Annotated in this window: 55 protein-coding genes (1 of these 55 cut by a window edge); 17 read left to right on the top strand and 38 right to left on the bottom strand. The window is 70.2% G+C overall.

Annotated elements, in window-relative coordinates; all coding sequences use genetic code 11:
* Positions 1–3 precede the first annotated feature (3 nt).
* Genes sufU through E1161_RS11480 form a run of 6 tightly spaced genes read right to left on the bottom strand, consistent with a single transcriptional unit; the run spans position 4 to position 6065 of the window.
* A complete protein-coding gene (sufU, locus tag E1161_RS11455) occupies positions 4–444 on the bottom strand; it encodes a Fe-S cluster assembly sulfur transfer protein SufU (protein WP_132622459.1) in 441 nt (146 codons plus the stop codon).
* 21 nt (positions 445–465) lie between these two features.
* Complete coding sequence (locus E1161_RS11460) at positions 466–1782, bottom strand: cysteine desulfurase (RefSeq protein WP_132622461.1); 1317 nt, start codon at positions 1780–1782, stop codon at positions 466–468.
* Positions 1779–2552, bottom strand: coding sequence for a Fe-S cluster assembly ATPase SufC (gene sufC, locus E1161_RS11465; RefSeq protein WP_132622463.1), 774 nt, complete (start codon positions 2550–2552; stop codon positions 1779–1781). Before sufC ends, E1161_RS11460 begins: the two co-directional genes overlap by 4 nt.
* A 54-nt stretch (positions 2553–2606) precedes the next feature.
* The gene (gene sufD, locus E1161_RS11470; RefSeq protein WP_132622465.1) at positions 2607–3791 is read right to left on the bottom strand and encodes a Fe-S cluster assembly protein SufD; all 1185 of its coding nucleotides are present in this window, start codon (positions 3789–3791) and stop codon (positions 2607–2609) included.
* 1 nt (position 3792) lies between these two features.
* The gene (gene sufB, locus E1161_RS11475) at positions 3793–5250 is read right to left on the bottom strand and encodes a Fe-S cluster assembly protein SufB (protein WP_132622467.1); all 1458 of its coding nucleotides are present in this window, start codon (positions 5248–5250) and stop codon (positions 3793–3795) included.
* Complete coding sequence (locus E1161_RS11480; RefSeq protein ID WP_132622469.1) at positions 5247–6065, bottom strand: helix-turn-helix transcriptional regulator; 819 nt, start codon at positions 6063–6065, stop codon at positions 5247–5249. Before E1161_RS11480 ends, sufB begins: the two co-directional genes overlap by 4 nt.
* A gap of 85 nt (positions 6066–6150) precedes the next feature.
* Between E1161_RS11480 and mptB the strand changes: the two genes are divergently transcribed.
* From mptB to E1161_RS11505, 5 genes are all read left to right on the top strand, one after another.
* Positions 6151–7728: a polyprenol phosphomannose-dependent alpha 1,6 mannosyltransferase MptB gene (gene mptB / locus E1161_RS11485; RefSeq protein ID WP_235874948.1), complete on the top strand. Its 1578-nt coding sequence runs from the start codon at positions 6151–6153 to the stop codon at positions 7726–7728.
* Positions 7729–7739: 11 nt separating this feature from the next.
* On the top strand, positions 7740–8672 hold the full coding sequence (locus E1161_RS11490; protein ID WP_132622470.1) for an ABC transporter ATP-binding protein: 933 nt from the start codon (positions 7740–7742) through the stop codon (positions 8670–8672).
* A gap of 74 nt (positions 8673–8746) precedes the next feature.
* Positions 8747–9463, top strand: coding sequence for an ABC transporter permease (locus E1161_RS11495; protein ID WP_132622559.1), 717 nt, complete (start codon positions 8747–8749; stop codon positions 9461–9463).
* A gap of 150 nt (positions 9464–9613) precedes the next feature.
* Positions 9614–10459 (top strand): SCO6745 family protein, encoded by an 846-nt coding sequence (locus E1161_RS11500; RefSeq protein WP_132622471.1) that lies wholly within the window; start codon positions 9614–9616, stop codon positions 10457–10459.
* Positions 10460–10521: 62 nt separating this feature from the next.
* Entirely contained in the window at positions 10522–11472 is a 951-nt protein-coding gene (locus E1161_RS11505; protein WP_207920187.1) for a COX15/CtaA family protein, read from the top strand.
* 205 nt (positions 11473–11677) lie between these two features.
* Here E1161_RS11505 and E1161_RS11510 read toward each other — a convergent pair whose 3' ends face one another.
* Both E1161_RS11510 and E1161_RS11515 read right to left on the bottom strand, forming a co-directional pair.
* Positions 11678–12181, bottom strand: coding sequence for a GbsR/MarR family transcriptional regulator (locus E1161_RS11510; RefSeq protein ID WP_235874949.1), 504 nt, complete (start codon positions 12179–12181; stop codon positions 11678–11680).
* Between the two features lie 98 nt (positions 12182–12279).
* Complete coding sequence (locus E1161_RS11515; protein ID WP_132622472.1) at positions 12280–12597, bottom strand: hypothetical protein; 318 nt, start codon at positions 12595–12597, stop codon at positions 12280–12282.
* Between the two features lie 183 nt (positions 12598–12780).
* On the opposite strand from E1161_RS11515, the gene E1161_RS11520 reads away from it, so the two are divergent.
* Complete coding sequence (locus tag E1161_RS11520) at positions 12781–13749, top strand: quinone oxidoreductase family protein (protein ID WP_132622473.1); 969 nt, start codon at positions 12781–12783, stop codon at positions 13747–13749.
* Between the two features lie 80 nt (positions 13750–13829).
* Here E1161_RS11520 and E1161_RS11525 read toward each other — a convergent pair whose 3' ends face one another.
* The gene (locus E1161_RS11525; protein WP_235874950.1) at positions 13830–14762 is read right to left on the bottom strand and encodes a heme o synthase; all 933 of its coding nucleotides are present in this window, start codon (positions 14760–14762) and stop codon (positions 13830–13832) included.
* 453 nt (positions 14763–15215) lie between these two features.
* On the opposite strand from E1161_RS11525, the gene tkt reads away from it, so the two are divergent.
* The 7 genes from tkt to E1161_RS11560 all read left to right on the top strand — a co-directional run bounded on the left by tkt (position 15216) and on the right by E1161_RS11560 (position 24740).
* A complete protein-coding gene (gene tkt / locus E1161_RS11530; protein ID WP_207920188.1) occupies positions 15216–17312 on the top strand; it encodes a transketolase in 2097 nt (698 codons plus the stop codon).
* 14 nt (positions 17313–17326) lie between these two features.
* Complete coding sequence (gene tal / locus E1161_RS11535) at positions 17327–18433, top strand: transaldolase (protein ID WP_132622476.1); 1107 nt, start codon at positions 17327–17329, stop codon at positions 18431–18433.
* A 114-nt stretch (positions 18434–18547) separates the two neighbouring features.
* Entirely contained in the window at positions 18548–20179 is a 1632-nt protein-coding gene (locus tag E1161_RS11540; RefSeq protein ID WP_132622477.1) for a glucose-6-phosphate isomerase, read from the top strand.
* Entirely contained in the window at positions 20176–21708 is a 1533-nt protein-coding gene (gene zwf, locus E1161_RS11545) for a glucose-6-phosphate dehydrogenase (protein ID WP_132622478.1), read from the top strand. The genes E1161_RS11540 and zwf overlap by 4 nt, the downstream gene beginning before the upstream one ends.
* The gene (gene opcA / locus E1161_RS11550; RefSeq protein WP_132622479.1) at positions 21705–22667 is read left to right on the top strand and encodes a glucose-6-phosphate dehydrogenase assembly protein OpcA; all 963 of its coding nucleotides are present in this window, start codon (positions 21705–21707) and stop codon (positions 22665–22667) included. The genes zwf and opcA overlap by 4 nt, the downstream gene beginning before the upstream one ends.
* Complete coding sequence (pgl, locus tag E1161_RS11555; RefSeq protein ID WP_132622481.1) at positions 22664–23413, top strand: 6-phosphogluconolactonase; 750 nt, start codon at positions 22664–22666, stop codon at positions 23411–23413. Before opcA ends, pgl begins: the two co-directional genes overlap by 4 nt.
* 142 nt (positions 23414–23555) lie before the next feature.
* Positions 23556–24740 carry a glycoside hydrolase family 10 protein gene (locus E1161_RS11560; protein ID WP_132622483.1) on the top strand — a complete coding sequence of 395 codons (1185 nt, stop codon included), beginning with the start codon at positions 23556–23558 and terminating at the stop codon, positions 24738–24740.
* A 121-nt stretch (positions 24741–24861) separates the two neighbouring features.
* Here E1161_RS11560 and E1161_RS11565 read toward each other — a convergent pair whose 3' ends face one another.
* The 14 genes from E1161_RS11565 to uvrC all read right to left on the bottom strand — a co-directional run bounded on the left by E1161_RS11565 (position 24862) and on the right by uvrC (position 39142).
* Complete coding sequence (locus E1161_RS11565) at positions 24862–25488, bottom strand: GntR family transcriptional regulator (protein WP_132622565.1); 627 nt, start codon at positions 25486–25488, stop codon at positions 24862–24864.
* A 41-nt stretch (positions 25489–25529) separates the two neighbouring features.
* Complete coding sequence (gene tcuA / locus E1161_RS11570) at positions 25530–26981, bottom strand: FAD-dependent tricarballylate dehydrogenase TcuA (RefSeq protein WP_235874951.1); 1452 nt, start codon at positions 26979–26981, stop codon at positions 25530–25532.
* An 82-nt stretch (positions 26982–27063) separates the two neighbouring features.
* Entirely contained in the window at positions 27064–27729 is a 666-nt protein-coding gene (locus E1161_RS11575) for a potassium channel family protein (RefSeq protein ID WP_235874952.1), read from the bottom strand.
* Entirely contained in the window at positions 27722–29074 is a 1353-nt protein-coding gene (locus tag E1161_RS11580; RefSeq protein WP_268951383.1) for a TrkH family potassium uptake protein, read from the bottom strand. Before E1161_RS11580 ends, E1161_RS11575 begins: the two co-directional genes overlap by 8 nt.
* 35 nt (positions 29075–29109) lie before the next feature.
* Positions 29110–29583 carry a ribonuclease E activity regulator RraA gene (gene rraA, locus E1161_RS11585; protein ID WP_132622487.1) on the bottom strand — a complete coding sequence of 158 codons (474 nt, stop codon included), beginning with the start codon at positions 29581–29583 and terminating at the stop codon, positions 29110–29112.
* 344 nt (positions 29584–29927) lie between these two features.
* A complete protein-coding gene (locus E1161_RS11590; protein WP_132622489.1) occupies positions 29928–30272 on the bottom strand; it encodes an RNA polymerase-binding protein RbpA in 345 nt (114 codons plus the stop codon).
* A gap of 55 nt (positions 30273–30327) precedes the next feature.
* Positions 30328–30561, bottom strand: coding sequence for a preprotein translocase subunit SecG (secG, locus tag E1161_RS11595; RefSeq protein ID WP_132622491.1), 234 nt, complete (start codon positions 30559–30561; stop codon positions 30328–30330).
* Positions 30562–30772: 211 nt separating this feature from the next.
* Positions 30773–31558, bottom strand: a complete 786-nt coding sequence (gene tpiA, locus E1161_RS11600) for a triose-phosphate isomerase (protein WP_132622493.1) — start codon at positions 31556–31558, stop codon at positions 30773–30775.
* Positions 31558–32760 (bottom strand): phosphoglycerate kinase, encoded by a 1203-nt coding sequence (locus E1161_RS11605; protein ID WP_132622495.1) that lies wholly within the window; start codon positions 32758–32760, stop codon positions 31558–31560. The genes tpiA and E1161_RS11605 overlap by 1 nt, the downstream gene beginning before the upstream one ends.
* 85 nt (positions 32761–32845) lie before the next feature.
* Positions 32846–33856, bottom strand: coding sequence for a type I glyceraldehyde-3-phosphate dehydrogenase (gap, locus tag E1161_RS11610; RefSeq protein WP_132622497.1), 1011 nt, complete (start codon positions 33854–33856; stop codon positions 32846–32848).
* Between the two features lie 493 nt (positions 33857–34349).
* Positions 34350–35336 (bottom strand): DNA-binding protein WhiA, encoded by a 987-nt coding sequence (whiA, locus tag E1161_RS11615; RefSeq protein ID WP_132622499.1) that lies wholly within the window; start codon positions 35334–35336, stop codon positions 34350–34352.
* Positions 35327–36304: a gluconeogenesis factor YvcK family protein gene (locus E1161_RS11620; RefSeq protein WP_132622501.1), complete on the bottom strand. Its 978-nt coding sequence runs from the start codon at positions 36302–36304 to the stop codon at positions 35327–35329. The genes whiA and E1161_RS11620 overlap by 10 nt, the downstream gene beginning before the upstream one ends.
* The gene (rapZ, locus tag E1161_RS11625; protein ID WP_132622503.1) at positions 36301–37179 is read right to left on the bottom strand and encodes an RNase adapter RapZ; all 879 of its coding nucleotides are present in this window, start codon (positions 37177–37179) and stop codon (positions 36301–36303) included. Before rapZ ends, E1161_RS11620 begins: the two co-directional genes overlap by 4 nt.
* Positions 37172–39142 (bottom strand): excinuclease ABC subunit UvrC, encoded by a 1971-nt coding sequence (uvrC, locus tag E1161_RS11630; RefSeq protein ID WP_132622505.1) that lies wholly within the window; start codon positions 39140–39142, stop codon positions 37172–37174. Before uvrC ends, rapZ begins: the two co-directional genes overlap by 8 nt.
* A gap of 118 nt (positions 39143–39260) precedes the next feature.
* Here uvrC and E1161_RS11635 point away from each other — a divergent pair, with 118 nt between their 5' ends.
* Positions 39261–40226, top strand: a complete 966-nt coding sequence (locus E1161_RS11635; protein WP_132622507.1) for an MBL fold metallo-hydrolase — start codon at positions 39261–39263, stop codon at positions 40224–40226.
* 176 nt (positions 40227–40402) lie between these two features.
* Here E1161_RS11635 and E1161_RS11640 read toward each other — a convergent pair whose 3' ends face one another.
* Positions 40403–41482, bottom strand: coding sequence for a glycoside hydrolase family 172 protein (locus E1161_RS11640; RefSeq protein ID WP_132622509.1), 1080 nt, complete (start codon positions 41480–41482; stop codon positions 40403–40405).
* A gap of 75 nt (positions 41483–41557) precedes the next feature.
* Entirely contained in the window at positions 41558–42580 is a 1023-nt protein-coding gene (locus tag E1161_RS11645; RefSeq protein ID WP_235874954.1) for a beta/alpha barrel domain-containing protein, read from the bottom strand.
* A 177-nt stretch (positions 42581–42757) separates the two neighbouring features.
* Between E1161_RS11645 and E1161_RS11650 the strand changes: the two genes are divergently transcribed.
* From E1161_RS11650 to E1161_RS11660, 3 genes are all read left to right on the top strand, one after another.
* Complete coding sequence (locus E1161_RS11650; RefSeq protein ID WP_132622511.1) at positions 42758–43513, top strand: DeoR/GlpR family DNA-binding transcription regulator; 756 nt, start codon at positions 42758–42760, stop codon at positions 43511–43513.
* Positions 43506–44675, top strand: a complete 1170-nt coding sequence (locus E1161_RS11655; protein WP_132622513.1) for an MFS transporter — start codon at positions 43506–43508, stop codon at positions 44673–44675. The genes E1161_RS11650 and E1161_RS11655 overlap by 8 nt, the downstream gene beginning before the upstream one ends.
* A 160-nt stretch (positions 44676–44835) precedes the next feature.
* Complete coding sequence (locus tag E1161_RS11660; RefSeq protein ID WP_132622515.1) at positions 44836–45210, top strand: FKBP-type peptidyl-prolyl cis-trans isomerase; 375 nt, start codon at positions 44836–44838, stop codon at positions 45208–45210.
* Between the two features lie 261 nt (positions 45211–45471).
* Here the strand turns inward: E1161_RS11660 and E1161_RS11665 are convergent, their stop codons facing one another.
* The 13 genes from E1161_RS11665 to ggt all read right to left on the bottom strand — a co-directional run.
* On the bottom strand, positions 45472–45909 hold the full coding sequence (locus E1161_RS11665) for a PH domain-containing protein (RefSeq protein ID WP_132622517.1): 438 nt from the start codon (positions 45907–45909) through the stop codon (positions 45472–45474).
* Positions 45906–46406, bottom strand: coding sequence for a 6,7-dimethyl-8-ribityllumazine synthase (gene ribH / locus E1161_RS11670; RefSeq protein ID WP_132622519.1), 501 nt, complete (start codon positions 46404–46406; stop codon positions 45906–45908). Before ribH ends, E1161_RS11665 begins: the two co-directional genes overlap by 4 nt.
* A gap of 106 nt (positions 46407–46512) precedes the next feature.
* Positions 46513–47811, bottom strand: a complete 1299-nt coding sequence (locus E1161_RS11675) for a bifunctional 3,4-dihydroxy-2-butanone-4-phosphate synthase/GTP cyclohydrolase II (protein WP_132622521.1) — start codon at positions 47809–47811, stop codon at positions 46513–46515.
* Entirely contained in the window at positions 47808–48467 is a 660-nt protein-coding gene (locus E1161_RS11680; protein ID WP_132622523.1) for a riboflavin synthase, read from the bottom strand. Before E1161_RS11680 ends, E1161_RS11675 begins: the two co-directional genes overlap by 4 nt.
* A gap of 39 nt (positions 48468–48506) precedes the next feature.
* The gene (gene ribD, locus E1161_RS11685) at positions 48507–49526 is read right to left on the bottom strand and encodes a bifunctional diaminohydroxyphosphoribosylaminopyrimidine deaminase/5-amino-6-(5-phosphoribosylamino)uracil reductase RibD (RefSeq protein ID WP_132622525.1); all 1020 of its coding nucleotides are present in this window, start codon (positions 49524–49526) and stop codon (positions 48507–48509) included.
* A 34-nt stretch (positions 49527–49560) separates the two neighbouring features.
* Entirely contained in the window at positions 49561–50241 is a 681-nt protein-coding gene (gene rpe / locus E1161_RS11690; RefSeq protein WP_132622573.1) for a ribulose-phosphate 3-epimerase, read from the bottom strand.
* A gap of 113 nt (positions 50242–50354) precedes the next feature.
* A complete protein-coding gene (locus E1161_RS11695) occupies positions 50355–51740 on the bottom strand; it encodes an amino acid permease (RefSeq protein WP_132622527.1) in 1386 nt (461 codons plus the stop codon).
* A gap of 224 nt (positions 51741–51964) precedes the next feature.
* Complete coding sequence (locus E1161_RS11700) at positions 51965–52372, bottom strand: OsmC family protein (RefSeq protein WP_132622529.1); 408 nt, start codon at positions 52370–52372, stop codon at positions 51965–51967.
* 105 nt (positions 52373–52477) lie between these two features.
* Positions 52478–52921, bottom strand: a complete 444-nt coding sequence (locus E1161_RS11705; protein ID WP_235874955.1) for a nucleoside deaminase — start codon at positions 52919–52921, stop codon at positions 52478–52480.
* A gap of 13 nt (positions 52922–52934) precedes the next feature.
* The gene (locus tag E1161_RS11710; RefSeq protein ID WP_132622533.1) at positions 52935–54344 is read right to left on the bottom strand and encodes an RsmB/NOP family class I SAM-dependent RNA methyltransferase; all 1410 of its coding nucleotides are present in this window, start codon (positions 54342–54344) and stop codon (positions 52935–52937) included.
* Positions 54341–55264, bottom strand: a complete 924-nt coding sequence (fmt, locus tag E1161_RS11715) for a methionyl-tRNA formyltransferase (protein WP_132622535.1) — start codon at positions 55262–55264, stop codon at positions 54341–54343. The genes E1161_RS11710 and fmt overlap by 4 nt, the downstream gene beginning before the upstream one ends.
* A gap of 2 nt (positions 55265–55266) precedes the next feature.
* On the bottom strand, positions 55267–55812 hold the full coding sequence (def, locus tag E1161_RS11720; protein WP_132622537.1) for a peptide deformylase: 546 nt from the start codon (positions 55810–55812) through the stop codon (positions 55267–55269).
* A gap of 138 nt (positions 55813–55950) precedes the next feature.
* Positions 55951–57671, bottom strand: the 3' portion of a protein-coding gene (gene ggt / locus E1161_RS11725) for a gamma-glutamyltransferase (protein ID WP_132622539.1). 55 nt of this gene lie beyond the right edge of the window; the window shows 1721 of its 1776 coding nt (coding positions 56–1776); its start codon lies off the right edge, out of view; the stop codon is at positions 55951–55953.

Below are 57671 nucleotides of genomic sequence, written 5' to 3' on the forward strand. Positions count from 1 at the left end.
AACTCACGCTCGGGAGACCGCGTCCTTGAAGGCCATCCAGCCGAGCAAGGCGCACTTCACGCGCATCGGGTACTTGGCCACACCGGCGAAGGCGATGCCGTCTTCCAGCACGTCCTCGTCCGGTTCGATCTTGCCTCGGCCGTGCATCAGCTCGTTGAACGCGGCCTCGGTCTCCAGGGCTTCCTTCAACGGCCTGCCGACGACCAGGTCGGTCAGCACCGACACCGCCGCCTGGCTGATCGAGCAGCCCTGTCCCGCGTAGGAGACGTCCTCGACGATGGCGGTCTCTTCCTCACCGGTCAACCGCACCCGCAGCGTCACCTCGTCCCCGCAGGTCGGGTTGACCTGGAAGGACTCGGCGTCGAACGGCTCCCGCAGCCCGTGCCGGTGCGGGTTGCGGTAGTGGTCCAGGATGATCTCCTGGTACATCTGCTCAAGCTGCATGTCGCGATCCTCGGTCGAGGGTCAGGCAACCCCGAAGAAGCGCTGCGACTCGCGCACCGCATCCACCAACGCCTTGACCTCATCCAGTTCGTTGTACAGGTAGAACGACGCCCGGACGGTCGCGGGAATTCCCATCCGGCGGTGCAGCGGCCACGCGCAGTGGTGGCCCACCCGGACTTCCACGCCTTGGTCGTCGAGCACTTGGCCGGCGTCGTGCGGGTGCACGCCGTCGATCACGAAGGACACGGCGCCACCGCGGTTCTCGGTGCTGGTGGGCCCGATGATCCGAACGCCCTCGATCGCGCTGAGCTCGCGCAGCGCGGTCTCGGTGAGCGCGTGCTCGTGCGCGGCCACCCGGTCCATGCCCACCGCGTTGAGGTAGTCCACGGCCGCACCGAGCCCGACGACCTGCGAGGTCATCGGCACGCCCGCCTCGAACCGCTGGGGCGGCGGGGCGAACGTGGAGCGCTCCATGTGCACCAGCTCGATCATCGAGCCGCCGCTGATGAACGGCGGCATCGCGTCGAGCAGCTCGCGCCGCCCGTAGAGCACGCCGACCCCGGAGGGGCCGAGCATCTTGTGCCCGGAGAACACCGCGAAGTCCACGCCCATGGCCTTGAAGTCCACGGGTGCGTGCGGCACCGACTGGCACGCGTCGAGCACGACCAGCGCGCCGACCTCGTGGGCGCGGCGGACGATGTCCTCGCCGGTGTTGACGGTGCCCAGGACGTTGGACTGGTGGGTGAAGGCCACGACCTTGGCCCGCTCGGAGATCACCGAGGCGGCGTCGGAGGTGTCGAGCCGGCCTTCGTCGGTGACCCCGAACCAGCGCAGCGTGGCGCCGGTGCGCTCGCACAGCTGCTGCCACGGCACCAGGTTGGCGTGGTGCTCCATCTCGGTCACCACGACCTCGTCGCCGGGGCCGAGGCGGAAGCGCTCGGCTTCCGCCCCGGCCGTCGCGGCGTTGCTCATGGCGTAGGCGACGAGGTTCACGCCCTCGGTGGCGTTCTTGGTGAACACCACCTCGTCATCCCCGACACCGACGAAGTTCGCGATGCGTTCTCGCGCGCCTTCATAGGCGTCCGTGGCCTCCTCGGCCAGCTGGTGCGCGCCGCGGTGCACGGCGGCGTTGGAGGTCTCCAGGAAGGAGCGCTCCGCGTCGAGCACCTGGCGCGGCCGCTGCGAGGTCGCCCCGGAATCCAGGTAGACCATGCGTTTGCCGTCGCGAATCGTGCGCCCGAGGATCGGGAAGTCCGCGCGGATCTCCCGGACGTCCAGGGGCACAGCCACGTCCGCTGCGGTACTCCCACCAGTGGTGCGAAGAGGCTGTTGGGTCATGACTGGGCGGCCGCCTCCTTCTTGCCGATGAACCGCACGTAACCGTTGGTCTCGAGCTCGTCGGCGAGCTCGGCGCCACCGGACTCGACGACCTTGCCGTCGGAGAACACGTGCACGCGGTCCGGGGTGATGTGCTTGAGGATCCGGGTGTAGTGGGTGATCAGCAGAACGCCCTTGTCACCCTCCTCCTTGAAGCGGTTGACGCCGTCGGAGACGACGCGCAGGGCGTCGACGTCCAGACCGGAGTCGGTCTCGTCGAGCACCGCGAACTTCGGCTTGAGCAGGTCCAGCTGCAGGATCTCGTGCCGCTTCTTCTCACCGCCGGAGAAGCCCTCGTTGACGCTGCGCTCGGAGAAGGACGGGTCGATGTCCAGGTCGGACATCGCCTTCTTGACCTCCTTGACCCAGTGCCGGATCTGCGGGGCCTCACCGCGGACGGCGGTGGCGGCAGTGCGCAGGAAGTTCGACATCGACACGCCCGGGACCTCGACCGGGTACTGCATCGCGAGGAACAGGCCCGCGCGGGCGCGCTCGTCGACGGACATCTCCAGGACGTCCTCGCCGTCGAGCAGCACCGTGCCCGAGTCGATCTGGTACTTGGGGTGACCGGCCAGCGCGTAGGCCAGGGTCGACTTGCCGGAGCCGTTGGGCCCCATGATGGCGTGGATCTGACCGGAGTCGATGGTCAGGTTGACGCCCTTGAGGATCGGCTTCGGACCGTCCTCGGTGAGGACCGAACCGTGCAGGTCCTTGATCTCCAGGGTGGCCATTTCTTCTCGTTCTCCTGGTGTGTGGTGCCGAAAGTCTGGAATCGATCGTGGCGCTCAGGCGCCGACGACTGCGAGCTCTTCCTCGATCTCGGCCTCGAGGCGCTCGCGCACCTCGGGCACGTTGATCTTCTGCAGCAGCTCACCGAAGAAGCCGCGCACGACCAGGCGGCGGGCCTGGTCCTGCGGGATGCCCCGGGCCTGCAGGTAGAACAGCTGCTCGTCGTCGAACCGGCCGGTGGCGCTGGCGTGGCCGGCTCCCTCGATCTCGCCGGTCTCGATCTCCAGGTTCGGGACCGAGTCGGCCCGCGCACCTTCGGTCAGCACCAGGTTGCGGTTGAGCTCGTAGGTGTCGGTGCCCTCGGCGGCGGCCTGGATGAGCACGTCGCCGATCCACACCGAGTGCGCCGAATCGCCCTGCAGCGCGCCCTTGTAGAGCACGTTGCTGCGGCAGTTGGCCACGCTGTGGTCGACCAGCATGCGGTGTTCCAGGTGCTGACCCGCGTCGGCGAAGTAGATGCCCAGCAGCTCGGCGTCGCCGCCCTTGTCGGCGTAGTTGACGGTGGTGTTCACGCGCACCAGGTCACCGCCGAGGGTGACGGCGAAGTGGCGGAACACCGAGTCGCGGCCGAGGGTGGCGTGCTCGGAGCTGACCTGCGTGGCGTCGTCGGCGAAGTCGTGGATGGACACGACCCGCAGCTGCGCGCCGTCGGCGACGACGAACTCGACGTTGTCGCCGATGGTGCCCGAGCCCCGGTAGTCGATGACGACCACGGCTTCTGCGAACTGCTCGGCGTGGATCTGCAGGTGGCCGAAGGCGACCTGGTCCGCGCCGGGGCCGTCGATCGTGACGGTGATCGGCCCGGCGGGCTTGGTCTCCTTGGGCACGGTCACAACGGTGGCCTCGGTGAAGGCGCTCCAGGCCTGGGCGGCGACGCGGTCGGCGGGCACGCCGCCCTTGCCGATGCGCGCGTCGTCGCGACCCACGGTCTCCACCGTCGCCTCACCGGTGACCTCGATCTTGAGGTTGCCGGTGGCGGTGGCGGAGCCGTCGTGCAGGCCCTTGAGCCGCTTCATCGGGGTGAACCGCCAGTTCTCCTCGCGGCCGCCCGGGACCTCGAAGGCCTCGACGTCGTAGGAGCAGAAGCGCTCGCCGCGGGAGGCCTGCGGAACGACAGGCCCCCCGTGGGAGTGCTCGGCGAGGCCGTGCTGAGCGGCGTCGTCGGTCTTGGTGGTGCTCATCTCAGCCGACGGCCCCTTCCATCTGCAGCTCGATCAGTCGGTTCAGTTCCAGTGCGTACTCCATCGGCAGCTCGCGCGCGATGGGCTCGACGAAGCCGCGGACGATCATCGCCATGGCCTCGTCCTCGGTCAGACCGCGCTGCATCAGGTAGAACAGCTGGTCATCGCTGACCTTGGACACCGTCGCCTCGTGACCCATGGTCACGTCGTCCACGCGGACGTCGACGTACGGGTAGGTGTCGGAGCGGCTGATGGTGTCGACCAGCAGCGCGTCGCACTTGACGTTCGACGAGGAGTGGTGGGCGCGCTTGGCGACCTTGACCAGACCCCGGTAGGACGTGCGGCCACCACCGCGGGCGATCGACTTGGAGACGATCGTCGAGGAGGTGTGCGGCGCCAGGTGCTCCATCTTCGCGCCGGCGTCCTGGTGCTGGCCCTCGCCCGCGAAGGCGACGGACAGGACCTCGCCCTTGGCGTGCTCGCCCATCAGGAACACCGAGGGGTACTTCATGGTGACCTTGGAGCCGAGGTTGCCGTCGACCCACTCCATGGTCGCGCCCTCTTCGGCCTTGGCGCGCTTGGTCACCAGGTTGTAGACGTTGTTCGACCAGTTCTGGATCGTCGTGTAGCGGCAGCGGCCGCCCTTCTTGACGACGATCTCCACGACGGCCGAGTGCAGCGAGTCGCTGGAGTAGATCGGAGCGGTGCAGCCCTCGACGTAGTGCACGTAGGCACCCTCGTCGACGATGATCAGCGTCCGCTCGAACTGGCCCATGTTCTCGGTGTTGATCCGGAAGTAGGCCTGCAGCGGGATGTCGACGTGCACGCCCGGCGGCACGTAGATGAAGGAGCCACCCGACCACACGGCGGTGTTCAGCGCGGAGAACTTGTTGTCACCGGCCGGGATGACCGAGCCGAAGTACTCCTTGAAGATCTCCGGGTGCTCGCGCAGGGCCGTGTCGGTGTCCAGGAACAGAACGCCCTGGGCCTCCAGGTCCTCGCGGATCTGGTGGTAGACGACCTCGGACTCGTACTGCGCGGCGACACCCGCGACCAGCCGCTGCTTCTCCGCTTCCGGGATGCCCAGCTTGTCGTAGGTGTTCTTGATGTCCTCGGGCAGGTCGTCCCAGGTCTGGGCCTGCTGCTCGGTGGACCGCACGAAGTACTTGATGTTGTCGAAGTCGATGCCCGACAGGTCCGCGCCCCAGTTCGGCATGGGCTTGCGGTCGAACAGCTTCAGGGCCTTCATGCGCGTCTCGAGCATCCACTCGGGCTCGCTCTTCTTGTCCGAGATGTCGCGGACGACGTCCTCAGACAGACCTCGCTTGGCGGTTGCGCCCGCGACGTCGTTGTCGGCCCAGCCGTATTCGTAGCTGCCCAGCGTCGCCAGGGTTTCTTCCTGGGTGAGCTGACCAGAACCGTCGGTGGTGGGATTGCGCTGCTCCGCAGCGGCAGTCATACGGACTCCCCTCCAGCAGGAATCGGGGCGGTGTTCTGCCGGTCCTTCGGGACCGAACCGGCAGAGGTCTGTTCGGCGTCCGGGCTCTGACCCGGAGCCGTCAACCGCGCGGTTGGTACGTGCGTGGTGCAGGCCGCATCACCGTTCGCGATCGTGGCCAGCCGCTGCACGTGGGTGCCGAGGACTTCGGCGAACGCCGCCGTCTCGGCTTCGCACAGCTGCGGGAAGTCCGCAGCCACGTGCGCCACCGGGCAGTGGTGTTGGCAGAGCTGCTCGCCGCTTCCGACGCTGCGCGCCGAGGCAGCGTAGCCCTCCCTGGTGAGCGCGTCGGCCAGTACCTCCGCGCGCTCGGCCGGGTTCCGAGCGGCCACGAGAGCGTCGCGGTGATGGGCCACGAGGGCTGCCATCCTCCGCTCTGCGAACTCGCGCACCGCTTGTTCCCCTTCGTGTTCGGCGATGAACCGCAGTGCCGCCACCGCCAGGTCGTCGTAGGCGTGCCCGAACCTCGCTCGGCCCGACTCGGTGAGCAGGTAGAGCTTGGCAGGTCGGCCACGACCCCGACGGCCTCGCGGAGAGGACTCCCGGGTGTAGGCCTCACCTTCGGCGACCAGCACGTCCAAGTGCCGGCGCACCGCAGTGGGACTGACCCCGAGCTCTTCGGCCACCGCAGCAGCGGTGATCGGCCCCCGTTCCAGCAGCAACCGCGCAACCGTGTGACGGGTCCGGCCGTCGCCTTGCGCAGCCGTGCCGAGCTGGCCCGCAGGCCCCGTCTCGGTGGCGGCTGCGGTCGGCTTCGACGTCCCGACCTTTTTCACAACACGAATGTTACCTATTTCGATCGCAGGCACCAGAGCGCGGGGCGGGTACGTGACCTGACTCACGCGATTAGGCTTCGTCCTCGTGGCTGCAGGCGAAACGACGAACCAGGCGGCGTTGCTCACCGGATCGGACTCCTCCGAACGGACCAGCACGTTGCCGATCGACCATGCCGAACGGAGGCAGCTCGACCACATCCGCCGCTTCGGCACCACCGGATCTCTGATCCTCGCCGCCGGAGCGTTCGGCGCAGGCGCCAACCCGGTGATCAACCCGCTCTACGGCGCCCGCCTGCTCGGCCTGCTCACCCGGATGCCCACGGTGGCGATGGCCATCTGCTGGCTCGGGATGCTGATGATCGTCGCCGCCTGGCTGTGGCTGGGGCGGCTGTGCCTGCCCGGACGCGAACGCATCCTCACCGTCGGCCAGCTGGCGCGCACCGCCGCGATGTGGGCCTTGCCGCTGGCGCTGTGCCCACCGCTGTTCAGCACCGACATGTACAGCTACCTCGCGCAGAGCGAGGTGGCCGCGCGCGGGCTGAACCCGTACCTGGTGAGCCCGGTCATCGGGCTGGGCGTGGATCACCCGTTCACCAGCAACGTGCCCAACATATGGCGCGACACCCCGTCGCCCTACGGGCCGCTGTTCCTGATGTTCGGGCAGCTCGTCTCGCGGATCATCGGCGACAACGTGATCTTCGGGGTACTGCTCTGGCGCGTGGTGATGCTGTGCGGCCTGGCGCTGGCGATCTGGGCGATCCCCCGGCTCGCCCGCCGCTGCGGCGTGCACCCGACGGCCGCGCTGTGGCTCAGCGTGGCCAACCCGATCGTGCTGTTCCACGTGATCAGCGGCATGCACAACGAGGCGCTGATGGTCGGCATCATGCTGACCGCCATCGAGCTGGGCCTGCGGTTCCAGACGATTCCGGGGACCGTCGCCGCCGGCGTGCTGCTGACCATCGCAGGTGCGATCAAACCACCGGGCTGGATCGCGCTCGGCTTCTTCGGCATCTGCCTGGTGCTGCTGCGGGGCGGCCGATGGCGCGACCTGCTCCGCATCGGCGGCCTGCTCGGCGCGGTGTTCCTCACGACCATGACCGTGATCACCGTGGGCAGCGGCTGGGGCCTGGGCTGGATCGACACGTTCGACGTGCCCAACCGGGTCAAGACCTTCATGGCCCCGCTGACCGCGTTCGGCATGACCGGCGGCGGGGTGTCCACGCTGCTCGGACTGGGCAACCAGACCGACGCGATGCTGGCCATCACCAAGATCATCGGCTATCTGGTGGTGGCCACCGCGTGCCTGTGGATGCTGTGGCTGTCCTTCCGCGGCCGCATCCAGCCGCTGGTGGCCATGGGCGCGACGTTCCTCACGCTGGCGCTGGCGGTGCCGGTGCTGTGGCCCTGGTACCTGCTGTGGTCGGTGGTGCCGCTGGCGCTGTCGACCAACAGCTCCCGGTTCCGGGTCACCGCGACGGTGATCTGCGCGGCCGTGTCCCTGGTGGTCCCGCCGACCGGGGCCGGATTCCTGCTGCGCGCCTACCAGGTTCCGCTCGCCGTGAGCGCCGCGCTCATCGCCTTCACGATCATCCTGCTGCTGGTGAGGAAGCGCATGCCCGCCCTCTGGCCCACCCTCGGCCGTGTTCGGCCCGTCACGCAATAGGCTGTGAATCCGTGAGCAACGAGAGTCCGGCCGTCCTGCTGCGCGGGCTGGAGAAGCGCTTCGGGGACACCACCGCGGTCGCCGGGCTCGACCTGTGCCTGCCGCGCGGCAGCGTGCTCGCGCTGCTGGGCCCCAACGGCGCGGGCAAGACCACCACGGTGGAGATCTGCGAGGGCTTCCAACGTCCCGATCGCGGCGAGGTCCGCGTGCTGGGCCTCGACCCGCGCACCCAGGGCGAGCAGCTGCGACCCCGCATCGGCGTGATGCCGCAGGGCGGCGGCGCCTACCCGGGCGTGCGCACCGAGGAGATGCTGCACCTCGTCGCCGCGTGCACCGCGAATCCGCTCGACCCGGCCTGGCTGCTGGAGGTGCTCGGGCTGGAATCGGTGCGCCGGACCTCCTACAAGCGGCTCTCCGGTGGCCAGCAGCAGCGCCTGTCGCTGGGCTGCGCGCTCATCGGCAGGCCGGAGCTGGTGTTCCTCGACGAGCCGACCGCCGGGCTGGACCCGCAGGCGCGCCGCATGGTGTGGGACCTGGTCGCTGCGCTGCGCCGGGACGGCGTGAGCGTGCTGCTGACCACGCACCTGATGGACGAGGCCGAGGCGCTGGCCGACCGGGTGGTGATCGTCGATCACGGCCGCGCGGTCGCCGACGGCACGGCCGAAGAGCTCACCGCCCCCGCCGACGGCAAGCAGGAGCTGCGCTTCCGCTCGCAGACCGCGCTGGATCTGGACCTGCTCCTGGCCGCGCTGCCCGAGGGCTACAACGCCGAGGAGCTGCGGCCCGGCGACTACGTGGTGCGCGGGGAGATCAACCCGCAGGTGGTCTCCACGGTGACCGCCTGGTGCGCCCAGCACAGCGTGCTGGCGCAGGAGCTGCGGGTCACCCGCCGCAGCCTGGAGGACGTCTTCCTGGACCTGACCGGACGGGAGCTTCGATCGTGACCGCCGCCGAGCTCGGTGACCGGTTCCCCGCCGGAACCTTCGCCCCCTCCCCCGGCCGCGGCAGGCCGCTGCGGATGCTGGCCGCCCAGACCCGCATCGAGACGCTGTTGATCGTCCGGCACGGCGAGCAGGCCCTGCTGACGCTGCTCATCCCGATCGCCCTGCTTATCGGCATGAGCACGATCCACATCGGCGACCTGCCCGAACCCCGGGTCAACTCGGTGATGCCGAGGATCCTGGCGCTGGCGGTGATGTCCACGGCGTTCACCGGCCAGGCCATCGCGCTGGGCTTCGACCGCCGCTACGGCGTGCTCAAGCGGCTCTCGGCGACGGCGTTGCCGCGCTGGACCCTCATCTCCGGCCGGGTGCTGGCCACCCTGCTGGTCGTGGCGCTGCAGGCCGTGGTGCTGAGCGCGACCGCGCTGTTCCTGGGCTGGTCACCGGCACTGACCGGGTTGCTGCCCGGCATCGGGCTGCTGGTGCTGGGCACGCTCGCGTTCGGCGCGGCTGGTGTGCTGGTCGGCGGCGCGCTGCGCCCGGAGATCGTGCTCGCGCTGGCCAACGCGATCTGGTTCGTGCTGCTGCTGGCAGGGGGCCTGGCACTGCCCGCCGACGACCTGCCCGGTCCGCTCGCCGTCATCGCCGGGCTCCTGCCCTCGGGCGCGCTCGCCGAGGCGCTCGACGCCGTCCTGGTCGACAGCGCCCTGCCGGGCGCGCAGCCGATCCTGGTCCTGCTCGCCTGGGGCCTCGCCTGCGGAGCGACGGCGCTCCGCACGACCCGGCTGACCTGAGGAATTCCGGGCGAGCACCGGTGGCTGGTCCTCCGCTGGCGAGTAGCGCCGCAGCGCCGCGCATCCGACGCTCCCAGAGCCAGCAGGTGTGAAGTAGCGCTCTGGCATCGATGAGCAGAAAACCCCGCTGTTCCTTCTAGAGTGGCGGGCATGACGAAGATCGCTCGGCATGCCAAGGCATCCCTCGAACTGATCCACGCGATGATCTACTTCGCCCCGGAGGCCGAAGACCGCTTCACCAAGCTCGGTCTCAAGCCCGGCCGGATGAGCTACTACGCGGGACGTTCCGCCGCGATGGGTCCGGTCAGCGCCGGTGTGGTGGCCGCGACCTTCTACAACTTCAACCCGGTCTCGGTCGCCAAGTCGATCCCGGCCGCCTGGGACATCGTCCCTCCCGCCGAGGTCCTCGACGCCCGCCTGGACGCCGTGGACGCGGCGTACCACCGGCTGCTCGGTGACGAGGTGCTGGCGTCCGAGGACGTCGTGGAGTGCGCGGAACTGGCGCGGATCGCCTCCGATGGGTGCCTCCCGGACGGCAAACCGCTCTACGCCGCGCACGCCGACCTGGACTGGCCGGAGACCCCGCACCTGAAGCTGTGGCACGCGATCACGCTGCTGCGCGAGTTCCGCGGCGACGGCCACATCGCCGCCCTGCAGCAAGCAGGCATCTCCGGCGTCCAGTCGCTGGTGCTGCACAGCACCATGCGCGGCGGGTTCACCCCGGAAGCCGCACGCACGCTGCGCGAGTGGTCGGAGCAGGAGTGGGCCGAGGCGTGCGAGCAGCTGCGGGAGCGCGGCCTGATCGACGCCGACGGCGAGCTCACCGAGGAGGGCAAGCAGTTCCGCGAGTCCATCGAGCTCCGCACCGACGAGATGGCCCTGGCCCCGTGGCAGCACCTCGGCGAGGAGCGCACCGCGACCCTGGTCGAGAAGGGCGGCAAGCTCAGCAAGGCACTCGCCGAAGCAGGAGCCCTGCCTGCCGGGCTGTTCAAGTGATCGAGCTTTCACAGGCGTGACCTGCGGGCGGGTTGGTCCTAGGCGCGGAATACCATTCGGTCGTGGCGCTACCTACTTGGATCTCCCGCCCGTCACCGCGCACCGTGCGGATCCTCGCGATCGCCGTGCTGGTGACGCAGGCCTTGATCTCGGTGACGGGTGCGACCGTCCGCGTGACGGGCTCCGGACTGGGATGTCCGACCTGGCCGCAGTGCTTCCCGGGCAGCATGGTCCCGATGCCGCACGCGGAGGTCGCCGTCCTGCACCAGGTGATCGAGTTCGGCAACCGGCTGCTCACCGGTGTCGTCGGCTTCATCGCACTGGCCTGCCTGGTGGCCGCCTGGCGCTGCCGCCCCCACCGCAAGCGCCTGGTGCTGCTGGCGCTGATCATGCCGCTGGGCGTGGTCGCGCAGGCGATCATCGGCGGTCTGACGGTGCTGGTGGACCTGGCCTGGTGGAGCGTCTCGGTGCACTTCATGGCCTCGGCGGTCCTGATCTGGCTGGCCGCGATGCTGGTCAAGGCGACCACCGAGGGCGACCGCGCCCCGCTGGCCGTGGTCACCAGGCCGATGCGCCGGCTGCTGGCGGCGCTGGTCGTGGTCACCGCCGCGGTGCTGGTGGCGGGAACGCTGGTGACCGCCGCCGGACCGCACGCGGGTGACCCGGGCACGCCTCGCCTGGGCTTCGCCGTCGCCACCCTGGTCCAGCTGCACGGCCTGCTGGTGATGGCCTACGTGCTGATGCTGGCGGTCTTCGGCGTGTGGCTGCGCTCGGCGCGCCCCACCAAGGCGCTGATCAAGGCCTACGTCGCGGCGTGCGCGATGGTCCTCGTCCAGGGCGCGATCGGCTCGGTCCAGTACTTCCTGGGCGTCCCGGAGGTCCTGGTGGTGCTGCACGTCGCCGCCGCCACCTGCGTGATCATCACGACGGCGATCCTGTGGACCGAGTCCCGCCACCGCGGCCCGCTCCCGCACCCCGAGGTCACCGAACCCCAGCAGTCCGTGGCGGTGTGACCGCGAGGAACCGTCTTTCGACCTGCCGCAAGCGGCGTAGCCGCGAGAGTGCGAGACCACCCTCGCAACTCGCACCGCGGCGGGTTCTCAGCGGTTCTCCGGGGAGGACAGCCGTTGGCATGCACAAGTCTCGGATCCCGGAGCCAGAGGGCCGCTGAGGTTCCGCCACCCGCACCGCCAGGCAAAACAATTGCGGTACAACGGTTCAGAACTTCAGCTTGGGCTTGCCCTCTCTTTCCCAGCGCCGCCAGAGCTCGGGCATCTCCCCGGACAGCCACTTGTAGAACTCGTTGACGGTGCGCAGGCGGCGGGCTCGTTCGCCCTGGCCGCTGAACATGCGCAGGCCGGTGGCGGTGAGCTCTTCGAGGTCGGTGACCCGTTCCATGCGCTGGCGCACCAGCGCCGGCCATCGGTCCTCCTCCACCTGGTAGAGGGCGGCTTCCCGGCCCTGGCGGGTGGTCTTGGAGATCACGCCGAGGCGCATCAGCAGGCGGACGTTGGTGCTGATCGATCCGGTGCTGGCGGCCAGGGCGTGGGAGAGCTCGTTGGCAGTGCGCTCCGGCGGGTCGCAGATCAGCAGGAACGCCAGGATGCGGCCAGCGATGAGCGGCATGCCCTCGGTCGCTTCGAAGTGAGCCGCCATCTGCTCGATCCACTCCGACATGGCGGGCCGGTCGGTCCGCTGCAGGTATTCCTCGGCCTCGGGCACGCCGCCTCCCTCTAGATCGAGTTCAGTATCCGCTGAAAACATAAACCACAGCGAACGACTCGACCAGCCGGTGGCGGCGGCGTGTCCGGGATGCCAGGTCAGTTGGCGCGCGGACCGGCCATCTTGCGGCGGTGGGCGGCACCGATCTTCAGGGCCGCGGTGGTCTCGGCGTCCCACTCGTTCAGGGTCAGGCCGTCGACGGCCTCCACCAGGGCTTCGCCGACGGCGGGGCTGGTGACCATGACGTCGCCGAGGCGGCCGTCCTCGCCGATCAGCACCACCCGGGCGCCGGCACGGCCGATGTTCTCCACCACCGCGCGGGCCGACCCACCGTGGTCGGCGACGAACGCCTTGGCCACGGACAGGGCCTTCGGAGTCGGCGCGGTGCTCTGCTCGGTGTCCTTCTCGGCTGTCATGCCGGGATCCTAAACAGGTCCCGCCCCGGGGCAGAACCCGTCGTTGCGCACGACACTCGATCTCGGGCGCTTCAGCGGCTCGCACCCGAAGATGGGAGGCGGTGGTCGTGGGCGGGATGATCGACGGCGGCCGTCGCGTTGCTCCTGACGGCCATGAAGCTAGCCCTGCGAAGGAGAGAACAGATGCGCGCGATTCGGGTGGCGACCAACGGCGGTCCGGAGGTCCTCGAACTCGGCGAGGTCGAGGTGCCCGAGCCCGGCCCCGGTCAGCTGCTGGTCGACGTCGCCGCCGCCGGGGTGAACTTCATCGACACCTACCAGCGCAGCGGCCTGTACTCGATGCAGCTGCCGTTCACCCCTGGTTCGGAAGGCGCGGGCGAGATCGTCGCCGTGGGTCCGGACGTCGACGGGTTCGCGGTCGGCGAGCGGGTCGCGTGGGCGACGGCACCCGGCAGCTACGCCGAGAAGGCGCTGGTCCCGGCGAGCTCGGCGGTCAAGGTCCCCGAAGGTGTGGCCGACGACGTCGCCGCGGCGGCGATGCTGCAGGGCATGACCGCGCACTACCTGATCACCTCGACGCACGAGGTCAAGACCGGGGAGACGGTGCTGGTCCACGCGGCGGCCGGCGGCATGGGGCTGCTGCTGACCCAGCTGATCAAGTTCAAGGGCGCGAACGTCATCGGCACCGTCTCCACCGACGAGAAGGAACGGCTCGCCCGCGAGGCCGGCGCGGACGAGATCATCCGCTACACCGAAGCCGACGTGGCCGCCGAGATCAACGACCTCACCGACGGACGCGGCGTGGACGTGGTCTACGACGGAGTCGGCAAGTCCACGTTCGAGGCGAGCCTGGCGAGCCTGCGCCCGCGCGGGACGCTGGTGCTCTTCGGCGCCTCCAGCGGCCCGGTCCCGCCGGTCGACCCGCAGCGCCTGAACTCCAGCGGTTCGCTGTTCCTGACCCGGCCGTCGCTGGGTCACCACCTCCTCAGCCGCGAGGAGCTCGACTGGCGCGCGGGCGACGTCTTCAACTGGATCGTCAGCGGCACGATCAACATCCGCATCGACGGCACCTACCCGCTGGCCGATGCCCGCAAGGCCCACGAGGACCTCGGAGGCCGTCGGACCACCGGCAAGCTCCTGATCCTCCCCTGACCAGCAGACCTCGCGCGGGGTTCGGCGCCGGAGCTCCGGTGTCGAACCCCGCGCGAAGCGGTGTGCGGTCGGTCAGCGGGTCACCATGGCCAGCCGAGGACCGGGAGGCTGAGCGCCGAGTCCACCGCGAGGGCCACGAACACGATCATCAAGTAGGTGTTGGACATGTGGAACAACCGCATGGGCTTGGTGGGCACGCCGCGCTTGGTGGCACCGTGCAGGCGGTGGGCCAGCACGATGAACCACGCACCGGAGACCACCGCGAAAGCGGCGTAGAGCCAGCCGGTCGCCGGGACCAGCAACAGCGTCCACACCACCATGAGCCAGGTGAACAGCACGATCTGCCGGGACACCGCGGTCGGACGCGCCACCACCGGCAGCATCGGCACACCGGCGCGCTCGTAGTCGTCCTTGTACTTCATCGCCAGCGACCACGTGTGCGGCGGCGTCCAGAAGAACACGACCCCGAACATCACCAGCGCGGGCCAGTCGATGCGGCCGGTCACCCCGGCCCAACCGATCACCACCGGCATGCAGCCGGCAGCACCGCCCCACACGATGTTCTGCGCGGTCCGCCGCTTGAGGACCATCGTGTAGATGAAGACGTAGAACAGGATCGTGGCCACGGCGAGCGCGCCTGCGAGCAAGTTCGTGGCCGCCCACAGCACCAGGAACGAGCCCGCGCCCAAGCCGACGCCGAAGATCAGCGCGTGCCGGTTGGACACCGTGTGCCGCACCAGCGGCCGGGCCCGCGTGCGTTTCATCACCTGGTCGATGTCGGCGTCGACCACGCAGTTGAGCGCGTTGGCGCTGCCCGCGGCCATGGTTCCGCCGACGAGCGTGGCCAGCACCAGGAAAGGCGATGGGATGCCGCGCACGGCCAGCAGCATGGCGGGGATGGTGGTGACCAGCAGCAGCTCGATGACCCTGGGCTTGGTCAGCCCCAGATAGGCTTTGATCAGGTCAGCGACCTTGCGGGCGGGCTGACTGGCAAGTTGCGCGGCGGTGGTCACGACGCTGCGCTCACCGACGACATGACACTCCCCGCACTTGCCGAGCACGCTCTCACCGGTTCCCGAAGAACGGAACCGAACCGTTAAGCAATAGTAGTCGCGCTACTGAAGCCCGTCCCGCGCGGGTGCGAGTGCGCCTGTTCACAGGGGTCACGGGCTAAACTGGGGCCGTTCGGCGATCAGCCGCGTTCCGGCGGTTCATCAGCGCGGAGACCGGGTCTCGTGCACGCTGGTCGACGAATCGCCGGCGCCCCCTTCGCCTGAGGAACGGTCCTCGCAGGTCGAGGCTGGTCAGCAGGGGGTCTGCACCGTTTCTCAACGGGCCGCCGGGCGCCTGATGCGGAGAGGCTAGGCTGCCCGACGGACGAGGGATAACTGCGGTTTCGAATCGGTCCAGCGGACCGTTCGCCGCGTTGAGGGAAATACCGCCGAAGGAAAACTGGAGCTGCGTCCGTGTCCGTCACCGACGACCTTGCCCGCTTGACGACCAAGCGACTGCCCAACGACTGGACCGAGCTGGATCAGCGCGCCGTCGACACCGCGCGCGTGCTCGCCGCCGACGCGGTGGAGAACTGCGGAAGTGGCCACCCGGGCACGGCGATGAGCCTCGCGCCCGCCGCCTACGCCCTGTTCCAGCGCGTCATGCGGCACGACCCCACCGACCCGGAGTGGATCGGCCGCGACCGCTTCGTGCTCTCGGCCGGGCACTCGAGCCTGACGCTGTACGTGCAGCTGTTCCTCTCCGGCTACGGCCTGGAGCTCGAGGACCTCAAGCAGCTGCGCAAGTGGGGTTCGCTGACCCCGGGCCACCCCGAGTACGGGCACACCAGGGGTGTGGAGACCACCACCGGCCCGCTGGGCCAGGGCCTGTCGACCGCGGTCGGCATGGCGATGGCCGCGCGCCGCGAGCGCGGTCTGTTCGACCCGGAGGCCGACGCGGGCGAGAGCCCGTTCGACCACCACATCTACGTGATCGCCTCCGACGGCGACATCGAGGAGGGCGTGACCTCCGAGGCGTCCTCGCTGGCCGGCGTCCAGCAGCTGGGCAACCTCACGGTGATCTACGACGCGAACGAGATCTCCATCGAGGACAACACCGGCATCGCGCTGACCGAGGACACCGCCAAGCGCTACGAGTCCTACGGCTGGCAGGTGCTCACGGTCCACGGCGGTGAGGACGTGCAGGGTCTGCTGGAGGCCATCGAGTCCGCCAAGGCCGAGACCGCGCGCCCGACCCTGATCGTGCTGCGCACGGTCATCGGCTACCCGGCTCCGACCAAGATGAACACCGGCAAGGCCCACGGTGCCGCGCTGGGCGGCGACGAGGTCGCCGAGATCAAGAAGGCGCTGAACTTCGACCCGGAGCAGTCCTTCGAGGTCACCGACGAGGTCCTCTCCCACGCCCGCGAGGTCGTCGAGCGCGGCAAGCAGGCGCACGCCGAGTGGCAGGTCGCCTTCGACAAGTGGGCCTCGGCCAACCCGGAGCGCAAAGCGCTGCTGGACCGGCTGGCCACCCGCGAGCTGCCGGTCGGCTGGCAGGAGAAGCTGCCGAGCTGGGAGGCCGACGGCAAGGGCGTCGCCACCCGCAAGGCCTCCGGTGAGGTCCTCAACGCGCTGGCCGACGTGCTGCCCGAGCTGTGGGGCGGTTCGGCGGACCTCGCCGAGAGCAACAACACCAGCATGAAGGGCCAGCCCTCGTTCGGTCCGGAGTCGATCTCCACCGACGCGTGGTCGGCCAACCCCTACGGCCGGACGCTGCACTTCGGCATCCGCGAGCACGCCATGGGCGCGATCCTCAACGGCATCGCGCTGCACGGCGGCACCCGCCCGTACGGCGGCACCTTCCTGGTGTTCAGCGACTACATGCGTCCGGCGGTGCGCCTGGCAGCGCTGATGGAGGTCCCGTCGATCTTCGTCTGGACGCACGACTCCATCGGCCTGGGCGAGGACGGCCCGACGCACCAGCCGATCGAGCACGTCGCCTCGCTGCGCGCGATCCCGGGCTTCTCGCTGGTCCGCCCGGCGGACGCCAACGAGACCGCCGCCGCGTGGAAGACGATCCTGGAGAACCCCACCGGCCCGGCAGGCCTGGCGCTGACCCGCCAGGGCGTTCCGACGCTGGAGGGCGTGACCGCCGACGGTGTCGCCAAGGGCGGTTACGTCCTGGCCGACGCCGCCAACGGCGACCCGGAGCTGATCCTGATGGCCACCGGTTCCGAGGTCCAGCTGGCCGTCGAGGCCCGCCAGGCCCTGGAAGCCGAGGGCGTGGCCACCCGCGTCGTGTCGTTCCCGTGCATCGAGTGGTTCGACGCCCAGGACGAGGCGTACCGCGAGTCGGTGCTGCCGAGCTCGGTGAAGGCCCGCGTCTCGGTCGAGGCCGGCATCGCCATGCCGTGGTACCGGTTCGTCAAGGACGCCGGTGAGTCCGTTTCGCTGGAGCACTTCGGCGCTTCGGCCGACTACAAGACCCTTTACGAGCAGTTCGGCATCACCACCGAAGCCGTTGTCGCAGCTGCTCGACGCAGCCTGAGCAACGCCAAGCAGGCGTGAGCGGAGGAATTCCTGTGACGACCAACGCGAACCTCAAGGCCCTGACCGAGGCCGGAGTTTCGATCTGGCTGGACGACCTGTCCCGCCAGCGCATCAGCTCGGGCAACCTGGCCGAGCTGATCACCGATCAGGCGGTCGTCGGGGTCACGAGCAACCCGACGATCTTCGCCAACGCGCTGTCCAACGCCGCCGACTACGCGGACAAGGTCAAGGACCTGGCCGCGCGCGGTGCCAGCGTCGACGACACCATCCGCGAGCTGACCACCGCGGACGTGCGGGATGCTGCGGACATCTTCCGCGAGGTCTACGAGTCCACCGGTGGTGTGGACGGGCGGGTGTCGCTGGAGGTCGATCCGCGGCTGGCGCACGACACCGACAAGACGGTCGCCGAGGCGATCGACCTGTGGAAGGCCGTGGACCGGCCGAACCTGATGGTCAAGATCCCGGCCACGGTGGCGGGACTGCCTGCGATCACGCGCGTGATCGCCGAGGGCATCAGCGTCAACGTGACCCTGATCTTCTCCGTCGAGCGCTACGAGGCCGTCATGGACGCCTACCTCGCCGGTCTGGAGCAGGCCAAGGCCAACGGCCACGACCTGGCGAGCATCGAGTCGGTGGCGTCGTTCTTCGTCTCCCGCGTGGACACCGAGATCGACAAGCGGCTGGACGCGATGCAGGAGGGCCACCCGCTGCGCGGGCAGGCCGCGATCGCCAACGCCCGGCTGGCCTACGCCGCCTACCAGGAGGTCTTCTCCTCCGAGCGGTGGAAGGCACTGCAGGCCGAGGGTGCTCGGGCGCAGCGTCCGCTGTGGGCCTCGACCGGGGTGAAGGACAAGTCCTACTCCGACACCCGCTACGTCGACGAGCTCGCCGCGCCGAACACGGTCAACACCATGCCGGAGTCGACGCTGCAGGCCACCGCCGACCACGCCGACGTGCGCGGTGACCTGGTCAGCGGTACCGCCGAGGCCTCGAAGGAGGTCTTCGACGACCTCGCCGCCGCGGGCATCGACCTCGACGACGTCTTCATCGCCCTGGAGACCGAAGGCGTCGACAAGTTCGAGAAGTCCTGGACGGAGCTGCTCGACACCGTCGCCGCGCAGCTCGAGCAGGCCAAGTAAGTAACGCCACGTGCGTTGAGTCGGTCCGGGCCGGTGCGGCGCCATGTCGCACCGGCCCGGATCGGCGAGAATCAGCTACGAACTGAAAACTCTTTCGAGCCCTGAAGGATCTTCATGGCAACCGATGTTTCTGTCGAAATTGCCGACACGGCGCTGGCGGCCGAGGCTCGCCCACTGGTCGAGCGGCTGACCGCCGACGCGGTTGCCGGCAAGCTCGCCGCCCAGGACGCCACGCTGTGGGGCACCGATGCCGAGCCCGAGGCGTCCATCCGCCTCTCCTGGACAACCCTCGCCGAGAGCTCCCGTCCGCTGCTCGCCGAGATCGACGCGCTGCGCGCCGAGCTGCACGCCGAAGGGCTGGACCGAGTCGTGCTGGCCGGCATGGGCGGCTCCTCGCTGGCACCCGAGGTGATCACCGGCACCGCAGGTGTTCCGCTGACGGTGCTCGACACCACCGACCCCAGCCAGGTCGCCGACGCGCTGGCGGGGGACCTGGACCGGACCGTGCTGGTCGTCTCGTCCAAGTCGGGCACCACCGTCGAGACCGACTCGCACCGCCGGATCTTCGAGAAGGCTTTCTCGCAAAACGGAATCGATCCTGTGACCCGCATCATCGTGGTCACCGACCCCGGTTCCCCGATGGAGACCGCGGCCCGCGAGGCCGGCTACCGCAAGGTCTTCACCGCCGACCCGAACGTGGGCGGCCGCTACTCGGCGCTGACCGCGTTCGGCCTCGTCCCGGCCGGTCTGGCGGGCGCCGACATCGCCGCGCTGCTCGACGACGCGGCGAGCGCGTTCAAGGCGGTGAGCCTGGACTCGTCCGAGAACCCGGCCGTCGTCCTCGCCGCCGCCATCGGTGCTGCCCACGACGAGGGCGCCGAGAAGCTCGTCTTCGCCGACACCGGTTCCGGCATCGCCGGTTTCGGTGACTGGGTGGAGCAGCTGATCGCCGAGTCCACCGGCAAGAACGGCACCGGCGTGCTGCCGGTCGTGGTGGAGAGCCCCGACGCTCCCGGCTTCGTCGACGCCGGTCCCGACGCCACCACGGTGGCCGTGGGACCGGGCGTCGACAACGCCCGGATCAGCACCGGCGGTCCGCTGGGCGGGCAGCTGCTGCTGTGGGAGTTCGCCACCGCGATCGCGGGTCGGCTGCTGGGCATCAACCCGTTCGACCAGCCCGACGTGGAGGCCGCGAAGAAGGCCGCACGCGCGCTGCTGGACGGCCCGGCGGGCGGACCCGCGGTGACCCCGGCGGTCGTCGACGGCTCCATCGAGGTGCACCCCTCCGGCGAGTGGGCCTCGGCGGGCGTCGGCACCGTGACCGAGGCGCTGCGCGCGTTCCTGGCCACCGCCCCGACCGGCGGCTACCTGGCGATCCAGGCCTACCTGGACCGCCTCGACGACGCCTCCGCCGCGGTGCTGCGCACCGAGCTGGCGCGGCGGACCGGGCTGCAGACCACCTTCGGCTGGGGTCCGCGGTTCCTGCACTCCACCGGCCAGTACCACAAGGGCGGCCACCAGAACGGCCTGTTCCTGCAGATCACCGGCGACTCCGAAGGTGACCTGGAGGTGCCGGATCGGCCGTACACGCTGGCCGGTCTGCAGCGCGCCCAGGCGCTGGGCGACGGGCAGGTGCTGACCGACCACGGCCGTCCGGTGCTGCGCCTGCACCTCACCGACCGCGCGGCCGGGCTCGTCGAGCTCGTCAAGGCCGTGCAGAACCTCCACCAGGGAGGAAGAGCGTGAACAGCAGCGAATGGACGAACCCGCTGCGGGATCCCCGGGACAAGAGGCTTCCGCGGATCGCCGGGCCCTGCGGCCTGACGATCTTCGGCGTCACCGGTGACCTCTCCCGCAAGAAGCTGATGCCGGCGATCTACGACCTGGCCAACCGGGGCCTGCTGCCGCCGGGCTTCGCGCTGACCGGCTTCGCCCGCCGCGACTGGGCCGACCAGGACTTCATGCAGGTCGTTTACGAGGCGGTCAAGGAGAACGCCCGGACCCCGTTCCACCAGACGGTCTGGGACCGGCTGGCGGAGGGCATCCGGTTCGTGCCGGGTTCCTTCGACGACGACGCGGCGTTCAACAACCTCGCCGACACCGTCAAGGAGCTCGACGCCGACCGGGGCACCGGGGGCAACCACGCCTTCTACCTGTCGGTGCCGCCGTCGGCGTTCCCGACGGTGCTCAAGCAGCTGTCCCGGTCCGGTCTGACCGACCCGACCGACGAGAGCTGGCGCCGGGTGGTCATCGAGAAGCCGTTCGGGCACGACGCCGACAGCGCCAAGGAGCTCAACCGGATCGTCAACGACGTCTTCCCCGAGGAGTCGGTGTTCCGCATCGACCACTACCTCGGCAAGGAGACGGTGCAGAACATCCTGGCGCTGCGCTTCGCGAACCAGTTGTTCGAGCCGATCTGGAACGCGCACTACGTCGACCACGTGCAGATCACCATGGCCGAGGACATCGGTCTGGGCGGTCGCGCGGGCTACTACGACGGCATCGGCGCGGCCCGGGACGTCATCCAGAACCACCTGCTGCAGCTGATGGCGCTCACGGCGATGGAGGAGCCGGTCTCCTTCTCGCCGGACGACCTGCGCGCGGAGAAGATCAAGGTGCTCTCGGCGACCAAGCCGGTGGGCCCCTTCGACCACACCACCGCGCGCGGTCAGTACACCGGTGGCTGGCAGGGCGGTTCGCTGGTGCCCGGTCTGCACGAGGAGGGCGGTTTCGCGTCCGACTCGATCACCGAGACCTACGCGGCGATCACGCTGGAGGTGGAGAGCCGCCGGTGGGCGGGCGTGCCCTTCTACCTGCGCTCGGGCAAGCGGCTGGGCCGGCGGGTCACCGAGATCGCCGTGGTGTTCAAGCGCGCACCGCACCTGCCGTTCGACTCCACGATGACCGAGGAGCTGGGGCAGAACGCCCTGGTGATCCGGGTGCAGCCGGACGAGGGCGTGACGATGCGCTTCGGCGCGAAGGTTCCGGGCACCTCCATGGAGGTCCGGGACGTCACGATGGACTTCGGTTACGGCCACGCCTTCACCGAGTCCTCCCCGGAGGCCTACGAGCGGCTGATCCTGGACGTGCTGCTGGGTGAGCCCTCGCTGTTCCCGGTGAACGAAGAAGTCGAAATGTCCTGGAACATCCTGGACCCGGTGCTCCAGCACTGGGAATCGCGCGGCAAGCCCGAGCCGTACAAGGCCGGGACCTGGGGTCCGTCCTCCGCGGACGAGATGCTGGCCCGCACCGGACGCATCTGGAGGCGACCGTGATCATCGACCTGCCGTCGACAACCACCTCGCAGGTCAACAAGAAGCTGGTGGAGCTGCGCGAGTCCGGTGGCGCGGTCGCGCTCGGCCGGGTGCTGACGCTGGTGATCGCCACCGGCGACGGCACCGAGGTGGAGAAGGCGATCCAGGCCGCCAACGACGCGAGCCGGGAGCACCCGTGCCGCGTGATCGTGGTCGCCAGCGGTGCCCGCCAGGCGGCTCCGCGGCTGGACGCGCAGATCCGCGTGGGCGGCGACGCCGGTGCCTCCGAGGTCCTCGTGCTCCGGCTGTACGGCCCGCTGGCCGACGAGGGCGCGGGTTCGGTCGTGCCGCTGCTGCTGCCGGACGCTCCGGTGGTGACCTGGTGGCCGACCGACGCGCCCGAGGCTCCGGCGAAGGATCCGCTGGGTGCGCTGTCGCACCGCCGCATCACCGACGCGGCGGCCGAGGGCGACCCGATCGAGGCCCTGCAGAAGCGGATCAACTCCTACGTGGACGGTGACACCGACCTGGCCTGGACGCGCCTGACGTCCTGGCGGGCGATGCTGTCGGCGGCGATGGACCTGCCGCCGCACGAGCGGGTCACCTCCGCCACCGTCACCGGCGCCCATGACTCGCCCTCGACGGATCTGCTGGCGGGCTGGCTGTCGACCTACTTGGAGATCCCGGTGCGCCGGCTGGAGAGCGCGCGGGCCGGTTCGGGCATCTACTCGGCCCTGCTGGAGCGTCCCTCCGGCAACGTCGAGATCGTCCGGCCGGACGGCAAGGTCGGCACGCTGACCCAGCCGGGGCAGCCGGAACGGCGGATCTCGTTGCAGCGCCGCGAGGTCCAGGACTGCCTGAGCGAGGAGCTGCGCCGCCTCGACCCGGACGAGATCTACGAGGCCACCCTGGGTGGGCTCAAGGGGATCGTGCGCGGTGAGGACACCGAGGCATCCGACGAGGAAGGGGACGAGCAGTGAGCCGTCCCGAGGCACTGGTCCACTCCGGCGGCGACGTGCTCGCCGCCGCGGTGGCGGCCCGGCTGATCACCGCGATCACCGACGCGCAGGCCGCTCGCGGCTCGGCATCGGTGGTGCTCACGGGTGGCCGCACCGGCATCGGCGTGCTGGAGCAGGCCCGCCTCTCGCCCGCGCTGGGCGCCGTGGACTGGTCCGCGGTGGACGTCTTCTGGGGCGACGAGCGGTTCCTGCCCGACGGCGACGGCGAGCGCAACGAGACGCAGGCCCGGCAGGCGTTGTTGGACCACGTCGACCTCGACCCGGCGCGGGTGCACCCGATGGCGCCCTCGGACGGCGAGTTCGGTCCCGACGCGGACGCCGCCGCGGCGCACTACGCGGAGCTGCTCGCCCGGCTGGCACCCGAGGGGGCGGCCGTGCCGCGCTTCGACGTGCTGATGCTGGGCGTCGGCGAGGAGGGACACACCGCCTCGCTGTTCCCGGACACGCCGTACGTGCGGGAGGAGTCCCGGACGGTGGTGGGCGTGCACGACTGCCCGAAGCCGCCGCCCACCCGGATCTCGCTGACGCTGCCCGCGATCGGCGCGGCTTCCGAGGTCTGGTTGATGACCACCGGCAAGGCCAAGGCCGAACCGGTGGCGTCCGCTCTGGGCGGCGCGAAGCCGGTCGACATCCCCGCCGCGGGAGCCGTCGGCCGCGACCGCACGCTCTGGTTGCTCGACACCGACGCGGCAGCCCTGCTGGGCTGAAGCTCCGGCCAAGAACGTGAACGCGCCTCCTTCTCGCTGAAGGGGGCGCGTTTTCGCTAGCCCGATCGGTGATGACCTCTGCGACGGGCCCTGTTGGGCAATACGCTGTGGCGCGGTCGATGATCGCGGCGAAGGGAATCCGATGCGCAAGCTCGGTTCGCTCAGCACGGCAATGGGTTTGGCAGCGGCCCTGGTGGGATTGCTGGGCACGGCCGGGGTCGCCGCGCCGTCGAGCACCGAGATGCGCGGCGTGTGGATCGCCAGCGTCGCCAACACCGACTGGCCGAGCCGACGGGGGTTGTCAGCCGAACAGCAGGAGTCCGAGTACCGGGCCATGCTCGACCAAGCCGTGGCGAACCGGATGAACGCGGTGTTCGTGCAGGTCCGGCCGACGGCGGACGCGTTCTGGCCCTCGCCCTGGGAGCCGTGGTCGCACTGGCTGACCGGGCAGCAGGGCCGCGATCCCGGCTACGACCCGATGCGGTTCCTCGTCGACGAGGCGCACCAGCGCGGCTTGGAGTTCCACGCCTGGTTCAACCCGTACCGGGTCAGCATGACCGACGACCCGAACTCGTTGGTCCCCACGCACCCGGCCCGGGTCCATCCGGAGTGGACGTTCTCCTACGGCGGCAAGCTGTACTACGACCCGGGCGTGCCGCAGGTCCGGCAGTTCGTCACTGAGGCGATCACGGACGCGGTGTCGCGCTACGAGGTCGACGGCGTGCACCTCGACGACTACTTCTACCCCTACCCCGCCGACGGTCGGCGAATCCCGGACGAGCGGACCTTCGCCGCGCACGGCAAGGGCTTCGACAACATCGACGACTGGCGCCGCGACAACGTCAACGACCTGATCTCAGGACTGGACGAGCGGGTGCACGCGGTCCGGCCGCGCGCCGAGTTCGGCGTCAGCCCTTCCGGCATCTGGCGCAACGCCCGCAGCGATCCCGCGGGTTCCGACACCAACGGCATGGAGTCCTACTCGTCGATCTTCGCCGACACCCGCCGCTGGGTCCGCGAAGGCTGGGTGGACTACATCGCTCCACAGGTCTACTGGCAGTTCGGCCACCCGGCGGCCGACTACGCCAAGGTGGTCCCCTGGTGGTCGCGGACCGTCGAGGGCACCGACGTGAAGCTCTACATCGGCCAAGCCGCCTACGAGGTCGGTCAACCGAACTGGACCGACCCTGCCGAACTCACCAACCACCTGACCTTCAACGCCAGCCAACCGAACGTCGAAGGCGACATCTACTTCAGCGCCAATTCCCTCAACACGGTCGCCGAAGAAGCCATCACCCGAGTGGTCCGAGACCACTACACCTCCTGAGCCCGGACAACCACCACCAGCCACCGGGACCCGCCGCAGCCCGAAACCGGGGGTACCGCCGCGATCGCGTACCGGATTCCGTCGCGGGATCACTGGGGTGCTCGTCAACCCTGGGGACCGGTCAGGCTTCGCGGTAGAGCTGGAGGCGGAGGTCTCGGGCTTTGGTCATGTGGGTTCTGGCGAGGGCGCCGGCGCGGTCCGCATCTCGGGCTTCGATGGCCTGGACCAGCTCGTGGTGTTCTGCCAGGGCTTCGGCCCAGCGGCCCGGGATCTCCAGGGTGGTGGCCGGGTAGCGGGTGAGGTGGTTGTTGAGCCTGGTCAGCAGGTCCACGACCGTTCCGTTGTGGCTCGCGGTCCAGATCGCCTCGTGGACCGCGCGGTTGGCGGCCGCCATCGCCGACGGATCCTGGGAGACGGCGTCCATGGCGGACTGGGCCTTGTGGATGCGGATGAGGTCGAAGTCGCTGTGCCGGGTCGCGGCGGCCGAAGCCGCGGTGGCTTCCAGGGCGATGCGGACCTCGTAGATCTCCAGGATCTCCTCCGGACTGCGGGAGCGGACGCGCATGCCGCGGTCACCGCGTTCGACGAGACCGTCCTGCTGGAGCCTGCGGAGGGCTTCGCGGATCGGCGTGCGGCTGGTGCCGTACCGCTCGGCGAGCGCGAGCTCCACCAGGTTGGCACCGGCGTCGAAGGTGCCGTCCACGATCTCGCCGCGCAGCCGCTCGTACACCTCGGACAGAGCCGCCATCTCCTTCGTCGCTGGGTCCACCTGGCAGGAGGCCAGGATACTCAGACCGTGGCGGCCCCCGCCCCGGCGAGCCTGCCGAACACCGCGCCAGAGGTCAGCCCGCTGCCTCCCGGGTAGTTCCCGGAGAACAGTCCACCGACCATCTCGCCGCAGGCGAACAGTCCTGCGATCGGCGAACCGGACACGTCGAGCACACGGGCGTCGGCGTCGACGTGCAAGCCGCCGAAGGTGAAGGTGATGCCGCACCCGACCGCGAAACCGTAGTAGGGCGGGGTGTCGAGGGCGAGCGCCCAGTTGGACTTGGGCGGTTCGACGTGCGCGGCCCGGCCGTCCTTGACCGCGGGATCGAACTCGGCGTCCACGATGGACTCGTTGAACTCCCGCGCGGTCCGGGACAGGCGTTCGGCGTCGATGCCCAGCGCCTCGGCGAGTTCCGGCAGCGCGTCGGCCTGCGCGGCGGCGATCGGGTGCGAGTCGTACTCCTCCGCGCGCAGCAGCGGGCGGGTTTTCGCGTCGAAGAGCTGGAAGGCCCGGCCGCCGGGCTGGCGCAGCACTTCCCGGCCGTACTTGGCGTAGGTGTAGTTGCGGAAGTCGGCTCCCTCGTCGACGAAGCGCTCCCCCGCCCGGTTGACCACCATCCCGAGCGGATAGCTCTGCCGGGTCAGCTGGTTGGTCAGCTCGCGGTTCCCGCCGTCGGGGTCGGCATCGGCGTCCCACGCGGTGCTGTGGCAGGTGGTCCAGTCGCCGTGCGGCGCGGCGCCGGCGGCCAGCGCGAGGTCGAGGACGTCGCCGGTGTTGGTCGGCGTGCCGCGCACGTAGGCGCCGGCCCATTCCGAGCCGAGGTTGCGGGACCTGCGTTCGGCGGAGGCCTCGAACCCACCGGCCGCCAGCACGATCGCCCCGGCCGGCACCCGGTGCTCGGCTCCCCCGGCCCGGTAGGTGACGCCGCGGTCGTCGAGGTGCAGCGCGGTGACCTCGGCGCCGTAGCGGATCTCGACGCCCGCCTGCCGCGCGGCTGCGGTGTGCTGGGCGATCAGGCCCTTGCCGCCGTCGACGGTGCCCACGGAGAGCCCGCCGGAGAACACCCACTTGCCGCCGGAGAGGTACGCCTGCCGCTCGTACATCAGCCGCCAGGCCAGGCCCTTGCCCGCCAGCCACCGCACGGTGTCGGTTGACCGCGAGATCAGGACCTCGGTGAGCACCGGATCGCAGCGCCCGCCGGTCACCCGGTCCATGTCGGCGTGGAAGGCGCTCGCGGGGTAGGCGGGCACCACCGAGTCCGCGTGCCGCTCATCGGGTTCGAGCAGGTCGGCGACGTCGTCGATGTCGTCGAAGGTAAACCGGAACGCCCCGGCCGTGTAATAGGAGTTGCCGCCTGCCTCGGCCTCCGCGGCCTTCTCCAGCAGCAACACCCGGGCACCCCGCTCGGCGGCTGAGTGCGCCGCCGAGAACCCTGCGTTGCCGCCACCGACCACCACGACGTCGAAATCCACCACGCACCTCCTGCACACGACTGTATACAGAAGAATACCGACCCGGGGGACGTTTGGGAACGACGCTGCGAGCGCTCGAAGCTCAGGTGCGCTCGGCGAAGGCTTCGACCTGGGGGGTCGTTCCCGCGACGATCAACGTGTCCTGCTGGCCGACGGTGGTCTCGGCCGTGGCGTAGGTGAATTCCTCCCCCGGCCGCTTGATGCCCACGACCGTCACGCCGTACTTGGAGCGCAGCTTCAGCTCACCCAGGGTGTTGCCGACGGCCTCGGCGGGCGCGTGGGTCTTGATCAGCGCGTAGTGCTCGGCGAGCTCGATGTAGTCGAGCATCCGGCCGTTGACCAGGTGCGCGACCCGCTCCCCCATCTCGTGCTCGGGCAGCACCACGTGGTGCGCGCCGACGCGCTCGAGGATGCGTCCGTGCTGACGGCTGGTGGCCTTGGCCCAGATGTGCGGGATGCCGAAGTCCGCCAGCAGCGAGGTGGTGAGGATGCTCGCTTCCAGCTCGGTGCCGATGGCGACCACGGCCCGCTTGAACTGGTGCACGCCGAGCTGGAGCAGGCTCTCGGGATCGGTGCTGTCGGCGACGGCGGTGTGGGTGAGCTCGTCGGCGTAGCGCTGCACCACGTTCGGCCGCGAGTCCAGCGCCAGCACCTCCGAACCGCGCCGCACGAGTTCGGCGGCCAGCGAGCTGCCGAAGCGGCCGAGCCCGATGACCACGATCTGGTTGGTGTCGTCGTCCCTAGCCAACGATGGGTCGCTCCTCTGGTAGTTCGTAGCGGCGTCCGCGTTCGCGGAGCGCGAGCGCGGACGCCAGGGTGATCGGACCTAGCCTGCCGATGAACATCAGCAGCACCAGCAGCACCTGCCCGAAGGGCGGCAGCTGTGCGGTGATCCCGGTCGACAGCCCGACCGTGGCGAACGCCGACACCGCTTCGAACAAGACCTGATCAAGCCCGAACGGAGTGATCACCAGCAGGATCAGCACGGTCAGCATCACGCACGCGACCCCCAGCAGCACGATCGTCAGCGCCTGGCGCTGCACCGCTCCCGGCAGCTGCCTACCCATCACGTGCACGGTGGGCTCGCCGCGGATTTCGGCGAGGATCACGTACGCCAGCAGCGCGAACGTGGTGACCTTGATGCCACCGGCCGTGCCCGCGCTGCCGCCGCCGATGAACATCAGGATGTCCTGCAGCAGCAACGTCCCGGGGTGGAAGGCGGCGACGTCGAGGATGTTGAACCCGGCGGTGCGCGGCATGACCCCGCTGGAGAACCCGGCCACCAGCTTGCCCGGCCAGGGCATGGGCCCGAGGGTACCGGGGTTGGTCCACTCGGCGGCGGTGATCCCGACCGCGCCCACGCCCAGCAGCAACGCGGTCGCCAGCAGTGTGACCTTGGCGTGCATCGTCCAGCGGCGGGAAACCCGCAGGTGGCGGAAGATCTCCACCCACACCGGGAAGCCGAGGCCGCCGGCGATCACCGCGAGGCAGATCGGCAGGAGGAAGAACGGGTCGGTGGCGAAGGACATCATGTTGTCGCTGCGCAGCGCGAAACCGGCGTTGTTGAAGGCCGAGACCGCGTGGAAGACGCCTTCGTAGATCGCCCGCCCCAGGCCCAACTCGTAGCCGGCGATCAGCCGCGCGGTCAGCAGCGCCGCCACGACCAGCTCGAACAGCAGGCTGAGGCCGATCACCCGGAAGACCGTGCGTCGCACCTCGCCCAGACCGAGGGCCTTGGTCTCGGCCTGCGCGGTCAGCCGCATCCGGAGTCCGAACCGGCGGAACATCACCAGGCTGAGCAGCGAGGCAACGGTCATGATGCCCAGGCCGCCGAGCTGGATCAGCACAAGGATGATCACTTCGCCGGCGGCGGAGAAGTGGACCGGGGTGTCCAGCACGATCAACCCCGTCACGCAGACCGCCGAGGTGGCGGTGAACAGCGCGGGGAGCAGATCGGTGGGCTTACCGCTCTCGGTCGAGAAGGGCATCATCAACGCGATGGTGCCGACCGCGATCAGGGCTGCGAAGCCCAGCACGATCGGCACCGATGGACGCCGCACGACGGCGGCGAACCCGCGCTCGAAAGCAGGGATGACGCTCACGCGAGCACCCTACTTCGAGCCGTTGATCAGGGTTCGCTGACCACGACGACGCCGTCGCTGTCGGCGTAGACGTACTCGCCGGGCACGAACTCCACACCGCCGAGCTCGACGACCTCGTCGAGGACGCCTTCACCGGTCTTGGTGGACTTGCGCGGGTTGGTGCCCAGCGCCTTGACCCCGAACTCCATGCCGCCGATGACCGCGGAATCCCGGATCGCGCCGTTGACGATGACGCCGTTCCAGCCGTTGGACCGGCCGAGCTCGGCGATGAGGTCGCCGACCAGGGCGGTGTGGACCGAGCCGGCGCCGTCGATGACCAGCACGGCTCCGTCGCCGGGCTCGGAGAGCGTCTTCTTCAGCAGCGCATTGTCCTGGAAGCAGGTGACCGTGCGAACGCGACCCTCGAAGGCCACCACGCCACCGTAGTTGCGGAACTGCACGTCGCAGCTGCGCACCTCCGGCCCCTCCCGATCCGCCAGATCAGCCGTCGCCAATGCCATGAACCCTCCCGAGAAAAGCCGTGGAACCACAAAGACCCTACCCGCCAGTAGCAAGACGGGCCAAGCCCGACCACCGCCAGGCAGCACCGGAGGTGCTTGCTCACTACCCCGAGCAAGCAACCGGCACCGCCGCGGGTTCTCAGACGTCGTTCCGGGAGGACAGCCGAAGCGCCGTGTACGGGGCCTTGTGCACGGGTCTCCGATCCCGGAGCCAGACGGCGTCTGAGGTGGTTCTCGCTACCCGCACCGAGATGCAGAGCGGTTGATCCCCGCGAAGCGCCCGCAGACCAGATGAGGGCCGGGCTCGGGATCTTGTTCCCGAGCCCGGCCCTCATCTGGACGTCCTACCGCCCCTTGCGCTCCCGGAGCCTCGCCAGCGCTTCGTCGAGGATCTTCATCCCGTCCTCATCGCTGCGACGCTCCTTCACGTACGCGAGGTGGCTCTTGTAGGGCTCGTTGCGCTTCGCCGCCGGAGGGTTCTGCTCGTCCCGACCTGCGGGCAGTCCGCAGCGCGGGCAGTCCCACTCCTGCGGCACTTCGGCGTCGAGCGCGAACGACGGCTTGCTGTGGTGCGCGTTGGCGCACCAGTAGTCGATCCGCTTCCGCGGAGCGGCTTCCCCCCGCTCAGACTCGCCTACCGTGGGGCCCGAGCCCACACGAGTGCCGCGAATGGCATTACCGCCAGTCATCCATCCTCACCCACCAAGCGGCCCGGGGTTGATCGACCGTCAACAGACCGGTCGATCAACCGATCTTGATCAACAGGCCGACGCCGATGATGGAGATGACCCACAGCGCCATGACGAACAGCGTCATCCGGTCGAGGTTCTTCTCCGCCACGCTGGAGCCGGCCAGGTTTGACTGCATACCGCCGCCGAACAGCGAGGAGAGTCCGCCCCCCTTGGCCCGGTGCAGCAGGACAAGCAGCACCAGCAGGACACTCGTCACGATCAACATGATCTGCAGGAAAAGATTCATATCGTCCTCGTTCGCACAGCGGTTCGCAACCTAGAGTACCGGCCCGCCAACCCCCAGTTGACCAGTCCACCCATTAACGCACCGAGGGTCCCACACGCCGACCTCCGATTCTTCGGCGGGCGACGACCGGACGCCGGGAATCTTGAAGTGGAATTCACCCGAAACGACGAGAGGGCGCCCCGGCGCGGACCGGGGCGCCCTCTCGTGCAGGTCACGGCAGCGGACCACCCGCGGCCATCGCGGAGAGCTTGGCGAACTCGTCGGCGTTGAGGCTCGCACCACCGACCAGCGCGCCGTCGACGTCGCTCTGACCGACCAGCTCACCGATGTTGCTGGACTTCACCGAGCCGCCGTAGAGCACGCGGACCTCATCGGAGATCTCCTTGCCGTACTTGTCGCTGAGCGCCTGCCGCAGCGCGCCGCAGACCTCCTGGGCGTCGGCGGCGGTGGCCACCTTGCCGGTGCCGATGGCCCAGACGGGTTCGTAGGCGACGACGACCTGGCGGACCTGCTCGGCCTTGAGGCCCTTGAGCCCGTTGATCAGCTGCGTGGTGCAGTGCTCCACGTGGTCACCGGCCTCGCGCACGTCGAGGGCCTCGCCGACGCAGAGGATCGGCGACATCTCGTTCTTGAGGACCTGGCGGACCTTCTTGTTGACCAGCTCGTCGGTCTCGCCGTGGTACTCGCGACGCTCGGAGTGGCCGACCACCACGTAGCTGCACCCGAGCTTGGCCAGCATCGGTCCCGAGACCTCACCGGTGTAGGCACCGGACTCGTGCTCGGAGACGTCCTGCGCACCGTGCTTGATGAGCAGCTTGTCGCCGTCGATGAGCGTCTGGACGCTGCGGATGTCGGTGAACGGCGGGATGACCGCCACCTCGACCTTGGCGAAGTACTTCTCCGGCAGCGCGAAGGCGAGCTTCTGCACCAGGGCGATGGCCTCGAGGTGGTTGAGGTTCATCTTCCAGTTGCCGGCGATGAGGGGCTGACGAGCCATCAGGCTTCACCTTCCAGGACCTGAACACCCGGGAGCGCCTTGCCCTCCAGGTACTCCAGCGACGCGCCACCGCCGGTGGAGATGTGCGAGAAGCCGCCCTCGGGCAGGCCGAGGGTGCGCACGGCGGCGGCCGAGTCGCCGCCGCCGACGACGCTGAAGGAGTCGGAGTCGACGATGGCCTGCGCGATTCCCCGGGTGCCTTCGGCGAAGGCGGGGAACTCGAACACGCCCGCCGGGCCGTTCCAGAACACGGTGCCCGCACCGCGCAAGACCTCGGCGAACAGCTCGACGCTGCGGGGGCCGATGTCCAGGCCCATCCAGCCGTCCGGGATGGCGTCGGCGCCGACGGTCTCCTTCTCGGCGTCGGCGGCGAAGCGGTCTCCCGCCACGATGTCCACCGGCAGCACGATCTTGTCGGCGGCGTCGGCGAGCAGCTTCTTGGTGTTGTCGATCTGGTCTTCCTGCAGCAGCGAGGAGCCCACGCCGCGGCCCTGGGCGGCCAGGAAGGTGTAGGCCATGCCGCCGCCGATGAGCAGCTTGTCGACCTTGGGCAGCAGCGCCTTGATCACGCCGAGCTTGTCGGAGACCTTGGAGCCGCCGAGCACCACCGCGTAGGGGCGCTTGGCGTCCCCGGTGAGGGTGCGCAGCACTTCCACCTCGGCGAGCACGAGGCCGCCGGCGTAGGCGGGCAGCTCCTTGGCGACGTCGAAGACCGATGCCTGCTTGCGGTGCACGACGCCGAAGCCGTCGGAGACGAAGGCGGCGCCCTCGCCGACCAGGGCGGCGAGGTCTGCGGCCAGCGATTCGCGCTCGGCGTCGTCCTTGCTGGTCTCGCGCGCGTCGAAGCGCACGTTCTCCAGCAGCGCGACGCCGCCGTCGGCCAGTCCCGCGACGGTGGACTTGGCGGACTCGCCGACCAGGTCACCCGCCAGCGCGACGTCGGAGCCCAGCAGCTCGCCGAGGCGGCGGGCGACCGGTGCCAGCGAGAACTGCGGGTCGGGCTCGCCCTTCGGGCGGCCGAGGTGCGCGGTGAGCACGACCTGCGCACCGGCTTCGGTGAGCTTGGTGACGGTAGGCAGCGAGGCGCGCACCCGGCCGTCGTCGGTGATCTTGTCGCCGTCCAGCGGCACGTTGAGGTCGGCGCGCACCAGGACGCGACGACCCCGCACGCCCTCGGACAGCAGATCGTCGAGGTTCTTCACGCTCTAACTCCTACGTGAGACGGGAAGACCCGCATGAGCCGGGCGGAAACGCAGCGGCTCATGCGGGTCTCATCTAAGTGCTTGCTCAGGCCAGCTTCGAGGCGACCAGGGCGGTGAGGTCCGCGAGGCGGTTGGAGTAGCCCCACTCGTTGTCGTACCAGCCGACGATCTTGACCTGGTTGCCGATGACCTTGGTCAGCGGCGCGTCGAAGACCGTCGAGTGCGGGTCGGTGACGATGTCGGAGGAGACGATCGGGTCCTCGTTGTACTTGAGGATGCCCTTGAAGCGGCCCTCGGCAGCGGCGGCCTTGAACGCCTCGTTGACCGACTCGGTGGTGGCGTCCTTCTGCACGGTGGCGGTCAGGTCGGTGACCGAACCGGTCGGCACCGGCACGCGCATCGCGTAGCCGTCGAGCTTGCCGTTGAGCTCCGGGATGACCAGGCCGATCGCCTTGGCCGCACCGGTGCTGGTCGGCACCACGTTGACCGCGGCGCCACGGGCGCGGCGCAGGTCCTTGTGCGGGCCGTCCTGCAGGTTCTGGTCCGCGGTGTAGGCGTGCACCGTGGTCATCAGGCCCTGCTCGATGCCGAAGGTGTCGTTGAGGACCTTCACCATCGGCGCGAGGCAGTTGGTGGTGCAGGAGGCGTTGGAGATGATGGTCTGCGTGCCGTCGTACTTCTCGTCGTTGGCACCCAGCACCACGGTCAGGTCCTCGCCCTTGGCCGGGGCGGAGATGATGACCTTCTTCGCGCCGCCCTCGTCGACGTGCTTGCGGGCGTCGGCCGCGTTGGTGAAGAAGCCGGTGGACTCGACGACGACGTCCACACCCAGGTCGCCCCACGGCAGCTTGCCCGGGTCACGCTCGGCGAGGATCTTGATGAGCTTGCCGCCCACCTCGATGCCCTCACCGGTGACCTTCACCTCCTGGTCGAGACGACCAAGGATGCTGTCGTACTTGAGCAGGTGCGCCATGGTCGCGACGTCGCCCAGGTCGTTGGCGGCCACGATCTCGATGTCGTGATCGCTGGCGGTCGCCGCACGCCAGAAGTTCCGCCCGATCCGACCGAAGCCGTTGATACCTACGCGAACGGTCACGCCGATCTCTCCTCGTGACTGACCCGGCCGAATGACTCGGCGGGTGAGTTGATGGTCTCGGGTTCACCCTATCTGCCTCGACAGCCCCCGCACGTGGGCGGTCGCGGGCCATCACCGCGAGTTCGGGTGAGCGCCGCCGAGCATACCCGTCGAACCCCGGGTGAGCGTCATCTTCGCAGTTCAGATGCCCATCCCGGGCGGTGACGAAAATGCGCCACCGGTGATCGGAGTCTCTGCACCGGTTCGGCGAGAGCGGCGTTGACGCTTCCGCAGCACTCACCGCCCAAAACCCAGACCGTCAGGCAAGCGGCGAAGCCGCTTCCTCTTCACCCCACCCGAGCAACCGGCACCGCCGCGGGTTCTGAGCGGCTCTCCGGCGAGGACGGCCACTCCGCCGTGCATTGGACATGCATCAGGAGTGGCACCCGCAGTCCGCAGAGCCGCTCAGGTTCCGCTACCCGCACCGCCGCGCAGAACGAGTGCGAACAAGAGATCAGGCTTCGGCTTCGAGCATCTCTGCTGTCACGGCTGATTCCGTGTCAGGTACGCCGAGTTCTCGGGCGCGCTTGTCGGCCATCGCCAGCAGCCGCCGGATGCGGCCGGCGACCGCGTCCTTGGTCATCGGCGGGTCGGCGAGCTGGCCGAGCTCCTCCAGCGACGCCTGGCGGTGGGCCAGCCGCAGCCGGCCGGCGACGGTGAGGTGGTCGGGCGCGTTCGGGCCGAGCAGGTCCAGGGCCCGTTCGACGCGGGCGGCCGATGCGACGGCCGCGCGGGCCGACCTGCGCAGGTTCGCGTCGTCGAAGTTGGCCAGCCGGTTGGCGGTGGCGCGGACCTCGCGCCGCATCCGCCGCTCCTCCCAGGACAGCACGCTGGAGTGCGCGCCGAGCCTGGTCAGCAGGGCCCCGATGGCGTCGCCGTCGCGGACCACGACGCGGTCCGCACCGCGCACCTCGCGCGACTTGGCCGACACCCCGATCCGCCTTGCCGAGCCGACCAGCGCCAGCGCGGCTTCCGGTCCGGGGCAGGTGACCTCCAGGGAGGACGACCTGCCGGGCTCGGTGAGCGAGCCGTGGGCCAGGAAGGCGCCGCGCCACGCGGCTTCGGAGTCGCAGGAGCCGCCGGAGACCACGTGCGCGGGCAGCCCGCGCACCGGACGTCCGCGCGGGTCGAGCAACCCGGTCTGCCGGGCGAGCCCTTCGCCGTCCTTCACCACGCGCACCACGTACCGGGTCCCCTTGCGCAGGCCGCCGGAGGTGATCACGTGCACGTCGGAGTGGTGCCCGAACAGCTCGTGGACCTCCTTGCGCAGCCTGCGCGCGGTGGATCCGCTGTCGAGTTCGGCCTCGACCACCACCCGGCCGGCGACGATGTGCAGTCCGCCGGCGAAGCGCAGCAACGACGAGACCTCCGCTCGTCGGCAGCACGTCTTGCTCACCGACAACCGGCTCAACTCGTCCTTGACCGCCGCGGTCATCGCCACTGGTCCGTCCTCCTCTCCAGTGCGGCCCGCAGGCTCGCCGCGAGCGCCTGCGGGTCGTGCCGTCCCGGCACGGCGGGCGCGGCGATCTTGTCCAGCAAGGTCCAGGCGCCCAGGCCCGAGGCCGCCGAGCGCAACCGGTCCGGAGTGGGCACCGAGTCCGCATCGGCCAGCACGGCGTCGACCTTCAGCCGGGGCGCGTGTTGCGAGAGTACGTCCAGGTGTTGTTCGGGCGAGAAGCCCGCCGTCTCACCCGGCTGAGGGATGAGGTTGAGCACCACGAAACGCCGTGCGGACGTGGTCACCAGAGCCTCGTGCAGCTCCGGGACCAGCAGATGTGGCAGGACGCTGGTGAACCAGGAGCCGGGTCCGAGCAGCACCAGATCGGCGTGGGTGACGGCCTCCACGGCCTGCGGGCACGCCGTCGGGGGACCATCGCCGTTCGCGTGCAATCGCACTTGTTTCACTCGACCGGGTGTACTCGCGAGAGCGACCTGGCCTCGAATGGTGCGCACGGCCTCCGGATCGGAGTCCAAACCGACGACGTCGCCGATCATGTCCAGCGGCCGAGTCGACATCGGGAGCACGCGTCCCCGCACGCCGAGGAGCTCGCAGGCGTGGTCGAGCACCTCGACCGGGTCCTCCAGCACCTCCAGCAGACCGGCGAGCAGCAGGTTGCCGACCGCGTGCCCGGCCAGCGCTCCTGAACCGCCGAAGCGGTGCTGGAACACCCGCGACCACACCTGTTCCCGTTCCCCGTCGTCGGCCAGCGCCGCGAGTGCCTTGCGCAGATCGCCGGGTGGCAGCAGACCGAGCTCGCGGCGCAGCCTGCCCGAGGACCCGCCGTCGTCGGCGACCGTGACCACGGCCGTCACGTCGGAGGTGATCCGGCGCAGCGCCGCCAATGACGCCTGCAGCCCGTGCCCGCCGCCCAGGGCGACCGCGCGGAGTGGCCGGTCCTCGCCCGTCACTCGCGCCCCAGGTCCCGGTGGACCGTCTTGACCATCATCCCGTCGTCCTCGGCGAGCCTGCGCGCGAGTTCCTCGACCAGCGCGACGCTGCGGTGCTTGCCCCCGGTGCAGCCCAGCGCCAGCGTCAGGTAGCGCTTGCCCTCCCGGTGGTAGCCGGCGCCGACCAGCCGCAGCAGCTGCTGGTAGCTGTCCATGAACTCCTCGGCGCCCTCCTGGCCGAGCACGTAGTTGCGCACCTCGTCGTCGAGGCCGTTAAACTCGCGCAGCTCGGGGATCCAGAACGGGTTCGGCAGGAAACGGCAGTCCATGACCAGGTCGGCATCCATCGGCAGGCCGTACTTGTAGCCGAAGGACAGCACGGTCACCCGCGTGCGGGTGCTGGCCTCGGTGCCGAAGGCGTCCTCTATCTTGCTGCGCAGCTGGTGCACCGACAGGCCGGTGGTGTCGAGCACCAGGTCGGCTTCCGAGCGCAGCCGCGACAGCAGCGAGCGCTCGGCGGCGATGCCGTCGGCAAGCCGGCCGTCCGCCTGCATCGGGTGACCGCGCCGCACCTGCTCGAAGCGGCGGATCAGCACCTCGTCGGTGGCCTCCAGGAACAGCACCTTCGGCTTGTAGCCGCGGGCGTCGAGGTCCTTGATCACCGAGCCGAGGTCTTCGGTGAAGGCGCGGCTGCGCACGTCCATCACCACCGCGACGCGGGTTATCTGGCCGCTGGAGCGGGCGCCCAGCTCGACCATGGTGGCGATCAGTTCCGGCGGCAGGTTGTCCACCACGAACCAGCCGAGGTCCTCCAGGCACTTGGCCGCGGTGCTGCGGCCGGCTCCGGACAGGCCGCTGACGACCGCGACCTCGATGCCCGAATGCTCGTCACTCACTTTGTTCCCCTCGTTCTCCGGCTGTCCCTTCGGCCAGCGCCGCGTGAACGGTTTCCGCGGTGTTGCGGCCGATCCCGGGTACCGCCACGATGTCCTCGACCGATGCCTGGCGAAGCTTCTTCACCGAGCCGAAGTGCTTGAGCAGCGCCGCGCGACGAGTCTCGCCCAGACCCGGGATGGCGTCCAATGTGGAGCTCGTCATCCGCTTGCCGCGCTTGGACCGGTGGTAGCTGATGGCGAAGCGGTGCGCCTCGTCGCGCACCCGCTGCAACAGGTACAGCGCTTCGCTGTTGCGCGCCAGGATCACCGGATCGGGGTCGGCGGGCAGCCACACCTCTTCGAGCCGCTTGGCCAGGCCGATCACCGCGACGTCGGTGATGCCCATCTCGGTCAGCGCGTCGGCGGCGGCGTTGGCCTGCGGCCCGCCTCCGTCGATGACCAGCAGGTTCGGCGGGTAGGCGAACTTCTTGGGCCGTCCGGTGTCCGGGTCGATCCCGGACGGGGCGTCGGCTCCGTCCCCCCTCGCCCCCTCCTTCGCGGTTTCGCTGAGGTAGCGGGCGAACCGGCGGCGCACGACCTCGTCGATCGAGCCGACGTCGCCACCTTCGGCGCCTTCCCGGACCTCGAACCGGCGGTACTCGGACTTCCGCGGCACGCCGTCCTCGAAGACCACCAGCGAAGCCACCACGTCGCTGCCCTGCACGTGGCTGACGTCGATGCACTCGATGCGCAGCGGTGGGGTGTCCAGCGCGAGCGATTCCTGCAGCTCCTGCAGCGCCGCCGAGCGCGCGGTGAGGTCACCGGCGCGGCGCAGCTTGTACTGCTGGAACGCTTCCTTGGCGTTGCGCTCCACCGTTCCCATCAGCGCACGCTTATCACCGCGCTGCGGAACGCGCAGGCTGACGCGACTGCCGCGCAGCTCACCGAGCCAGCCGGCGATGGTCTCGGAGTCCTCGGGGAGATCGGGCACCAGCACCTCGCGCGGCACCGGACTGCCACCGGCGTCGGCCTGATCGGCCAGCGCGGCCTGCTCTCCGTAGAACTGGGTGAGGAACTGCGAGGTGAGCGCGGCGGTGTCGGTCTGCTCGAGCTTGTCGATCACCCATCCGCGCTGGCCGCGAACACGGCCGCCGCGGATGTGGAAGACCTGCACGGCTGCGGCGAGCTCGTCCTCGGCGAAGGCCACCACGTCGGCGTCGGTGCCGTCGCCGAGCACCACCGCCTGCTTCTCCATCGCGCGGCGCAGCGCTTCGAGGTCGTCGCGCAGCCTGGCGGCGCGCTCGAACTCCAGCTCCGCCGAGGCCGCCTGCATCTGCTTGTCGAGCTTGCGCATCAGCTGGTCGGTCTGGCCCGCCAGGAAGTCGCAGAAGTCCTCGACGATCCCGCGGTGCTCCTCGGCGCTGACCCGGTCCACGCACGGCGCCGAGCACTTGCCGATGTAGCCGAGCAGGCACGGGCGGCCGATCTGCGAGTGCCGCTTGAACACCCCTGCCGAGCAGGTGCGCGCCGGGAACACCCGCAGCAGCAGGTCGAGGGTCTCGCGGATCGCCCACGCGTGGGCGTAGGGGCCGAAGTAGCGCACGCCGCGCTTGCGCGGGCCGCGGTAGACGTGCAGCCGCGGGTACTCCTCGTGCAGCGTCACCGCCAGCACCGGGTAGGACTTGTCGTCGCGGTAGCGCACGTTGAACTTCGGGTCGTACTCCTTGATCCAGGAGTACTCCAGCTGCAGGGCCTCGACCTCGGTGCCCACCACGGTCCACTGCACGCCGGTCGCGGTGGTGACCATCTGCCGGGTGCGCGGATGCAGCCCGGCGAGGTCGGCGAAGTACGAGGAGAGCCTGCTGCGCAAGCTCTTCGCCTTGCCGACGTAGATCACGCGCCCGGTGGCGTCGTGGAAGCGGTAGACGCCCGGGGCGTCCGGGATCGTGCCTGGTGCTGGTCGGTAGGTGGACGGGTCGGCCACGCCACCAGCCTACGTGCGAGCCCCGACGCACCTCGTCGGCGGCCGGTCACCACACCGGGTGCGGTTGCGGGCACACTGGGTGGTCCACGATCTTCGCACGCACCGCCGGGAGGTCACCGTGAACTACACCCACACCAGTCACGATCGAGGCCCCGATCGATCCGCCCCCGACCGCGCCGCGCTCGCCGAGGTGGGACCGGGCGTGCACGCCTGGGTGCAGCCGGACGGCTCGTGGTGGATCAACAACGCCGGTGCGGTGATCACCGACGACGGGATCGTGCTGGTGGACACCTGCGCGACCGCGGTGCGAACCCGGCGGTTCCTGGAGGCGGTCCGCGCGGTGGGCGGCGAGGCGCCGATCCGCTTCGCGGTCAACACGCACCTGCACGGCGACCACACCCACGGCAACGCGCTGCTACCCGATTCCACCGCGGTGGTGGGGCATCTCGCGACCCGCGACGGCATCCTCGCCGACACCCTGCTCACCGCGACGCCACCGGTCTGGGAACCCGTGCCGCAGTGGGAGATCACCGAGCACCGCGCACCCTCGGTGGTGCTGCGGGACTCGCTGACCCTGCACGTCGGCGACCGCGCCGTCGAGCTGCACCACCCGGGTTTCGCCGCCCACACGCCCGGGGACGTCGTCGCGTGGGTGCCGGACGCGGCCGTGCTGTTCAGCGGCGACCTGCTGTTCCACAGCGTGACACCGCTGGTGTTCATGGGTTCGGTGGAAGGCGCGCTGAAATCCCTGGAATGGCTCGCCGGATTCCGCCCCACCGCGGTTGTTCCGGGCCACGGGCCCACGTTCCCCGGCTCCGCGCTCCCCCGCGTCCTCGAGGACCACGCGCGCTACTACCGCTTCGTCCTGGACATCGCGCGCAAGGGCCGCACCGACGGGCTCAGCCCGTTGGAGGCCGCGAAGCGCTGCGGCCTCGGCGAATTCGCGAACTGGCCGGACGCCGAGCGCATCGTGCTCAACCTCCACCGCGCCTACGCCGAGGCCGACGACCGCGACGTGGACCTCACCGAGGCCTTCGCCGACACCCTCACCTACAACGGCGGGCCCCTGCCGACCCACGTCTAGGAACTGGGAGTGCGGTCCCCAGGAGCGGAACCCGAGCGGCTCCGCGGACTCCGTGCGCCGCTCCTCGTGCAGGTCTGATCGACGGCGTCGCGGCGCACTCGCCACGAAGCCGCTGCTGTGCCGGTTGCTCGGGTGGTGGAAGGAGAACGCGGCTCCGCGGCGTCCTTGAAGACCGCTCAGAGCTGGCGCGGGAGGCGTTCGGCGACCGGGGCGAGGGTGACCGGGAGCGCCGGGAGGGTTTGGTACCAGTAGGCCGTCGAGGAGACGTCGTCCGAGCGCTTGTTGGCGTGGCCGTGCTCGATGGTCGCCCTGATGGAGCGGTCGAAGACGATCGGGTCCTCGACGTGGAAGCGGTAGTAGGAGACCTGACCGCTCCAGTTCTCGCCGCCAGCCATCGTGATCCCGTGGTAGGGCCCGTGGAACTCCTGGTCCGGGCACCACGCGGTGTTGAAGTAGTCCTCGGTCCCGGTGCCGTGCAGGCGGGGCGGCCAGGGTTCTCCGTCGATGAAGAACATGTCGTCGCCTTCGCCGTACCAGTTCCACTCGGTGGTCTCGCGCAGGTTGTGCACGTTGAGCACGGTGCCGACGTAGTGCCCGCGTCCTTCGGCCTCCAGCATCACGAAGTTGCCCGCGCCGTCGGTGTTGTGGCCGCCGAAGAGGAACTCCTCGTTGGTCTGGTCGCCCTGCGGGACGCCGTCGGTGGGGTTCTGCCGCCGCCACTGGGCGTGGAAGTAGGCCAGTTCGGGGTCGGCTTCGCCGTAGCTCTCGTAGTCGACGTAGAAGTAGAACGTCACGGGTTTGACGGTCATCTCGCTGATCAGCTCGACGCGGGCGCGGCCGGCGAAGGGCATCGCGAACCAGCAGTTGAAGCCCTTGCCGTCCTGCGGGCTCATCTGCAGCGGCGCGGAGCTGAAGTTGGCGCTGTGGGCGTGGCCGACGCCGAAGAAGTCGCCCAGCGGCACCAGCACGGCCGGGTGCGGCTGGTCGTCCCAGGTGATGCGCAGGACGAGCCGTCGCAGGTGGTCGGCTTCCAGCTCGACCGGTTCACCGACGTGGTCGAGTGCGACGGTGCACCAGATGTGGGTGATCACCCCGGGCCCGGTGATGTCGGCGAGCAGCCGCGTCTCGCCGGGCATGACGCGCACGTTGTCCTGGTTGCCGCCGGAGGTGTCCCAGCTCGACACCCTGCCGCGGCGCGTGGCGCGCAGCCGCGGCAGGTCCCTCAGACTGCTCCCGAAATCCCCGTAACCGGCCACAGTGGCTCCCCCATCAGCAGGCAGCGGTGTCGTTGATCACTGTCTACCATCCCGGGCGGCCTCAGCGGCCGGGTTTCACGAAGTCGGCGGCGTGTAGTTCTCGATGCGACGCAACAGCTTCCGGATGCGGGCGCCGTAGATCGGCGAGAGGGCGTACCCCGGGTAGCTGGCGAACCAGCTGGCGCTGCCGAGGCTGACGGCGTCGGCACCGGCCCAGAAGTACTCGCGGCAGTCGTCGAAGCTGCGGATGCCGCCGGTGGCGATGATCGGCAGGGTCACCTCAGCGTCGCGCAGTTCCTTGACCACCCGCAGCCCGATCGGCTTGATCGCGCGACCGGACAGACCGCCGAAGCCGTTGTTGAGCAGCGGGGTTCCGGTCTCCGGGTCGAGGCGCAGGCCCTTCACGGTGTTGATCGCGGTCAGCGCGGACACGCCGTGCTTGGCGGCGAGGCGCGCGTGGCCGATGTAGTCGTAGTCGGGCGAGAGCTTGAGGATCACCGGGTGGTCGCTGCGCGGCACGGCCTCGGCCAGCACCGATTCGATGATCTGGTTGAAGTCGAAGTTGACGTTGTGGCAGGAGACGTTGAACTCCAGCGCCGCGATCTCGCCGACCGGAACGGCGGCGTTGACCTTGTCGACCAGCGTCACGAACTCCTCGGCGGAGAAGCCGCCGACGGACATGATCGTGTTCTGCGCGCGGGTGCGCGGGTAGTAGTCGCGCAGGTAGGCGTCGATGCCGACGTTGCACCAGCCGAAGGCGTTGAGCCAGCCGCCGTCGACCTGCCGCAGGGCCTGCCCGTAGCGCTTGAGCAGACTGGGCAGCTCGCGCAGCTCCCAGTCGTCCTTGGTGGTGAAGTGGCCTTCCCGCGGTTCGACGGTGACCGTGCGGGTGGTGACGGCGCCGAAGCGCTCCAGCGGCACGAAGTTCGAGATGGGGCTCATGCCGTAGGCCATGACCTTGGCGTTGGACACGCCGTAGCCGAGCAGGCTGGACGAGGTGACCAGGCGGTTGCGCAGCTTGATGTCACCGAGCCGCACACCAGGTTCGGCGCTGTCGTCGCGCACCAACCGAAGGTTGCGCTCCTGGGCCAAGCTCACGATCTCCTCCTGCGGCACCCCGGTCGGCCCCGATGACCGACGAACGGCCGCGGCCCGTGCGCCGCCGACCGACCACCGCCCATTGTCCCCCACGACCGGCGATGTCCCCATGCGGGTTCGCACACAGTCCCCGGAGCGCGTTTGCTCATCGAACGCTGATCATGTTCGATTGAACACGTGGAGAGTTCAGAACGGAGCCAAATCATCATCGAACGGCTTCGCCAGGCCGAACGGGTGACGGTCGCCGAGCTGGCGGCGGCGACCAGCTGCTCGGAGATGACCATCCGCCGCGACCTCGACCAGCTCGCCGAGGAAGGCGTGCTGCGGCGGGTGCGCGGCGGCGCGGTGAGCTTCCTGCGAGGCCAGTCCGCCCCGTTCTCGCTGCGGGAACGCGACTCGGTGGAGGTCAAGCGCAGGCTGGCCGTCGAGGTGGAGTCGCTGATCGCCGACGGCGAGTCGGTCATCCTCGACAGCGGCTCCACGACCCGGGAGGTCGCGCGGCGCCTGGCCGAGCGCCGGGTCACCGCGATCCCGCTGGACATGCACGCGGCGAACGCCCTGTCCAACGCCGCCGAGGTGACCCTGCTGCTGCCTGGTGGCAGGGCGAGGCCGGGCGAGCTGTCCTTCGTCGGCCACCTGACTGGGACATCGCTGCGCGCGCTGCGGGTCGACACCACCGTGCTCGGGGTGTGCGGCCTGTCGGCGGAGCGCGGCTTGACCGCGCACGACCTGGAGGAGGTCCCGATCAAGAACGCGGCAGCGGACGCGGCGCAGCGCGTCATCGCGGTGTGCCACGGTGCCAAGTTCGCCCGCACCGGGCTGGGTTTCGTGTGCCCGGTGACGAGCCTGGACGTTGTGGTGACCGACGGCAGCGCGCCCACCGAGATGCTCGCGGAGCTGGAGGCAGCCGGAGTGGAGGTCCGCGTTGTCTGACACGCTCTCCGCGCCAGCCGTTGCCGACCGCCGCGCTCGCTGGGGAGTGATCGGCTACTTCGTGGCCACGGGCGCCGCGCTGGGCACCTGGACCTCGCGGATCCCGGCGATCAAGCAGGACCTGGAGCTCGACGCAGGCCAGGTGACGGTGGCGCTGTTCGCGATCGCCGTGGGCTCGGTGCTGGCGATGCAGGTCGTCGGGCACCTCGCCGACCGCTTCGGCAGCGCCCGCGTGCTCGGGCCCGCCGGGCTGGCGATGGCCGCGAGCCTGCTGGTGCCGGGTTGCGCGGGTTCCCTGCCGGTGCTGGTGGGCGGCCTGGTGCTGTTCGGCGCCGGGCACGGCGTGGTGGACGTCGCGATGAACGCGCACGCGATGCAGGTGCAGCGGCGCTACTCCCGGCCCATCGTGATCACCTTCCACGCGCTGTTCAGCGTCGGCGGTCTGCTCGGATCCGGCGTCGGGGCGGTGGCCGCGCAGCTGAGCACGCCGGTGTCGCTGCACTTCACGCTGGCCGCGGTCGCGCTGGCGCTGCTGGTGGAGACCTCGCGCCGGCGGCTGCTGCCCGCCGAACCGCACGAGGCGGCCGAGCGGAGCCGTGCTCGCGGCATCTCGCCGGCGATCCTGCTGCTGGGCGTCCTGGCGTTCAGCTGCTCGCTGGGCGAGGGTTCGATGGCCGACTGGTCACCGCTGTACCTGCACGACGAGCTGCGGACGAACCCGGCGATCGCGGCCGTCGGCTACGCGGTGTTCTCCACGATGATGGCGATCTGCCGCTTCCTCGGCGACCACCTGGTGGCCCGCTTCGGCCCGGTCGTCCTGGTCCGCACCTGCGGTCTGATCGCGGGTGTCGGCATGGGCGCAGGACTGCTGGCACATCACCCGGTGGCGGCGATCATCGGCTTCGCGCTGTTCGGCATAGGCTTGTCCTGCATCATCCCGCAGGTCTTCAGCGCTGCCGGTTCCCGGGACCCTGCCCGAGCGGGCCGCGACCTCGCCCAGGTCAGCACCCTCGGCTACGGCGGTCTGCTGGCCGGGCCGGTCGTCATCGGCGTCATCACCCACTGGACCGACCTCACCACAGCCCTCCTCATCCCGGCCGCGTTGGCCCTCGTGGTGGCCCTCGCAGCCCCGATCGTCCGCCCCCGCCCCGAGGGGTTGTGACCGGATTTCAATGGAACTCGGGTCCCCGATTTCAATGGAGATCCGGGTCATGAGCCATTGGAATCCGGTCACCTCAGGGGGCGGGTGGGGCGGCGTGCCGTGGGCATCGGGTGCGACCACAATGGTCGGTGAACGTTTCCGAACTTCTAGGAGCACTTTCGTGAGCAACGAGAAGCCCGTCGTCGAGGCCCCCACCGGCGAGCCGCCGGCAGACCTGGTGATCGAGGACCTCATCGTCGGCGACGGCGCGGAGGCCAAGGCCGGTGACAAGGTGGCCGCGCACTACGTGGGCATTTCGCACAGCACCGGCGAGGAGTTCGACGCCAGCTGGAACCGCGGCACGCCGCTGGAGCTCCAGCTCGGCGCCGGCATGGTCATCGAGGGCTGGGACCGCGGCCTGCAGGGCATGAAGGTCGGCGGTCGCCGTCGCCTGTCCATCCCGCCGCACATGGGCTACGGCCCGCGCGGCGTCCCGGGCGTCATCGCCCCCAACGAGACCCTCATCTTCGTCTGCGACCTCGTCTCCGCAGGCTGACGCCCCAACGACCCGGATCACCCAGGCGTTCAGGTCCCAGATCACGGCGGTGATCCGGGTTCCTCCCGCACCGGGACCCGGATGGCGGACGACGTGAGACCCCGGTGATCACCACGATCACCGGGGTCTCACCACTCCGAGATCCGGACGCCAACGACCAGGTACCGGCACACCGCGGCAATCCGGGTTCTTCCCGCACCGGGACCGGGTGCGGATGTGGGAAAACCCGTGTTCTCGCAGATCACCGGGCGGGTTCCGGGGTTAAGCGTCGACTGTGCGGCGGAGTTCTCGTAGGCGGCGCATTGCGATGACCGCGTGGTCGCCGTCGGTGGCCTGGACCGCCATGATCGGGACGTACTCGTCCTCGGGCAGTTCCACCCGCGCCCACGGGGCTCCGTCGGGGAAGGTGACGCCCTGCACCAGCTGCCACGGGATGCGCTGGGTGCCGATGATGTTGCGGACCTCCAGGCCGTCGGCGTCCGCGCGCAGCCGCGGCCTGGTCAGCAGCATCACGCCGGAGGCCAGCAGCAGGCCGAGCACACCCATCGCGATCTGGTCCGAGAGGTTGAACACCACACCGGTCGGGGTGCTCCGCAGCAGCGTTCCGACCAGCGCGAACACCACGACCAGCAGGACCGCGATCGGGATCGCCACCCGGCGCACCTTGCGCGGCCGGACCACCACGGCTTCGGCGCTCACAGGAACCCCCTGCCACCATCCGCGCCGCCGCGCAGTTCGCGCAGCACCAGCGCGGTCTCCAGCGCCGCCGCGGTGGCCTCGAAGCCCTTGTCCTCGACCGAGTCGGCGAACCCGGCGCGGGCCTCGGCCTGCTCCAGGGTGTCGCAGGTCAGCACGCCGTTGCCGACCGCCGTCGACTCGTCCAGCGACACCCGCGTCAGGCCCTGGGTGACCGAGTCGCACACGTACTCGAAGTGCGGGGTGCCGCCGCGGATGACCACACCCAGCGCGACCACGGCGTCGTGCGAGTGCGCGAGCTGCTGGCAGACCACCGGCAGCTCCACCGAGCCCGGCACGCGAGCCACGGTCGGCTCGGCGATGCCAGCCTGCTTGGCCGCCTCCACCGCGCGGTCGAGCATCTGGTCCACCAGCCGCTCGTGCCAGCGGATCGCCGCGATGCCCACCTTCAGCTCGCCAGCCTCGGGCACGCTGACCCGCGGCCTTCCTTCCCCACTCATCGCCTGTTCCGCCTCTCGCTGTTCCGCCTCTCAGCAGTGGTCGCGCCCCGGCGGACCTAGCGCGCGGAGGTCGCTGCGCCGCAGTCCTCCGAGGTGCGGTTCGACGTCATGCCGTCACGCCGGTGTCACCGCTGATCGAGGAGTCCTCGCCGTCGTCCAGATTGTCCAGCACGTGGCCCATGCGGTCGCGCTTGGTCCGCAGGTAGCGGATGTTCTCCGGGTTCGGGCGGACGGGCAGCGGCACGCGGTCGACGATCCGCAGGCCGTAGCCCTCCAGACCGATCCGCTTGGCGGGGTTGTTGGTCAGCAGCCGCATCGACTTGACGCCCAGGTCGCACAAGATCTGGGCTCCCTGGCCGTAGTCGCGGCTGTCCACCGGCAGGTCCAGCGCGACGTTGGCGTCGACGGTGTCGGCGCCGTCGTCCTGCAGCTGGTACGCCTGCAGCTTGTGGATCAGCCCGATGCCGCGCCCCTCGTGACCGCGCATGTAGAGCACCACGCCGCGCCCTGCCGCGGCGACCTTCTCCATCGCCGCGTCCAGCTGGGGGCCGCAGTCGCAGCGCAGCGAGCCGATGACGTCGCCGGTCAGGCACTCGGAGTGCACCCGGACCAGGATGTTCTCGCCGTCGCCGATGTCGCCGTAGACCATCGCCAGGTGCTCGATGCCGTCGAGCGTGCTGTCGTAGCCGACGGTCCGGAACGTGCCGTGCACGGTGGGGATGCGGGCCTCGGCGACGCGCACCACCTGCTTCTCGAAGCGGCGGCGGTAGGTGATCAGGTCGGCGATGGTGATCAGGGCGAGGTCGTGCTCGTCGGCGAAGACCTCCAGCTCGTCGCGGCGCGCCATGTCGCCCTCGGACTTCTGGCTGACGATCTCGCACAGCGCACCGGCCGGACGCAGCCCCGCCAGCCGCGACAGGTCCACCGACGCCTCGGTGTGCCCGGGACGGCGCAGCACGCCGCCATCGCGGGCCCGCAGCGGCACCACGTGCCCGGGGCGCGTGAGTCCCTTCGGGGTGGCTTCGGCGTCGGCGAGCACGCGCAACGTCTTGGCGCGGTCGGCCGCGGAGATGCCGGTGGTCACGCCCTCGGCCGCGTCCACCGTGACCGCGTAGGCGGTGCCCTTGCGGTCCTGGTTGGAGTGGTACATCGGCGGCAGGTCGAGGCGGTCGCAGTCCTCGGCGGGCATGCCGACGCAGATGTAGCCCGACGTGTAGCGGACCATGAACGCCACCAGCTCCGGCGTCGCCTTCTCGGCTGCGAAGATCAGGTCGCCCTCGTTCTCGCGGTCCTCGTCGTCCACGACGATCACCGGCTTGCCGGCCGCGATATCGGCCAACGCCCGCTCGATGGTGTCAAACTTCTTCGTGCTCACCGTTTCCGCAACCTCGTCCTCGGGGTTCATCGCGCCTCCCTGATGCCGCCATTGTCCCCCGTCACCGCGGGTGCACCATGGTCGCGCCCGGCCAGCTGAGCTGCGGAGAGCCGTTCCAGGTGCTTGGCCAGCACATCCACCTCGATGTTCACTTCGTCACCTGCGGCGCGTCGGCCGAGGGTGGTCAGCTCCTTGGTGGTGGGGATCAGCGCGACGGAGAACCGCGCGGGCTCGCCGTCGGTGATCTCGGCGACCGTCAGGGACACGCCGTCGACTGTGATCGAGCCCTTCTCCACCAGGTAGTGCGCGAGGTTCCCGGGCAGGTCGAAGGAGGTCAGCCCGGTGGCCTCGTCGGTGTCGCGCAGGACGGCGGTGCCGTCCACGTGACCCTGCACGATGTGCCCGCCCAGGCGCTCACCCAACGCCATGGCGCGTTCGAGGTTGACCCGCTCACCTGCGGCGATGTGCTCGAGCGAGGAGCGGCGCAGCGTCTCGGAGACCACGTCGACGGTGAACGCGCCGCCCTCGGTGCTGACCACGGTGAGGCAGACGCCGTTGACCGCGATCGAATCGCCGTGCCTGGCGTCCTGGGTGACCACCGGACCACTGATGGTCAGCCGCGAGCCGTCCTCAAGGGGCTCCACGGTCTCGATGGTGCCGAGTTCCTCGACGATCCCGGTGAACACTGCTGCTGCCTCCTGCCTGCCCTCGCGGTCGCACCGGACTCAGTCCCGCGGGACCGCGCTGATCCGGACGTCCGGGCCACTCATCGTCGTCTCTTCGATACGCAACCGCCATGCCTGCGAGATGCTTCCCACGCCCGCACTTCCCAGCGCGGCGGGCCCCGCTCCCAGCAGGGCCGGTGCGACGTAGGCCAGCACGCGGTCGACCAGGCCCGCTTCCCAGAAGGCGCCCGCCAGGGTCGGCCCGCCTTCCAGCAGCACGTCGACCACTCCTCGTCCGGCCAGTTCGGCAAGGGCCGCGGCAGGGTCACCGCCGGGCAGCCGGAGGGTCTCGGCGGCGTCGTCGAGGACCCGCGCCCGCGGTGGGATCTCGCGGTCGCCGATGACCACCCGCAGCGGTTGCCGGTCCAGCAGGTTCCCGTCCGGATCGCGGGCGGTGAGCTGCGCGTCGTCGGCGAGGATCGTGCCGGTGCCCGCGATGATGGCGTCCATCGCCGCGCGCATCCGGTGCACCTCGGCCCGGGACTGGGCTGAGCTGATCCACTTGCTCGTGCCGTCCGCGGCCGCTGAACGTCCGTCCAATGTGGCCGCGTACTTCCACGTCACGTGGGGCCGTCCGGTGTGGACGAAGTGCAACCAGGCCCGCAGCGGGCCTTTCGCGACCTCGTCGGCGAGAAGACCACTGTGGACATCGACCCCGGCGTTTCGCAGCACCTCGTCCCCACCGGAGGCCGAGGGGTTCGGGTCGGAGGCGGCGTGCACCACTCGGGCCACCCCGGCTGCCCGCAGCGCGTCGGCGCACGGCGGGGTGCGGCCGGTGTGCGCGCAGGGTTCGAGGGTGACCACGGCGGTGCCTCCCTCGGCGCGGGTTCCGGCTTCGCGCAGGGCGTTGACCTCGGCGTGCGGGCCGCCGGGCGGGCTGGTCGCGCCGACTCCGGCGACCTCGCCGCGCGCGTCGAGGACCACGCAGCCGACCGGCGGGTTCGGGCTGGTGGTACCGCGAACCCGCTCGCTGGCCGCGATCGCGGCGCGCATCGCCCGAACTTCGACCTCAGCGGTCATGGCGTGCTCCTCGGGCGATGCGCGGTGGTGGTGATCAGGCCCGGGCGTGGGTGAAGGCCGGGTGGGCGGTGGCGCGCAGCGCCTCGATGGCCTGGGCGGGGTCTTCGGCGTTGTAGACGGCCGAGCCCGCCACGAAGCAGTCCACCCCGGCTTCGGCGGCCTGCTCGATGGTCTCGGCGTTGATGCCGCCGTCGATCTCCACGAGCAGCTTCAGGTGCCCGGTGTCGACCAGCTGGCGGGCCTTGCGGGCCTTGTCCAGGACCTCGGCCATGAACTTCTGGCCGCCGAAGCCCGGCTCCACCGACATCACCAGCAGGGTGTCGTAGTGCTTGAGGACCTCGACGTAGTCGTCGAAGTTCGTGCCCGGCTTGATCGCCAGACCGGCCTTGGCACCCGCGGCGCGCAGGTCCTTGGCGAGGTTGATCGGGTCGTGGGCGGCCTCGACGTGCACGGTGACGTTGTGCGCGCCGGCCTCGGCGTAGCCCGGCGCCCAGCGGTCCGGGTCGTCGATCATCAGGTGGCAGTCGATCGGGATGTCGGTGGTCTTTAGGATCGACTCCACGACCGGCAGGCCCAGCGTGAGGTTCGGGACGAAGTGCGCGTCCATCACGTCGACGTGGAGCCAGTCGGCCCGCCTGCCGGGTTCTCCGCCCACGGCGGAGATCTCTTCGGCGAGCCGGGCGAAGTCTGCGGAGAGGATGGAAGGCGCGATCATCGGCTGGTTCGACACATGCGCGAGTTTAGATCCCTCGCGGCCGCGTCGGGCTCACGCCCTCCTCCGATGGCGGCATCCCCGTGACGAGTGGTCGCCAGGCCCACCTTTCTCGGTCAAGCCGCCTTCTTGCGGTTGATCGCGTAGTAGGCGATGCACAGGACGACCAGGAACGGCACGCCTGCCTTCCACGCGGTGTTGAACTGCTCGGTGAACGGTGTCGTGAGCAGCACAGCCGCGACGAACAGCATCGCCAGCACGGTGGTCACCGGGGCGCCGGGCAGCCGGACAGGGGAGGGGCCCAGGCCCTGCGCGGTGCGGTGACGGCGGAACACCAGGTGCGAGGCGAAGATCATCAGCCAGACCAACAGAGCCGCGAACAGCGCCAGGCCGATGAGCAGCGGGAACGCGCTCTCCTCCGTGACCACCGCCAGCACGGCGGCCAGCGCCAGGCCCGCTGCCGACAGCACCAGCGCGCGGCGCGGGACGCCGTTGGCGCTGACCCCTCCGAACCACCGGGGCGCGTAGCCGTCGAGCGCGAGCGAGTGCGTCATGCGGGCGGTCAGGTACAGGTTGGTGTTCATCGCGGACAGCGCTGCGGTGAGCACCACGAAGTTCATGATCCCGGCCGCCGCTGGGATGCCGACCATGCTGAACAGGCGCACGAACGGGCTCTGCGTGACGTCCCCGGACGAGGAGATCTGGTCCCACGGCAGGATCGAGACGACCACGAGCATGCCCATCACGTAGAACAGCGCGAGCCGGAGCACGGTGCTGCGCGCGGCGCGCGGGACGTCGCGGGCGGGGTCGCGGGATTCGGCGGCGGTCATCGACACGGCCTCGGTGCCCAGGTAGGAGAAGGTGACCACGGTCAGCGCGAGCCACACCGCGCCGAGCCCGTTGGGCAGGAAGCCGCCGTGCTCGGTCAGCGCCCCGACTCCGGCGGGCGCGTGCCCGGGCAGGCCGAAGACGATGTAGACCACGCCGAGCACCACGAACACGACGATGGTGACGACCTTGATCATGGCGAACCAGTACTCGAACTCGCCGAAGAAGCGAACGGCGGCGAGGTTGACCGCCAGCATCACCACGGAGAAGCCCACGACCGGCACCCACAGCGGCAGCTGCGGGTACCAGAACTGCAAGTAGAGACCGGCGGCGATGACCTCGCTGCCGATGTTGACCACTTGCGCGGCCCAGTAGATCCAGCGCGAGATGAATCCCGGCAGGCCGCCGAGGTATTCGCGGATGACCGCGCCGAAGCCACCGGCTTCGGGGTGCACCACGATCATCTCGGCCAGCGCGTAGGCGAGCGCGAGCGCGGCGAAGGCGGCCACGGCGTAGGCGATGATCACCGCGGGTCCTGCGATGGAGATCGCCAGGCCCGATCCGAGGAACAGCCCCGTCCCGATGGCGCCACCGATGGCGATCATGCCGACCTGGCGCCCGGAGAGGGCCCGGCGCAACCCGGACCGCTGGGCCGGTGCGGTGTCGTCTACCACCTGAACTGCCTCCTGCTCGTCGCCGATCTGCTCGGACGTCCGAGCACCTTACGACGCGCTGCGGACCTCCGGCCCCGAGGTTGCCGAAGCGTTGCCTACCGCTCCCCGGAACCCCACCAGCGCGGCGCCCTCCCCGGCAGGGCAGTTCCCGTCTGAACTGACCCGGCGAGAGCGACGTCGAACATGGCGGTTCGGGCCCGGACCCCGTTGCCCACAGCACGCACCTAGCGCGGGAGGGTCAGGTCGATCGGGGTGGACTCCTCCACGGAGCGGCTGACGGTGCAGTACTTCTCGATGGCCCGCTGGACGGCGTCCAGGAGCTTGTCGCGGTTCTCGACGCCGTCGAGCTCCGCCTCCAGCGCGACCTGGATCTCGGCGAACTTGTGCTCGTCCTCGGGGTTCTTGGTCCGGTCGGCCCTCGCGACCAGCTGGGCGTCCTCGCCGATCCGCCGGACGAGGAGGTTCTCGCTGGTCACCACCGAGCACGCGGCCACGGCGGCGAGCAGCAGCTCGCCGGGGGTGAACGCGCCGGGCGCACCGTCGCGACCCACGGCGACCTCGGCGCCGCGGGAGTTGGTCGCGGTGAACGTGTGCTGACCGGTGCGGGTCACTTCAACCGGAGTGGAGGACATTCGAACCACCTGTCGTCGGATCGCGGGGCCGCCCAACCTTCATCGAGCCCACCTGCCCCGGTCAACCGGACGACGCTCGACGGTGTTCCGCCTGAGACGACGCTCTCAGTCCTCGCCGATGTCCTCGTTCCACAGCAGCGGACGAGCGGCGATGAAGTCGGCCATCATCCGGGTGCAGGCGTCGTCGTCGAGGACCACCACGTCCACTCCGTGCTCGGCGAGCCAGTCGTGGCCGCCGTGGAAGTTGCGGGCTTCGCCGATGACGACGCGGCCGATGCCGAACTGCCTGATCAAGCCGCTGCAGTACCAGCAGGGCGAGAGCGTGGTGACCATCGTGGTGCCGCTGTAGGAGCGCTGCCGCCCGGCGTTGCGGAAGGCGGCCGTCTCACCGTGCACCGACGGGTCGTCGTCCTGCACGCGCCGGTTGTGCCCGCGCCCGAGCACCTCCCCGCCCGCACCGATCAGCGCGGCTCCGATGGGGATCCCACCGGAGGCCAGGCTCGCTTCGGCCTCCTCGACGGCGACCTGCAACCACTCGCGGTAGTCCACGGACGCTCCTTCGTCAGACCTGGAACAGCGCGCAGAACATCGCGTCCGTGCCGTGCTTGTGCGGCCAGAGCTGGACGCCGGGCCCATCTCCGAGGTCGCGCACGTCCGGGAAGTGCTCGCGTGCGTCGAGCTGGGTGACGCCGGTGCGGCGCACGACGTCGGCGACCACGCCTTCGGTCTCGGGCAGGTGCGGCGAGCACACGACGTAGCCGACGATGCCGCCGGGCCGGGTGAGCCCGATCGCGGAGATCAGCAGTTCGCGTTGCAGCTTGGTCAGCTCTCCGACGTCGCCGGGCTGACGCCGCCAGCGCGCCTCCGGACGTCGTCGCAGCGCGCCCAGCCCGGTGCAGGGCGCGTCGACCAGCACGCGGTCGAAGCCGGGTTCCAGTCCGGGATCGCGGCCGTCGCCGGTGTGCACGGTGACCGACAGACCGTCGGTGGCCTTGCGCACCAGCTCGGCGCGGTGCGGCGCCTGCTCGACGGCGTCGAGCGTGCCGCCGTCGAGGGTGACCAGCGCACCCAGCAGCGCGGCCTTGCCGCCGGGGCCGGCGCACAGGTCGAGCCAGCGCAGGTCGGAGCCCTCGATCTCGGGGCGGGTGACGGCGAGGCTGGCGAGCTGGCTGCCTTCGTCCTGGACGGCGGCGAAGCCCTCCTGGACCGGTTCCAGGTCGCCCGGGTCTCCGGCACCGGCCTCCAGCCGCACGCCGTAGGGCGAGTAGGGCGCGGGGTCGCCGCCGGTGATGGCGGCGAGCTCGTCGGCGCTGATCTCGCCGGGTCGCGCGGTCAGGTGCACGGCCGGGCGGGCGTCGTCGGCGGCCAGGGCGTCTTCGAGCTCGTCGAGCCCGAGTGCGTCGGCGAACGCCCGCGCGATCCACTTCGGATGCGCGTGCTTCATCGCCAGGTAGCCGACGGGGTCCTCGTCCTGGTTCGGGGCGAGCTTGTCGACCCACCCCTGCTCGTCCAGCTCGGTCGCGCGCCGCAGCACCGCGTTCGCGAAACCGGACATCTTGGAACCGTTCTCGAACCGCACGATGTCCACGGTGGACGCGACGGCGGCGTGCGCGGGGATCCGGGTGCGCAGGACCTGGTAGACCCCGACGCGCAGCGCGTCCAGCAGCTTCGGGTCCATCTCGGACAGCGGGCGGGTGCTGCACTCGCCGATCACCGCGTCCAGCAGACCCTTCGCGCGGCAGGCGCCGTAGGTGAGCTCGGTGGCCAGCGCCGCGTCGCGTCCGGAGATGCGGCGCTGCTTGAGCAGCGGCGGCAGCGCCAGGTTCGCGTAGGCGTCGCGCTCGCGGACCGCGCGCAGCGTCTCCACCGCCACCAGCCGCACCGGGTCGACCTCCACCGGTCGCGGGTTGGGCTTGCGCTGCGGCGGGCGGGCCTTCGACGGGCGGGAGGGCCGTCGGCGGCGTTCAGTCACTGGAGCTTTTCTCCTTGCTCGATGCGTGTTCCGCGGGCCCAGTCGGTGGCGGCCATGCGCTTCTTGCCCGCCGCCTGCACCTCGCCGAGCGCGACCGCGGTGGTTCCGGTGCCGACCAGCACCCATCGCTTCTCGGCCTTGATCTCGCCCGGCGGGAGCTGCTCGTCGGTGACGGTGACGGGGCCGAGCTTGAACCGCTCCTCCCCCAGCAGCGCCCAAGCCCCGGGCTCGGGGGTGACGGCGCGGACGAGCCGGTCGACGGCGGCAGCCGGTGCGGTGAAGTCGACCCTGGCGTCGTCGACGGTGACCTTCGGCGCGTAGCTGACGCCGGTGGTCGGCTGCTCCTCGGCGCGGACGCTGCCGTCCTCGATGCCGTCGAGGGTGGCGGCCAGCAGCCCCGCACCCGAGATCGAGAGGCGTTCCAGCAGTTCACCGGAGGTGTCGGTGCCTCGGATCTGCTCGGTGACCACGCCGAAGACGGGTCCGGCGTCGAGCTCGCGGACGATGCGGAAGGTGCTGGCGCCGGTAATCTCGTCGCCGTGCCGGATCGCGGCCTGCACCGGCGCGGCACCGCGCCACGCGGGCAGCAGCGAGAAGTGCAGGTTGACCCACCCGTGCTCGGGGATCGACAGCGCTTCCTCTCGCAGGAGCGCCCCGTAGGCGACGACCGGGCAGCAGTCGGGGTCGATCTCGCGCAGTCGCGCCAGGAACTCCGGTTCGGAGGCCTTCGCGGGGGTGAGCACTTCGATGCCGTGCTCGTCGGCGAGCGCCCCGACGGGCGAGCGCACGAGCTTGCGGCCCCGGCCTGCGGGAGCGTCCGGGCGGGTGACGACGGCGGCGACCTCGTGCCGGTCGGAGTCGATCAGCGCCTGCAGCGAGGGCACGGCGGGCGCGGGTGTTCCGGCGAAGACGACGCGCATCGTCAGCGGCCTCCGAACAGCGGGTGCGGGTTCTGCTTCATGACCGGGACGTCTCCGTCGAACCAGGACGCCTGGCGGATCTCGCGCATCGCGGCCTTGCGGGTCTCCTCGTCGAGGCGGTCGAGGAACAGCACGCCGTCGAGGTGGTCGGTCTCGTGCTGGATGCAGCGCGCCAGCAGGTCGGTGCCCTCGACCTCGATCGGTTCGCCGTGGGCGTTCCAGCCCCGCGCGACGACGTGCTGGGAGCGCAGGCAGTCCCAGGACATCCCGGGGATCGACAGGCAGCCCTCGGGCCCGAGCTGGCCGTCGTCGCCGACGGCGGTCCAGGTGGGGTTGATGAGGTGCCCGGCGAAGCCGTCGCAGTGGTAGGTGAACACGCGCAGGCTCACGCCCAGCTGGGGAGCTGCCAAGCCGGCGCCGCCCTGGTCCTCCATGGTGTCCCAGAGGTCCTTGATGAGGGTGCGCAGCTCCTTGTCGAAGTCGACCACCTCGTCGGCCTTGGTGCGCAGGACGGGGTCGCCGAAGAGTCTGATCGGCTGGACGGTCACCTGGTCTCCCTGAAACGTCGACTACGACCTGACGAGTCTAGTCGTCGGACGCGGCGACACCGGGGAGGCTCTCGATGCTGCGCGCGAACGGCCGGCTGCGAGGGTCGGAGGACCCCCGCAGCCGGCCGCGCGCGGCCGTCAGGGCGTGGGCACGACCACTCCCGCGGCCCCTCCACCACGTCGGCTGGGTTCGGCGGCGGCCAGCCAGCGCCCGTCCGGGAGGAGTTCGACGCCGGTCGCGGCGCCGATCTCGTCGGTGGAGTCAAACCGGTGCCCGAGGGCTTCGAGCTTCGCCGCTTCGGGTTGGGACAGGAAGCCGGGCTCGGCGTCGGTGGTGGCGCTGTTGCGCTGCGAGGCTCGGGGCTCGGCGATCGCGTCGACCAGCGACTGCCCCCGGTCCAGCCGCCCGGTGAGCGTCTGCAGCACGGTGGTGATGATCGTGGATCCGCCGGGGCTGCCGACAGCCAGCACCGGCTTGCCGTCCTGCAGCACGACCGTCGGGCTCATCGAGCTGCGCGGCCGCTTGCCCGGCCCCGGCAGGTTCGGGTCCGGCACACCGGGGCTGACCGGGGTGAAGCTGAAGTCGGTGAGCTCGTTGTTGAGCAGGAATCCGCGGCCAGGCACCACGATGCCGCTGCCACCGGTCTGCTCGATGGTCAGCGTGTAGGACACGATGTCGCCGCTGGCGTCGGCCACGGTCAGGTGCGTGGTGTTGGGGCCCTCGTACGGCTCGCCGTCGCCTCGGCCGCCGTCGCAGCCCTGCGGCGACCCCGGATCACCCGGTGCCGCCGGGGCAGGGAGCACGGCGTCGTCGCTGATCAAGCATGCGCGGGAGGCCGCGAACTCGTCGCTGAGGAGTTCTTCGGTGGGCACCTCGGAGAAGGCGGGGTCGCCGACCCACCGGTTGCGGTCGGCGAAGCCGAGCTTGCTGGCCTCCAGGTAGCGGTGCAGGTAGCCGGTCTTGTCGGCGGCGGCGAGGTCACCGCGTTCGAGGATGTTGAGCGCTTCGCCGACGGTGGTGCCGCCGGATCCTGAGGGGGCCATGCCGTAGACGTCGTAGCCCCGGTAGTCGGAGTGCGTGGGCTCGCGGTCGATGACCTCGTAGTCCTCCAGGTCGGAGGCGGTCATCGCGCCGGGCCGGACCCTCAGCCCGGCGGCGGGGTCGACGGGCGGCTGGTTGACGGTGTTGACGATGTCGGCGCCGATGTCGCCGGAGTGCAGCGCCCGCACGCCTTCGGCCCCGAGCCGCCGGTAGGTCTCGGCGAGGTCGGGGTTGCGGTGCACGCTGCCGACGGCGGGCGGCTGACCGCCGGGGAGGAACAGCTCGCGCGTGGCGGGGAAGGCGCTGAAGCGCTCCTGGTTGTCGGCGGTCTGGGAGCGGAACGTCTCGTCGACGACGAAGCCCTCGCGCGCCAGCTCCTCGGCCGGCCGCAGGACCTCGCCGAGGTCCTGGCTACCCCACCGCTCCAGAGCGCGTTCCCAGGTCCGCGGCGTGCCGGGGACGCCGACGCCGAGCCCGCTGGTGACGGCCTCGTCGAACGGGATCGGCTGGCCGTTGTCCAGGAACAGGTCTTCGCGCGCCGATGCCGGTGCGGTCTCGCGGCCGTCGATGGTGTCGACCTCGCCGGTCGCGGAGTCGTAGTGCACGAAGAACCCGCCTCCGCCGATGCCCGCCGAGTACGGCTCGGTGACGCCCAGCGCGGCGGCGGTGGCCACGGCCGCGTCGGCGGCCGTGCCACCCCGGCGCAGCACGTCGAGGCCGACTCGGGTGGCGTCGGGATCGACGCTGGAAACCGCGCCGCCGAAACCGACGGCCTCGGCCTGCTTCGCAGGTTCGGGAGCGGCCTGCGCCACCGGTG

The sequence above is a fragment of the Saccharopolyspora aridisoli genome, assembly GCF_004348445.1.
Taxonomy (GTDB): Bacteria; Actinomycetota; Actinomycetes; order Mycobacteriales; family Pseudonocardiaceae; genus Saccharopolyspora; species Saccharopolyspora aridisoli.

Coding starts and splice junctions, on each gene's coding strand:
- sufU (WP_132622459.1), bottom strand. CDS start 444: ATGCAGCTTGAGCAGATGTACCAGGAGATCATCCTGGACCACTACCGC.
- E1161_RS11460 (WP_132622461.1), bottom strand. CDS start 1,782: ATGACCCAACAGCCTCTTCGCACCACTGGTGGGAGTACCGCAGCGGAC.
- sufC (WP_132622463.1), bottom strand. CDS start 2,552: ATGGCCACCCTGGAGATCAAGGACCTGCACGGTTCGGTCCTCACCGAG.
- sufD (WP_132622465.1), bottom strand. CDS start 3,791: ATGAGCACCACCAAGACCGACGACGCCGCTCAGCACGGCCTCGCCGAG.
- sufB (WP_132622467.1), bottom strand. CDS start 5,250: ATGACTGCCGCTGCGGAGCAGCGCAATCCCACCACCGACGGTTCTGGT.
- E1161_RS11495 (WP_132622559.1), top strand. CDS start 8,747: ATGCTGGCCGCCCAGACCCGCATCGAGACGCTGTTGATCGTCCGGCAC.
- E1161_RS11500 (WP_132622471.1), top strand. CDS start 9,614: ATGACGAAGATCGCTCGGCATGCCAAGGCATCCCTCGAACTGATCCAC.
- E1161_RS11515 (WP_132622472.1), bottom strand. CDS start 12,597: ATGACAGCCGAGAAGGACACCGAGCAGAGCACCGCGCCGACTCCGAAG.
- E1161_RS11520 (WP_132622473.1), top strand. CDS start 12,781: ATGCGCGCGATTCGGGTGGCGACCAACGGCGGTCCGGAGGTCCTCGAA.
- E1161_RS11540 (WP_132622477.1), top strand. CDS start 18,548: ATGGCAACCGATGTTTCTGTCGAAATTGCCGACACGGCGCTGGCGGCC.
- E1161_RS11560 (WP_132622483.1), top strand. CDS start 23,556: ATGCGCAAGCTCGGTTCGCTCAGCACGGCAATGGGTTTGGCAGCGGCC.
- E1161_RS11565 (WP_132622565.1), bottom strand. CDS start 25,488: ATGGCGGCTCTGTCCGAGGTGTACGAGCGGCTGCGCGGCGAGATCGTG.
- rraA (WP_132622487.1), bottom strand. CDS start 29,583: ATGGCATTGGCGACGGCTGATCTGGCGGATCGGGAGGGGCCGGAGGTG.
- E1161_RS11590 (WP_132622489.1), bottom strand. CDS start 30,272: ATGACTGGCGGTAATGCCATTCGCGGCACTCGTGTGGGCTCGGGCCCC.
- secG (WP_132622491.1), bottom strand. CDS start 30,561: ATGAATCTTTTCCTGCAGATCATGTTGATCGTGACGAGTGTCCTGCTG.
- tpiA (WP_132622493.1), bottom strand. CDS start 31,558: ATGGCTCGTCAGCCCCTCATCGCCGGCAACTGGAAGATGAACCTCAAC.
- ribH (WP_132622519.1), bottom strand. CDS start 46,406: ATGAGTGGGGAAGGAAGGCCGCGGGTCAGCGTGCCCGAGGCTGGCGAG.
- E1161_RS11675 (WP_132622521.1), bottom strand. CDS start 47,811: ATGAACCCCGAGGACGAGGTTGCGGAAACGGTGAGCACGAAGAAGTTT.
- ribD (WP_132622525.1), bottom strand. CDS start 49,526: ATGACCGCTGAGGTCGAAGTTCGGGCGATGCGCGCCGCGATCGCGGCC.
- rpe (WP_132622573.1), bottom strand. CDS start 50,241: ATGATCGCGCCTTCCATCCTCTCCGCAGACTTCGCCCGGCTCGCCGAA.
- E1161_RS11700 (WP_132622529.1), bottom strand. CDS start 52,372: ATGTCCTCCACTCCGGTTGAAGTGACCCGCACCGGTCAGCACACGTTC.
- fmt (WP_132622535.1), bottom strand. CDS start 55,264: ATGCGCGTCGTCTTCGCCGGAACACCCGCGCCCGCCGTGCCCTCGCTG.